Origin of the sequence: Methylobacter luteus IMV-B-3098, from assembly GCF_000427625.1 — a bacterium.
In the GTDB taxonomy this organism is placed as follows: Bacteria; Pseudomonadota; Gammaproteobacteria; order Methylococcales; family Methylomonadaceae; genus Methylobacter; species Methylobacter luteus.
Genome location: NZ_KE386569.1, coordinates 980,417 through 1,038,087, shown reverse-complemented (window position 1 = coordinate 1,038,087; position 57,671 = coordinate 980,417). Strand labels below are relative to the sequence as shown.

The window sequence follows — 57,671 nt, the reverse complement described above, 5'->3', positions numbered from 1 at the left end:
CCGGACAAGCGCTACGACAGCGTTTATCTGAGCAATTATGCGTTGCTGCAAATCAAGGATACTCTGGCGCGACTGCCCGGCGTCGGTGAAATTCTGGTATTCGGCGCCCGCGATTACAGCATGCGGCTCTGGCTGAATCCCGAGCAGGTCGCGGCGCGCAATATGACCGCCAGCGACGTGGTCAACGCTATCCGCGAGCAAAATATCCAGGTAGCTGCCGGCGTGGTCGGCCAGCAGCCTTCGAAGGAGAATACCGATTTTCAATACACGGTCAGCACACTCGGACGTCTCATGGAGGCCGAGCAGTTCGCCGATATCGTGATCAAGAAAGGCGCCGATGGACAGGTGACGCGGCTCAAGGATGTAGCCCGCATTGAACTGGGGGCCAAGGATTACAATTCAGGATTGTTCCTGGACGGCGAGCCCACCGTCGGCCTCGCCATCTTCCAGTTGCCGGGTTCCAATGCGCTGGATACTAAAAAAGCAGTTGTCGAAGCCATGGAAAGGTTGAAGACACGCTTTCCTGAAGGCCTTGAATACAACATGGTCTATGACACCGTTGTATTCATACAGCAATCCATCAATGCGGTTGTCAAAACGTTGTTTGAAGCCATATTGCTGGTCGTGATCGTGGTCGTGATATTCCTGCAGAACTGGCGCGCCACGATCATTCCGCTGCTCGCCGTACCGGTCTCGCTGATCGGCACGTTTGCCATCATGGCCGCCTTGGGTCTGTCCCTGAACACCTTGTCGTTGTTCGGCCTGGTGCTGGCCATCGGTATCGTCGTGGATGATGCTATTGTTGTGGTGGAGAACGTGGAGCGACATATCGCTATGGGTCTGTCAGCCCGTGATGCTACGCGAAAAGCTATGGACGAGGTCGTAGGGCCCATTATCGCAACGGCCCTGGTGTTAATCGCCGTATTCGTGCCGACGGCTTTCATCACCGGCGTATCGGGCGCTTTCTATAAACAGTTCGCGTTGACTATCGCCGTTTCGGCCACCATCTCGGCGTTCAACTCGCTGACCCTGAGTCCCGCCTTGTGCGCATTGCTGCTGGATCGGGCACATGGCAACAAAGACAAGCTCACACAGGTGATCGATCGTCTGTTCGGCTGGTTCTTCAACAGCTTTAACAAGTTTTTCGACCGTTTCAGTGAAGGCTACGCGCGCCTGGTAGGCCGTCTGATCCGTACAACTGCAGTCGTGCTGGTGCTCTATGTAGGACTCAATGGGCTTAACTTCCTGGCTTTCGAAAAAGTTCCGACCGGCTTCATCCCGCAGCAGGACCAGGGCTATCTGATCCTGTATGCACAGCTGCCCGATGCGGCCTCGCTGGGACGCACCCAGGAAGTGGTCCAGCAAGCGACGCGCATCGTTCTGGAGACTGAAGGCGTCAAACACCTGAACGCCTATGCCGGCTTTTCGATCCTGAGCGGCTCCAGCCAGTCCAACGTCGCCACGATGTTCGCCCGACTCAATGATTTCGAGCAACGGGCCGGCCACGAAAATCTGCATGCCGATGCCGTCATCAAAAACCTCCAGCAGCGGCTTGCCCAGATCAAGGATGCCCATATCGCCGTGTTTGCGCCGCCGCCGATCCGGGGCATGAGCTCGGTAGGCGGTTTCAAGCTGCAAATTCAGGATCGAACCGATGCCGGCATCGATGCCTTGCAACAGGTGAACTCGGAACTGATCGCCAAAGGCAATCAGCAGCCCGGCCTGGTGGGATTGTTCTCAACCTTCCGGTCCGGCGTCCCGCAACTGTTCCTGGATGTCGACCGCACACGCGCCAAGTCCATGGACGTGCCTCTGAAGGAAGTGTTCGACACCCTGCAAATCTACCTGGGCTCGCTTTATGTCAATGACTTCAACCGCTTCGGGCGGACTTACCAGGTTATGGCGCAGGCCGACTCCGATTTCCGTATGAAGCCCGAAGACATCGCCGAGCTCAAGACGCGCAACCTGCAAGGCGGCATGGTGCCGCTCGGCTCGCTTGTCGATGTGAAAGAAATTACCGGGCCGGACAAGATTACGCGTTACAACATGTATCCGGCGGCCGAAATCAATGGCGGCACACTGCCCGGCGTCAGCTCCGGCCAGGCCATTGACGTCATGAACCAACTGATGAAAGCGGAGTTGCCGCCCGGATTCGATTTCGAATGGACCGAGCTCAGTCTGCAGCAGGTTTTGGCCGGCAACGTGGCCCTGCTCGTTTTCCCGCTCAGCGTTATCTTCGTATTTCTGGCGCTGGCGGCCCAGTACGAAAGCTGGTCGTTGCCGTTTGCGGTGATCCTGATCGTACCGATGTGCATCCTGTCATCGATGACCGGTGTGTGGTTGAGCCATATGGATAACAATATCTTCACGCAGATCGGCTTTATCGTACTGGTGGGCCTGGCCAGCAAGAACGCAATTTTGATTGTGGAATTCGCCAAGCAGCGGCAAGAAAGCGGCCTTAACCGCTTCGAAGCCGCCGTGGAAGCCTCCCGAATCAGATTGCGCCCCATTTTGATGACCTCGTTCGCCTTCATCATGGGCGTGTTTCCACTGGTAGTCTCCGAAGGCGCTGGCGCGGAAACACGGAAACTGCTGGGCACAGCCGTATTCAGCGGCATGATTGGCGTGACCTTGTTCGGCCTGCTGTTGACGCCGGTCTTTTATGTGACTGTACAGGCTCTGGCGCAGCGTCTGCGGCCGTCCAGACCCAAGGCCAGCAACATGCCGACTCATGAGCCCTCTTCCGGTACCGAACTATGATCCAGCATAAAACTAAATCCCGCATAATCACGGCGATACTGACCGCCACGCTGGTGAACGCCTGCGCGGTCGGCCCGGACTATGAAACGCCGGCAACCGCTGTTCCCCAAACCTTCGCCCATGGCGTCCAGCCCGAATTTTCCCAGCAAGGCGTGGAAGTCAGCTGGTGGAAGCTGTTCGATGATAAACAGTTAACGGCGCTGGTCGACCAGACCGTGCTGAATAACCGCGACCTTGATACAGCCCGGGCCAATCTGCGCGAAGCACGGGCGCTCTATATGGAAACGGGACTTAATCTGTTTCCCATAGTCAGCTCGCACGCTAATTATAATGAGCAGAAACGAAGCGTCGCCTCCTTAAACAATCGAGCTTTCGTACCACGCGAGCTAAAGCTGTACAACATCGGTTTCGATGCTTTTTGGGAAGTCGATTTCTTTGGCCGCGTGCGCCGCAATGTCGAAGCGAGCAGCGACGAAGTCGAGGCGCAGGAAGCCAGCCTTCGCGATCTCAGCGTCAGCCTGATCGCCGAGGTGGCCAGAAACTATTTCGAATTGCGTGGACTGCAAAACCAGTTGGCGGTAGCTCAAAAGAACGCCGAAAACCAGGCCCAAACACTGGAAATAACGCGCACGCGACTTGAAAACGGGCGCGGCACGGAACTTGACACATCAAGAGCTTTAGCCCAGCTCGATTCCACGAAGGCCATCATTCCACCGCTCGAGAGCGGTATCTTCCGAACTATCCACCGGCTCGGCGTACTGACCGGACAGTTGCCGGATGCGCTGACCAAGGAACTGGAGCAGCCTGCGCTAATGCCCAAAATTCCCGAAGTCATTCAGATCGGCAGTCCCGAAGAACTGCTGCGCCGACGGTCTGATATACGCATTGCCGAACGTACACTGGCTGCCGCAACGGCCCTCATTGGCGTCGCTACGGCTGATCTTTTCCCGCGCGTCACCTTTGTCGGCACTATCTCTCTTGAGTCCAGCACCCTGTCGAGCCTAGGCGCAGCGGGTTCGGACACCTATTCTGTTGGCCCCCGGATCAGTTGGGCCGCCTTCGACCTGGGCCGCGTGTATGCACGCATCAAGGCCGCTGATGCCAGCGCCGAAGCCAGCTTGGCTCAGTACGAGCAGACGGTGTTGAATGCTTTGGAAGAAACGGAAAACGCGCTAGTGAACTACAATCGCGAGCGAGCCCGGCGGGCGCTGCTTACCACAGCGGCTAAAGCCAGCGAGAGAGCCCATGAATTGGCCCACCTGCGCTTCCAGGAAGGGGTAGCCGATTTCCTGACCGTACTGGATACCGAACAGCGTCTGTTACAGGACCAGGACCAGTTGGCTCAGAGCGAAACCGCTACGGCGACTGCGCTGGCAGCGCTTTATAAAGCTTTAGGCGGCGGCTGGGAGTCGACTGTTGCCCTGGAAAGACCTGCTCGACTGTTGCCTTAGATAGAACCGACTGACGAGGAAACCTGCCGCGGTTGCGAAAAACTGTAATCGCAACTCGCGGCATCAATGATAAAAAGGCTGCTAGCTGGACTTGGGATTAGGCCCGTATTGATTGTCGCCGGGCTGACTGTCCAGCACAAAAAAGAAAATCAGAATCAAACCGCCGAGGATCGGAATCAGCATAAGCAACTGCCACCACCCGCTGCGTCCCGTATCATGCAGTCTTCTCGCGCCTACCGCCAGCGATGGAACCAGCATGGCCAATGCATAAATGCCGCTGAGTAAACCGGCACCTGTTTCCATGCTAAATGTCCCTGTCACTTGATCAACAATGGACAAGGCGAAATAGATGAGAAAATAGAACAGGATGAAATACCAGAATTCCTGTCGATGCGCCCGTCCGTCAAACACGGCATATTTATTCTTCACTGCTTCAAGATACCAATTCATAATTTACTCCCGGAAAGTTTATTAATACTTGTACGACCAAATTTCAGTATAGTCGAGCCAGTACAATATTCCCAAACTACCGGCCAGGCATAAAGGGCGCGGCTTCAGGAATATCCCTCACACCTTTGTCAGGCTGAAATTGCTGCAACTGTGGCGTTTCATGGCGGATAGACTCTGAGTAGATAATGAACTTGAAGGGATTGAACTCCTGGTATTTCTCCTTCAATTTCAGGAAGGCATTTTCCTTAAGCGCTTGTAATTTTCCGTCGGACGGATATTGAGTCAGCGCCCATGCCGTTGTGCGCGCCGCGAGTTCGTGGTCGCCGCTCTCCAGCATCTTTTCGACGGCGTCGGCCAGATCCTGTTCCGAAAGATCCAGATAGCCCGTCAGTAATGACCCGAATTCCTTTTGGCTTAGCGTATCCATGCCTTGCTGATCACGCTGCCAGTAACCGACATTCTGATCGTAGAGTCGATTGATCACGTTTTCGCGCATGATGAGAAAAGGCAGTTGCACCTCGGAATTTTGATAAATGGATGGCGGCATCAGGTTCCGATGATGAATCGCCGCGCGGTCCGCCCATTTCCAGATATCCTTCATGGTTTCCTGATGAAGCCACTGGAGATTGGTTTTGAGCCTGGCTAGCAGCGCCGGAGAGTGAAAAACGCGCGTCAACGGTTCATGCCCGTGGAGCAGGTGTTTGGGATTAAGGGACACGACAGTATCGATAGCCTCGAACAGCCCTGGCAGGTTGCCTTCCTCAAAAAAAGGCGCGCCGATGTAGGGCATGATGAAATCGCCGACGAAAAGGACGTCATGCTCGGGAACATGAATGAACATGCCATCGACCGTTTCCCCGCCCGGCACAGGGATGAGTTCAAAACGCGTCCCTCCCACGATCACCTCGGTACGCTGGCCAACCGTGACATCGGGTTTGAAATCAGCGATGAATCCTGCGTTGAAATCACTGCCAAAAAAATACGAATACGGAAATTCCTGACTGCCCTTGCTGATGATGTCCAGCTCCTTGCGGAAATTGTCCCTGACGTAGAACTTGACCGGGGCGCCCAGATGACGGAAATAGCGGTGTCCGCCAATATGGTCCCAGTGGGCGTGGGTCACGAACACCGTCGTCAGCGGCGGTAGGCCAGGGACGCGGCTGCGCAGGAATTCATAGGCCGCCTGCGTCGAGTCGGGTCTGGTTCCGGCATCGATGGCTATCAGCTCCTTGCCGTCCTTTGAGACGATGAAGTTATACTCGGTGAATTCGAACCCCGATAGGTTGAAGACCTTTCCGGGAACGACCTCTGTCAATCGCCTGGGATAGAAGGTATGGCCTTTTGCGGCATTGACCGCATACGGCGTAGTCAGCGTGATAGGTTTGTCGAAGCCATCATAGCCGCTTGCCAACAGATAGTCCCGGGCGCGCTTGTGATCGCCGGTCTTTTCGTACAGAACGGCCAGCTGGTAAAAAATCTCCCGCAACCAACCGGAATGAGGGGCTTTATCGATGTTGTCCATACACCATTGAAGATCGACAAAAGCCGCATCGGTCTTGTCGAACCGGTCTGGGAGCTGGGCATAGACAACTCCCGTCATCCAACGCACCAGAAAGTTGTCGTTATGGATCAGAGTTCGCGCGTTTTCCAGCATGTCGACGGTATCGTTCACCCAGGCGATCCGGCTCAGCAGCGGCTCCTGATCAGCACGGGAGGCGCGCAAAACGCCCAAAGCGCTCAGGTATAAGGCCTTTTGCTCAGCAGTAAGTTGCGAGCTGTGTTTTTGCGACAGGGATTCAAAGAACGCGATGCCGGCCTGAAGCTGATTGGCATTCATGAATTGCTGCATCAGGAATGCGGTGAGCTGAGGGTCCTTGACTGACCCGGCCTGGTGCAGCGCTTTCAGATATTCCAGTTCGGGATGATAGGTTTGATACGGCGCAGTGTCTGTGGTTGCACACCCGCTTCCGAGCAGACTGGCCGCTATCAGAAAAATGCAGGTAATTGTGAAAGAATGTCTATAAGTTGTTGCACATCTCTTGCTCGTTCTTTTACGCATTTTTTCCTCCTGCGTCATCAGGCGACTGTCTAACATAAAAACTCAACCGCCAGCGCTCTACGGCAAGTTTGAAATCTCAATCAATCAGCGTGTTGAAGCATCGTCTTCTGGCTGATAGCCGATCTCCGCCATTGCATCGGAAATATCCCAGAACCGTTTTCTGTTATTCGAAACGCCGTAATAAATCGCAAACCGGACTTCAGCCAGAAGACTCTTCTTCACCAATTGCACGAGATCCCGGTGGCTGAGCCATATACTCTGACTGCGTGCATCCCTGGCAGGATCATCGTCCTTCAGAACTGAACCAATGCGCAGGCAAATTGACTCAAGGCCGTGCACCTCGTAATACATTCTGGCAATCGCTTCCCCGGCAGCCTTGCTGACCCCGTAGTAGCCATCAGGACGAATCGGGTGCTGCGTCGTGATTAAGGCCGGGTTCTCCTGGGTATGCAGGTGGCGAGGAAAACCTTCATAGGCGCCTGTAACGTGGTTTGAACTTGCGAATACGACCCGCTTGACCCCGTGCGCCCTGGCTGCCTCATAGAGATTCCTGGTTCCGGCGATATTGTTCACTAATACGGATTGCCAGTCCGCATCGGCACGCGGATCGCCTGCCAAGTGAACCACGTAGGCAAGCGCCGGGATGCGTTCAAATACAGCATTAATTTGTTCCTGGTTTGAAATATCGGCTCGAAATACGTTTCCGGTCTGCTCGCTCAGGCAAATATCAACTCCATAGAGTTCGAATGAGTCCGCCAAGCCGCGCCACAGGGTTTTGCCGATCAAACCGCTGTGGCCGGTGATCAATAATTTCGGGAGTATCATTGGTTTCATCTCCTGACGAGGTTTAGACTCGCTATATCCGACTGCCTACCGGTTATGAATTTTCATATATACCCTCTTCAGACCGTTAACAACCATAAAATGGTCATCAAAAAATTAATTTATTCACGGCAAATCAGAATCTGATGTACGCACGGGCACTGCGGCTCTTGAGTCTCCTTTACCGAAAGCGATTCAATGCGCGTCCTCGGACGAGCGCGGCTCCTAAGAAGCCGCAATGCTCATAATCTTCTGTTGCCAGAACTAACCGCTGCGGTTTAGTCTAAGCGGTAACGCTACATGCAATGCAAAGGAAGTTGTTTGAACGATGCCATGAACACCATCTGCCACTACATACGTCCTGCCATTCCTGCTGCTCTATTCTTTAAAGAACATAACCATGCCGCATAAGCTCGTTTGGTTATGCCTCCTGGCCGGCCTGAGCGGCTGCACCGTAGGTCCCGATTACCGCGAACCCGCGCCCACTGTGCCCAGTGACTGGCTGGCGGGAAAAGACCCGGCCTTAAAGCCCATCGATCCGGAAACCCTGAAAAACTGGTGGAAAAGCTTCGGCGACGTCCGGCTCGATCGCCTGATGGACAGGGCCCTGGCGGACAACCTGGACCTCAAGATGGCAATGGCCCGCATCGAACAGGCCCGTGCCGAGCGCCGGGCCACCCGGGCGGAACTGTTTCCCAGAGTGGATGCAACGGTGGGCGCCCAGCGCAACGACAACCCGCTGCCCGGATTGGCGCCCGGCATCCGCTACAACCTGTTCGAGCTGGGTTTCGATGCCCTGTGGGAAATTGACCTGTTCGGCCGACAGCAACGCCGGCTGGAGGCGGCTTCCGCCGATCTGGACGCCGCCAGGGCGGAGTACGGCCAGGCCCTGATAACGATGACGGCCGATCTGGCGCGCAGCTATATCGAATACCGCAGCCTTCAAAACCAATTACGCATCACCCGCGCAAATCTGGCGGCGCAGCAAAACACGCAGCATCTGACTGAGATGCAGTTCAGGGAAGGCGTCGGCACACGGCATGACTCAGTGCGAGCGCGAGCCCAGACCGAGTCCACAAGCGCCCAGATTCCCGTCCTGAAATCAGGAATAATTGCAGCGCTACGGCAACTGGAAGTACTAATAGGCCGGCAGCCCGGCACGCTGGCGGCTGATCTGGGCGAACCGACCGGCGTTCCGATAGCGCCCGGACAGGAACTTCTGGCTTCGCCGGCGGATACGATCCGCCACCGCCCCGACCTGCGCATCGCCGAACGCCAGCTCGCGGCCGCGACCGCCCTGCAAGGCGCGGCCATTGCGGAACTGTTTCCGAAAGTCTCGCTGTCGGCCTTTCTGGGCCTGCGCAATACCGACATCGAAGGATTGTTCAAGTCGGCGGCCTTTTCTTACAGCACCGCCGCCAACCTGTTGCAGCCGCTGCTCAATTTCGGCCGCGTACAGGCAGGCATTGATCTGGCCAAGGCGCAGCAGCAGGAAGCCTATCTGGCCTTCGAAAAGACGGTGCTCGAAGCCCTCCGGGAAACCGAAACCGCCCTGACCCACTACCTCAACGAGGAAATACGCCGGCAGACGCTGGCCCGTTCCGTGGCGGACCAGCGCGAATCCGTCCGGCTGTCCCAGTTGCGCTATCAGGAAGGCGTCATATCGTTTCTGGACGTGCTGGATTCCCAACGTGCCCTTTTTATCGCTGAAATCGAACTGGCCCGTTCCGAAGCGCAAGCTTCCACAAATCTGATTGCCGTGTATAAGGCACTGGGCGGCGGCGCGGATGCCGTAACGCCTGTATCCCTGAGGAACCCATGAACAAACCGAAAAAATCAACGCTAACTATCATCTTCGCCGGCGTCGCCATCGCTGCGGCAGCCATGGCATGGTGGGCCCTGCGTCCGGCCGGTCTGCCCGAGGGCATTGTCTCGGGCAATGGCCGCATCGAAGCCACCGAGATCGATATCGCCACCAAAACGCCGGGCCGCATCGTCGAAATTCTGGCGCGTGAAGGTGATTTCGTCAAAGCCGGCGCAGTGCTCGCGCGCATGGACATTCAAGTGCTGCTCGCCCAGAAGGCCGAAGCGCAGGCCCAGGTTAGCCAGGCCGAGAACGCCTACCTGACGGCGAAGTCTGTCGTCGTCCAACGCGAAAACGAGCATCATGCCGCCCAGGCTGTCGTCGCTCAACGCCGCGCCGAACTCAATGCCGCCCGCAAACGCCTGAAACGCTCGGAGAACCTCGCCGTCGAAGGCGCCGCGCCGCTGCAGCAGTTGGATGACGACCGCGCCCAGGTGCTGGGCGCGCAGGCGGCCGTCAGCGCGGCGCAGGCCCAGGTCGCGGCGGCACAGGCAGGCATCGAGGCCGCGAAATCGAAGGTGGTGGAATCGCAATCGCTGATCGAGGCGGCCAAGGCGACGGTCGCGCGCCTGCAGGCCGATATCGACGACAGCGAACTGAAGTCGCCGCGCGACGGCCGCGTGCAGTACCGCGTCGCCGAGCCGGGCGAAGTGCTGAGCGCCGGCGGCCGCGTGCTGAACATGGTGGATCTGTCCGACGTCTACATGACCTTCTTCCTGCCCACCAGGGACGCAGGCAGGGTCGCGCTCGGCAGCGACATCCGCCTCGTGCTCGACGCCGCGCCGAACTACGTGATCCCGGCCAAGGCCAGCTTCGTCTCCAGCGTCGCCCAGTTCACGCCGAAAACGGTGGAGACCGAGAGCGAGCGTCTGAAGCTGATGTTCCGCATCCGCGCGGCGATCGATCCCGAGCTGTTGAAGCGGCATCTCGAACAGGTCAAGACCGGCTTGCCCGGCATGGCCTACGTCAAGCTCGACCCGGACGCCGAGTGGCCTCCCGAGCTTGAGGTCAAGCTGTCGCGATGAATAGCCATGCGCCTGTAGGGCCCGTCGTTCGTGTGCAAGGCGTCAGCCTGCGCTATGGCGACAACCTCGCCCTCGACGATCTCAGCCTGGACCTTCCCGCCAACCGCATGGTCGGCCTGATAGGTCCGGACGGCGTCGGCAAATCCAGCCTGATGTCGCTGTTGACCGGCGCGCGGGCGATGCAGGAGGGCCGCATCGAGGTGCTGGGCGGCGACATCGCCGATGCCGCGCACCGCCGCGCCGTCTGCCCGCGCATTGCCTACATGCCGCAGGGCCTGGGCAAGAATCTCTATCACACGCTGTCGGTGTTCGAGAATGTCGATTTCTTCGGCCGCCTGTTCGGCCACGAACAGGCCGAGCGCCATCAGCGCATCGATGAACTGCTGGAAAGCACGGGGCTGGCGTCGTTCCGCGACCGCCCCGCCGGCAAGTTGTCGGGCGGCATGAAGCAGAAACTGGGACTTTGCTGCGCGCTGATTCACGACCCCGACCTGCTGGTGCTGGACGAGCCGACCACGGGCGTCGATCCCCTGTCGCGCGCCCAATTCTGGGAGTTGATCGAACGCCTGCGCGCGCGCCACGCCGGCATGAGCGTGCTGGTCTCGACCGCCTACATGGACGAGGCGGAACGCTTCGACTGGCTGGTGGCGATGGTGCGGGCCGGATACTCGCCACCGGCACCGCCTCCGAGCTGCGCGCGCATACCGGCGCCGAGACGCTGGAAGCGGCCTTCATCCGGCTGCTGCCGGAGGCAAAGCGCCAGGGCCACAAGGCCATTGTCATTCCGCCGCGCGCCACCGGCGGTGCGCAGGAAATTGCCATCGAGGCCCACGGCCTGACCATGCGTTTCGGCGATTTCGTCGCCGTCGATCACGTCAATTTAAAGATAGAGCGCGGCGAGATCTTCGGCTTTCTCGGCTCCAACGGCTGCGGCAAGTCGACCACGATGAAAATGCTCACCGGCCTTTTGCAACCGAGCGAAGGCGAGGCGCGGCTGTTCGGCCGCGTCGTTGATGCCGGCAACCTGGCCACGCGCAAGCGCGTCGGCTATATGTCGCAGGCGTTCTCGCTGTATTCCGAGCTGACCGTGCGGCAGAACCTGGAACTGCACGCGCGGCTGTTCCATCTGCCCGAAGCCGAGATCCCCGGCCGTGTCGCCGAAATGGCCGAGCGCTTCCTGCTCGGTACGGTCATGGACACGCTGCCCGATGAACTGCCCTTGGGTATCCGCCAACGCCTGTCGCTGGCCGTGGCCGTGATCCACCGGCCGGACCTGCTGATCCTCGACGAGCCGACTTCCGGCGTCGATCCGGTGGCGCGCGACGGCTTCTGGGAGCTGATGATCGGTCTCGCGCGCCGCGACCGGGTCACGATCTTTATTTCCACCCACTTCATGAACGAGGCCGAGCGTTGCGACCGCATCTCGCTGATGCACGCCGGCAAGGTGCTCGCCAGCGACAGCCCCGCCGCGCTGGTCGAGCGTAGCGATCACGACACGCTGGAAGACACCTTCATCGACTATCTGAAAGAAGCGAGCGGGCTCGACGACGAAGCAGTGGGCGAAACCCAGATACCGACGGGCATGTCAGCCCACCCGCCTGCCCCGGCGCATGACCATGCCGCCCGCTTCAGCCTGCTGCGCCTGTTCAGCTACACCCGTCGCGAAGCGCTGGAACTGCGCCGCGATCCCTTACGCGGTTCGATCGCGCTGTTCGGCACGGTGCTGCTGATGTTCATCATGGGTTACGGCATCAGCATGGATGTCGAGGATCTGCGTTTTGCCGTGCTCGATCGCGACCAGACCCTGCTCAGCCAGAATTACGCACTCGACCTCGGCGGCTCGCGCTACTTCATCGCCCGGCCGCCCATTACCGATTACGACGAGCTCGACCGGCGCATGCGCAGCGGCGAACTGAGCCTGGCGCTGGAGATTCCGCCCAACTTCGCCCGCGATCTGGAACGTGGCAATAACGTAAAAATCGGCGCCTGGATCGACGGCGCGATGCCCACCCGCGCCGAGAACGTGCTCGGCTATGTGCAGGCCATGCACCAGGGCTGGCTGATGGAGCAGGCGCGCCGCCATTACACGGGCAGCCTGCCGGCCGGATTGATGTCCATCGAAACACGCTTTCGCTACAACCCCGACGTCAAGAGCCTGCCCGCCATCGTGCCCGCCGTGATCCCGATGCTGCTGATGCTGATCCCGGCCATGCTCAGCGCGCTCAGCGTAGTGCGCGAGAAGGAATTGGGCTCCATTCTCAACCTGTATGTCACGCCGGTGACCAAACTGGAGTTTCTGGTCGGCAAGCAACTGCCCTATATCGCGCTGGCCATGGTTAACTTCTTCCTGCTGTGTGCGCTGGCAATATTCGCTTTCGGCGTGCCGCACAAGGGCGACTTCCTGTTTCTGACCTTTGCCGCGCTGCTCTACGTAACGTCCGCGACCGGCCTCGGTCTTTTGATTTCGGCCTTCACCCGCAGCCAGATTGCCGCCATCTTCGGCACGGCGATCGCCACCACCCTTCCGGCCACGCGTTTTTCCGGCATGATGGACCCGGTGTCGACACTGGAAGGCGGGGCGCGCCTCATCGGCGAAATCTATCCGACCACTTATTTTTTAAACATCAGCCGCGGCACCTTCTCAAAAGCGTTGGGCTTTGCCGATCTCAGCGCCTCGCTGCTGCCGCTCGCCATCGCCATTCCGGTGATTCTGGCCCTGAGCGTCGCACTGCTGAAGAAGCAGGAGCGTTAACCATGCGTACCCTGCTCAACATCTTCCACCTCGGGGTCAAGGAATTGCGCAGTCTCGGGCGCGATATCATAATGCTGGCGCTGATCGGGTTCACGTTCACCGGCCAGGTGTACATGACCGCGACCGGCGTGCCCGAATCGCTGCACAAGGCGCCCATCGCCATCGTCGACGAAGACCGCTCGCCATTGTCGTCGCGCATCGTCAACGCCTTCTATCCGCCCCACTTCCTGGCGCCGGCGATGATCGATCAATACGCCACCGATCCCGGCATGGACATGGGTCTGTACACTTTCGTGCTCGACATTCCGCCCGATTTCCAGAGCGACGTGCTGGCCGGGCGTGGGCCTACGATCCAGCTCAATGTCGACGCTACGCGCATGTCGCAGGCCTTCATCGGCAACAACTACATCCAGAACATCATCAACGGCGAAGTGACGGCCTTCATGCAGGGGCACCGCGCCGTCGCCACCCTGCCCGCCGAGCTCGAAGTGCGCGCGCGCTTCAATCCCAATCTGAGCTCGGTATGGTTCGGCTCGGTCATGGAAGTCATCAACAGCATCACCATGCTGTCCATCATCCTGACCGGCGCGGCGCTGATCCGCGAACGCGAGCACGGCACCATCGAGCATTTGCTGGTGATGCCGCTGACGCCGTTCGAAATTATGATGGCCAAGGTGTGGGCCATGGGACTGGTTGTTGTGGTCGTGGCGACGGCGTCGCTACTTGTTATCGTACAGGGCGTACTCGAAGTGCCGATCGAGGGCTCGATCGGGCTGTTCGTCGCGGGCATGACGCTGCACCTGTTCGCCACCACGTCGATGGGCATTTTCATGGGCACGGTGGCGCGCTCGATGCCGCAAATGGGTCTGTTAATGATCATCGTGCTGCTGCCGCTGCAAATGCTGTCCGGCGGCACGACCCCGCGCGAGAGCATGCCGGAGCTGGTGCAGAACCTCATGCTGGCGGCGCCGACCACGCATTTTGTCTCGCTCGCCCAGGCCATTCTCTACCGTGGCGCCGGCTTCGGCATCGTTTGGCCGGAATTCCTCGCCCTGCTCGCGATCGGCGGCGTCTTTTTCGTACTGGCGCTGGGGCGCTTTCGCAAGACCATCGGCTCGATGGCCTGATCGTTCCGGAAACTGGTTTCGTCGGCCTGCCGCCGCTGCCGATCAAAGTACGCCCGTGCATCAGGCTGAGTCCGCGAAAGACTCATGAAAGGTTTGCCGGTTATGCTTAAACTTGTTAATAACTGATGTTAAGCAATAGCTAAGGATTGGGTTAAAAATAATTTCTCGGCTTGTGGATGAAGCTGGCTTATGTGGGGGCGATTTCGCCTAAAGCGCCCTGTTGGCAGTCGCCCACAAAGGTATTTTTTTCCGGCGGGCCGGGGGCGGCATCCCCGTCCTGCCGCGGGGCCGAATGAATTCGACCCCGCGGCTGCGGGTCTTAAGCCTGCATGACCCGTTTCTGCAAGCCCGAGCCAGTTGGATACAGTCCGGCACCAGTTTCACACCATGCCCAATCGTTTCAGGACAGTTTGGCCATCATCAGGAGAATCAATGCTTAAAGACAACGACCATGGCAAACAAACGCTCGACTGGCACGGCCTCGACGCCGGCGAAGCCATCGAACGCCTCCATTCGGATCGCCATCGCGGGCTGTCCTCCCAAGAAGTCCGTCAACGGCTGAAGCGTTTCGGCCGCAACCGGCTGCCGCCGCCCCGCAAGCATCCCGCCTGGTTGCGCTTTCTCCTCCAGTTCCATAACGTGCTGATCTATGTGATGCTGGTTGCCGCCGGCATCACAGCGCTGTTGGGCGATTGGGTCGACACGGGCGTGCTTCTGGGCGCCGTCTTTATCAACGCCATCATCGGTTTTATCCAGGAAGGCAAGGCGGAACAGGCCATGGACGCGATACGCGGCATGCTCTCGCTGCACACGATAGTCATCCGCGACGCCGAGCGCATCGAAATCGAAGCCCAGAACCTGGTGCCCGGCGATATCGTGGTGCTCGCCTCGGGCGACAAGGTGCCTGCCGACCTGCGGCTCGTCGCGGGCAAGGGCCTGCGCGTGAACGAGGCCATCCTGACCGGCGAATCCGAGGCGGTGGAAAAGACCATCGATTCCGTGCCGGCCGACGCGCTCCTGGGCGACCGCACCTGCATGCTCTATTCGGGTACGCTGGTGGCCTCCGGACAGGCGACGGGGCTGGTGGTCGAAACCGGCATCCGTACCGAGCTGGGACGCATCAGCGCGATGCTGGATCAAGTGCAGACGGTCACGACCCCCTTGCTGCGCCAGATAGCCAAATTCGGCCACTGGCTGGCGCTGGCCATCGTGCTGATGTCCGCGGCCACGTTCGTCATCGGGGTCCTGTGGCACGGTCATCCTCCCAAGGAAATGTTCATGATGACCGTGGCGCTGGCGGCATCGGCCATACCGGAAGGGTTGCCGGCCATCATGACCATCACGCTGGCCCTCGGCGTGCGGCGCATGGCCAAACGCAAGGCCATCATCCGGCATCTGCCGGCGGTGGAGTCGCTGGGCTCGGTCACGGTCATTTGCTCCGACAAGACCGGCACATTGACCCGGAACGAGATGACGGTTCAGCAGGTGATCACCGGCGATCATGCGTTTGAAATCAGCGGTACGGGCTACGCGCCCGAGGGCGCCATTCATCTGGGCGGTGCGGCGGTACCGGCCGACCAGTATCCCGAACTGGCCGAAATCGCCCGTGCCGCCGTGCTCTGCAACGACGCGCTGCTGCGCAGACATGACGGCGATGTCTGGCAGGTGGAGGGTGATCCGACCGAAGGCGCCCTGCTCGCGTTCGCGACCAAGGCCGGCACCGATCCCGCGTCGGAGCGCGAAGCCCTGCCGCGCATCGACGCCATCCCCTTCGAATCCGAACATCGGCTCATGGCCACGCTCCACCACGACCACGAAGGCCGGGGCTGCATTTATGTCAAAGGCGCGCCCGAACGCATCCTGGAGATGTGCGATCGCCAGGCCGGCGCCCTGGGGACAACGCTGAACACCGACTACTGGCACCGCCGCGGCAGGGAGGCCGCATCCAGCGGGCTGCGCCTCCTGGCGATCGCCGCGAAGCTTGTCGATGAATCGCAGCGCGAGGTGCGCTTTTCGGATCTGGAAGACGGTTTCACCCTGCTGGCGCTGATCGGCATCATCGATCCGCCGCGGGAAGAGGCGGTGGCCGCCGTGGCGACATGCCACAGCGCCGGCATCCGGGTCAAGATGATCACCGGCGACCACGTCGAGACGGCGCGCGCCATCGGTGCCCGACTGGGGATCGGCCGGGACAGGCCGGCACTGACCGGGGCCGAGATCGAGACCCTGGATGACGAGCAACTGCGCGGCGTGGCCCTGGATGTCGACGTGTTCGCGCGGGCGAGCCCGGAGCACAAGCTGCGTCTGGTGCAAGCGTTGCAGGCGGCGGGACAGGTGGTCGCCATGACCGGCGACGGCGTCAACGACGCGCCGGCGCTGAAGCGCGCGGATGTCGGCGTGGCCATGGGCCTGAAGGGCACCGAGGCAGCCAAGGAAGCAGCGGACATGGTGCTGGCCGATGATAATTTCGCCACCATCGGCAACGCCGTGCGCGCGGGCCGGGGCATCTACGACAACATCAGAAAATTCATCCTGTTCATGCTGCCGACCAACGGCGGCGAAGCCCTGGTGGTGGTCGCCGCCATCCTGTTCGAACTGACGCTGCCTCTGACGCCGGCCCAGGTGCTGTGGATCAACATGGTCACGTCCAGCACCCTGGGGCTCGCCCTCGCCTTCGAGCGCCCGGAGCGCGACGTCATGCGCCGGCCTCCCCGCGATCCTCGTGAATCGCTGCTGTCCTGGTTCTTCCTCTGGCGGATACTAATGGTTTCCGTGCTCTTCATGGTGGGATCGCTGGGCCTGTTTCTCTGGGAAATGCAGCGGGGTTCCAGCCTGGAAACCGCACGCACCATGGCCGTCAGCGCGGTCGTGCTGTCCGAGATGTTCTACCTGATCAACAGCCGATACATCTTCAAGTCCGTTTTATCTCTCGAAGGGCTGTTCGGCAATCGTTACGTGCTGCTCGCCATCGCGGCCTGCGCGGGACTGCAGGTACTCTACACCCATGCCGGCCCCATGCAGGAACTGTTCGGATCGACCGACCTGACTCAGGAAGAATGGCTGAAAGTGACCCTTTCCGGGGCGTTCGTCTTTTCCGTCGCGGAATTTGAAAAAGCCGTGATCAGCGTCTTCAGATACATTACCTATAAGCAAACCCGAAGCGCGCCGCTGCTGAAAGGCTAAGGAAGGCAATGTCTGCATTCACGACATGCATATAGTGAATGCAGACTTCCGCGATTTTTCATTCCGCCAGCACAGTCTGACACTGTTCGGGAAGCGCGGGCGCTTTAGCGGGCTTGCGCGCCTTGCCGGAAGTGAGCTGCTCGCGGGCCTCGGCCGAGAACCACCAATCCAGCGAGGCGTCGCAGCCGTCGCCTTCGGGAATCAGTTCCTGACCCTGGCATTGGCTGTTGCCGGCCGGGCATTTGAGGCGCACATGGAAGTGATCGTCATGCCCCCACCACGGCCGGATTTTCCGCAGCCAGTCGTGCGCTGTCCTGCTGGCGCACAGCTGGCGTTTGACGCCGGGATTGACGAAGATGCGCTCGACTTCCGGCATGCGCGCGGCTGCTTCGAGAATTTTTTCGTTGGCCAGCGACCAGCGATTGGCGTCCACCGCATCCGATTTGACGGCCAGCACGGAAGGCGCGCCCCAGGTTTCGCGCTCATCGAGGCTCAGGCTTCTGGCTCCCGCTTCCTGGGACAGCAGATACCAGATATCGACATCGAGCCCGGTCTGATGGCTGCGATGCCCGGTCAAGGTTGGCCCGCCGCGCGGCTGGCCGAGATCGCCGATCAGCAGGACGCCCCACTGTCCGGCAACGGACGTCTGCCCGAGTTTCTCGATGAAATGAATCAAGTCGGGATGACCGTAGACGCGCCCGCGCGACAGGCGCATGGTTTGGTAACCGGGGCCATCCTGAGGCAGCGCCATGGCGCCCTTTAGGCAGCCCGCGGTATAAGTGCCGATGCTCTGCGCGGCACCGCCCGTTATCGCGGGCGTAGTGACCCGCGACCAGGCATTGGCGACAGGCCGCGAGATGGCGCCCCCCGAAAAAACGCTCAACGCCAGAAAAAACAACCCGTATTTGTTCACCGAAAACCGACTCCTGAACACACCCTTACCTCTAACTGATCAAATTTAAAATTATAACCTGATGTGATGCATGGGCCGTTTTTTTATCCTTGGCTTCGTAGAGTCTACGCATTGCGGGCCTTCTTAAGGCTGTGACAAACCGGAAAGTTTTAAAAAAAGGTATGCCTTGCGTACCTCTTTCAACTTAACAACCACCCGCTCAAGCGGGTGGGTTCGCATAACGAACTGAAAGTCCGGATACGCGTCGACTAAACGACGCGTTTTAATCAGGCTCCATTTTAAAATTATCGTTTGGATTAGGTTCAAAGTGATGCTCCAAATAGTGCTTGATCATTTCAGCCGTCATCTGGCCAACGGTGGCGCAAAAATAGCCGCGCGCCCAAAAATGTTTTCCCCAATACCGCTTTTTCAAGTGAGGAAACGCCTCAAACAGATAGCTCGAAGTCCGTTCCTTGATTCTCCTCATGATTTCGCTTGGCGCCATATTCGACGGTGCACTCCCCAAAATAGGGACATGATCTTTACTGACCACGCCTTTTATAATCCGTATCTCAAACGCTTCGCACGTCTGCCTCATCAAATTCAGCTATTTCACCACTCAGCACCTGGTAACGATATTGGGTTACCCAAACAACATGGTATTCAATTGGGTAAACCATATGACTGCCGTATCTATAGTCCATTGCCACTTCCCTAGCCGAATTATCGCCGCTAAAGCTGACCGGCTAAAGCCCGTGGTTTAAACCTTATGAAGGAAAATTAAATACTAATACTCAGTCATTTTTCTTTGATCAATTCCGAAAATTGTTTTTTGGTCATTTCTTTGTTAGCAGAATCCGCGCTTAACGAAAGTAGCAGCCAGATGGTGGAATTTATGTATTTGAGCTCCATCACATTTTTATGCATTCAATTTGACGCGCGCAATAACGCGCTGTAATTTTACGTAAAACCTTAAGTTTATCTTAAATAAGGACGAACCATCTGCAGGGTGATACATAAAATAACCGGTCTAAAAAAGTGAGGATTCCACGATAACGGAATTACCAAAATATCGGTTTTTTTTGATCCTCTTTCAGGATGATAGCTGTAGTTATTATGGAGAAAAGGATTTGGGACAGCAAAATTCAAATTTCCAGAGCAAGTATCCGTTCACCGGATTATTTTTCACCGCTCTCTGCTTTTCATTTTCCCTTCAACAGCCTTGCCTAATGCAAGCACAAGCCATGGTTGGCTACTGATACAAGCTGATATGAATGGTGATGCGGCAATGGGTGTTCACGTCAATCTCTTCAGGCACTATCGAAACGCTAAGCGCAGACTGGCCATAGGATATTTTTATGCCTCTGTTGGTAATCATCCAGCAAGAATACGAGATCAAAAGTCAAGATCATACCCTGCTAGCGGAATTTCCAGCCACTGGTCCGGCAGGGTCGGCAATTTAAAGCGTGTTTAGCTGAAGAACTAAATAATTGCCGCCACTCGGATACATCAACACTCCTTGACCGTATCGGGGCGAACGAGGGTGTCAGTTGGTACTTAATTCATAATTTTACAAAGCAAAGGAAGAAGATTCATGGAAAGATTTATCCGCAATCTGGGTCGGCACTGTATCCTGACATTTATACTGTTTTGGCTCGCCAGTTCGGCTCAAAGTGCTCCTTCCGCCGAAGTTCAGAAAGGTCTGGCCTGGCTGGAAGCCCAGGTGCAAGCCAATGGCAACCTCACCAACGAGTCAACTTCACTGGCCACACCCTTGCAAAATCGCACTGAAGCACTGCTTGCGCTTAAGTTGCTGTCAACCGTCCCGGCACCATTGGCTGATGTTGTCTCGACGGAGACGGAAGACAATACCGAATATCTTGCGCGGCGCGCTATTGCCATGAGCATGACAGGGCAAAATGCGGATGCCTTTATCGCACTGCTGGCTGCCAGACAGAATGCGGATGGCGGCTTCGCGGGCATCCCCGACCATGAAAGCGCCCCGCTTGATACGGCCCTGGCGCTGTTGGCGTTCAAGGCCACTGGCTACAAGGCATCCGCTGTGATCGCCAACGCGCTTGGGTTTCTCAATCAATCCGCCAACACCAACGGCGGTTTCGGCCTGTCCACAACGAACGGCAGCAGCCTGTATGTCACCAGTTATGTCCTGCAGGCGCTGCAAGCCTATAGCCAGTCCTATGCCCTTTCCCAACCTATTACGCGCGCAAAGCAGTGGCTGTTGTCGATGCAGCAATCGGGCGGTTATGCCGATACCCTGGACAGTGCCATGGCCATACTGGCTTTGGCCGAGATCACATCCGATGCCGGCAGCTACAGCGGCGCCGTTAGTGCGCTCACCGCAAGCCAGCAAGCAGACGGCAGCTGGAACAGCGATCCTTACCTGACCGCGCTGGCATTGCGTGCCTTGTTCAAGGCATCTGAAGGCCCTGCCGTACCGACGGCAGGACAGATTGCCGGTACGGTAATTGATGCCGCTCTTCAGACAGGGTTGCGTGATGTCCAGATACAATTACTGGAAGCCCCAGCGCTGACGAGCGTCAGCAGCCTGGATGGCAAATTCACCCTCGGCAATGTCATGCCCGGCACTTACACCGTACAGATCAGCAAAGCCGGCTACGGCATGGCCAATGTCAGCAATGTCAACGTTACCGCAGGCAGCCTGTACAATCTGGGCACTATTGCGCTATCGCCGGCGACCAACACCGCCACGCTCAGCGGTCGAATCAGCGACGACACCGGTGCGCCTGTCGTCGGCGCAGCCATTGTCGTTACGGTAAACGGTACCGACACGACGGCTACATCGAACGCCGCCGGCGATTATCAATTGACTGGCTTGCCGCTAGGATCGGCGGCAATAACCGTGAGCAAGTCCGGTTACGATACGGCAACCGCCAATGTGCAGTTGTTGGCCGCGGATGCGTTGTTTACTTTCTCGCCCAGCCTGTATCCTGCCAATACGACGCCGACAACGGTGGAGCTGCAAGCCAGAGTGCTGGACACTATCAATAATCCTATCGCCGGTGCAAAAATGACTGTGGGTTCCAAGACCGCTACCAGCGATGCCGATGGCAACCTGATTTTGACCAGCCTGAGCGCAGGCGCCTTCACGGCGACGCTGGAGGCATCCGGCTTCACGAGCGCTATATTGAATGGCGTGCTGATCGCCGGCGTGAATAATATCGGCGATGTACGCCTGGCCGAATCCGCTACGGCCTCGACCTTGTATAGTCCTTCCGTCCTGTTTTAGGTGATACTCAGCACAGCTGGCAGGTAGCTGCCAGTAAAGCAGGACATGCACCTGCGGGCTACGAATAATTCGACCCCAACATTTAGATGTTCACCGGTTTGGTTTCGAGCCCACGGGTGCGCTTGGGATCACTAACGAATACTCAGGGCTTGCCGCGGCATCGGCTCACCTATATTGCTTTCGCAGATCTCAGGCAGGCATGTTTCTCTTGGTTAATCGNCCCCGCCGGAGATCAGGTATGAATAGCCTTAACAAGCCATCGTTTACAGCTTTTGTCGGTATTGACTGGGCCGACAGAAAGCATGACGTTTGCCTTCAAGCGGCAGACAGCCCGAAGCGGGAGTTTTCAGTGATTCCCCATCAAGTTGAATCGATCAACGATTGGGCGCAAGCCTTAATTCAACGGTTTGGCTCACCTATTGCGGTCGCCGTGGAACTGTCGAAAGGTCCGATTGTATATGCACTGCAGAAATTTGATAGCTTTGTCATTTATCCGATCAATCCTGGAACGCTGGCCAAGTATCGGGAAGCCTTTACGCCGAGCAGGGCAAAGGATGATCCGACGGATGCGGAATTCGCTGTGGATCTACTGTTACGTCATCCCGAGCGTTTTAAACCCCTTCAGCCTCAAAGCCTGGAAATGCGAGCCTTGTCATCCCTGGTTGAGCAAAGAAGGAGTTTGGTTAACGATAAAATCCGTCTCACCAACCGTCTGCGTTCGGCCTTAAAGCAGTATTATCCGCAAGTCCTGGACTGGTTTGATCATATTGATACCCCGTTATTCTGTGCTTTCATTCGCCAATGGCCAACGCTGGCCCAAGTCAAACGGGCCCGAAAAAATACGCTGGCCACCTTTTTTCATCAACATAACATGCGTTTTCCTCAGGTGTTGGAAGAGCGGCTGGCAGCGATCAAAACTGCAACGCCGTTAACTTTAGATGAGGCTATTATCATTCCCTATCGCCTACAGGCACAGGTATTGATCGAACAGTTAAGCGTTACTCTGGAAGGGATTAAACAATTTGACCAGGCCATTGAGCAAATCGCCTGTCAGCATCCTGATTATGCCTTGTTTAGCGCATTGCCAGGCGCAGGTTCATCGCTCGCGCCGAGGCTATTGGTGGCGTTTGGCGAGCAGCGAGATCGATACCCGAGTGCGGCAGATTTACAAAAATATGCGGGCGTTGCGCCAGTAACGGAGCGCAGTGGTAAGAAACATTGGGTGCATTGGCGGTGGGAGTGCCCGACCTTTCTTCGACAAACCTTCACCGAGTGGGCGGCACAGACCATTAATAAATCATTCTGGGCGGGCCAATATTACCGACAGCAGCGCGCAAAGGGCTCAACCTATCAAGCCGCTGTGCGTTCCCTGGCGTTTAAATGGATACGTATCCTCTACCGGTGCTGGCAGACCGGTAAGCCCTATGATGAATCCACTTACCTCAAAGCGCTGGAACAACGGGGCTCCTCGTTGCTAAAACCAGGCGGCGAAATCAGTGAAAAAGCTTGACGGACTAACTCAGGGCGTGAACCAGCTCGGTCATGGATGCCGCCAGTCAAAAAGCGATCAGCGGCGCCGTCGTGCTGATGCAAGGCACCGGCATGAAGTCAGTGACCGATGCAAACGGACACTATATGCTGTCGGGCCTGAGCAACACTGAGGTGACGCTTTACGTTTCCGCAGCCGGCTATTTCGGCCGCACCGTTAACGCAGCGCTGAGCCAAGCGGGCAATTACACGCTGGACATTTCGCTTGATAAGGCGGTCTCCAGCGGCATCAGCATTACCTCTGTGACCACCAATGCTTCGGATTATGAGCCTTACAGCAAGGTGGAAGCGGTTGCGACATTGTACAGCACAACGCTTCAGGATGTCGATGTCACCGTGCGCGCATTGGTAATCGACTCGAGCGGTAATATCGTGCAGGAAATCCAGGCGAACCCCGGGCTTGGGGCTGCCAACCCGCCCGATTTGCCGATTACCGTGCCCGCCAACGGCAGCACTACCGTGCCGATTGACTGGCACGTCCTATCGGCGCCGCCCGGCGCTTATACGCTGGTCGTGCGAGCCAGCGATCTGTCCGGCAGAATACTCGTCGAAAACAGTGTCGCGATCACAGTGCTTGCGGCAACGCGGATCGGTGGCGGTATTACGCTGGACCCGCCCATCGCCCAGGCGAGCGGCGAGCAGCCGGTTCATATTACCGCCGACATTGTCAATGCCGGCAACCAGACCATTAAAGCCGGAACCGTGCAGGTCGCTGTGACGCTGGAGAATCCGGACACCAGCGGACCGGCGGTGCAAACAGCCAGCCTGAAAGCATTCCTGGAAGGCGCGCCCTTGAACTCGCCGCACGGAGGTGTGTTCGATGCAGCGGGCCATCTTTATGTGGCGAACGCTTCCGAGCGCAAGATCATGAAAATCGCGCCCGACGGACAGGCGGACGTGTTCGCTGCCATTTCCACGATCAATTCTCCGAATACGCTTCAGGACCTCGCGTTCGACAAGGCCGGCAATCTGCTGGTGCTGTCCAGCCAGAACCGTATCATCAAAATCGCGCCGGACGGAACCCAGACCGTTATCGATACTGGACTGGCAGCCCAATACGGCCTGGACGTGGATAACAGCGGCAATATTTATGTAACCGGCAACAATGCGAACGGCCGCGTGCTGTTGCGTATCGATTCCACCGGCGGCAAAACGGTGCTGGTGGCGAACGGACTGAGCACGCCGAACGGTGCGGTGTTCGACAATACCGGCACGCTCTACGCGACCAACTATGACGATAATTCCATCGTCAAAATCGCTGCCGGTGGCAAGATCAGTCCGTTCGTGACTGGTCTGAACCGTCCGCAAGGCATCACCACGGATACGCAGGGTAACTTCTATGTGGCCAACAGCGGAGCCAATAACGTGCTTAAAATAACCCCTGACGGCCAGATGTCCATCTATGCCAGCGGCTTTGCCAATCCGTATGAATTGCGTTTCGATGCATCGGGCAATCTGTTTGTCACCAACAACAGCGACCACACGGTAGCCAAGGTCGACAGCAACGGAACCGTCAGCGTATTTGCAAGAGGTATCGCCGATAAGCCGGAAGGCATGACCTACGATTTAGCCGGCAATCTCTATATTGGCAATGCTGCGGATAACACCGTGACACGGCTCGATGCCAACGACAATGTCAGCGTGATCGGCACTGGATTTAACAATCCGCGCGGAATTGCGGTTTCCGGTTCGAGCGATGTTTTTGTCGCCAACTATTCGGCCGGGTCGATCAGCAAAATCAGCGGTGGCGTCAAATCAACATTGGTTTCCAATTTAAAGAACCCATACGGGATCGCGCTGGATACGGCCAATAATCTGTATGTTTCGGAAAACCAGGCCAACCGGATTTCGCGCATCGATACCGCTTCCGGGCAAAAACAGGTTTTTGCCGAGACACTGCTCAATAGTCCCGTGCGGATACGTACCGATGCCGCCGGGGATCAATACCTGTTGAACCAGAAATTCATTGCCCGACTGGACGGCGCCAACGGCGGCAGCATTGTTGCGGAAGGGCTCAGTAATGCCATCGATTTCGCGGTTACTTCCGATGGCGATTTTTATGTCATAGATAGCAATACCTCTCTCAAGAAAATCGATGCCAACGGTGCGGTTGTATTCACGAAAACCATCACCTCTTCTTCTGGTGGAGTCGCCGTGGACGCGGCAGGCAATATCTATCTGACCGAAAACGCCAACAAACGCATCATCAAGATCGCCCTGGACGGATCAAGTTCAGTGTTTGCGAGCCTCCCCTCCAATCCAAGGGAACTGGTCTCCGATGGCAATGGCGGATTCTTTGCGCGCCTGTCGTCGGGCGCGATTGTCAAGGTCGATGCGTCCGGGGCAACCACGGGCTTTATCAGCGTCAGCGGCGCTACGGGCATGGCCACGGACGCTTCCGGCAAACTTTATGTATCAACCGGCACCTCTAACAGCGTCAAGGTCTTCGATGCCTCGGGCAACTTGGTGAACACCATCACCGGTCCGCAGAATCCATCCGGCATAGCACTGACCGCATCGGGGCAACTGCTGGTAGTGGAAGCTAATAATCTGCGGGTTTCCACTTATAACGAACAGGGTGCCTTCGAATCCGCGGTTTATGGATTCTCAAACCCCAAGGACTTGATCTGGACGGGTTCCGAGTTGATTTTTTCGGATTCGAACAATCGTATTTTCTCGCTGGCTTCAGGACAAAGTCCCCGGCTCATCGGTTCAGCCGCAACGGACTATCTGGTGTGGCACAACGGCACCTTATATCTCTCGTCAGGGAACAAGCTATCGACGATGGCGGAGACTGGCACAGTCAGTCCTTTTTATACCGCTACCGGAAGCAATATTTCTTTATCCGGCATTGCGGTCCGCCCTGACGGCGCCATCAGTTTCGCCTCGCGCAATGATGGCCGGGTCGCTACCCTCGATATCGGCGCCAACGTCATCGCTAACTATCCCGGCTTGCGCTCCCCGCAAGGCTTGATGATCGATGGGGATGGCAGCGTGTATGTCAGCAACCCCGGACTTAAGAATGTGGTGCGTATCAGCCCCGATGGCAAACAGTCCGACATATTCTCAACGGGTACCGCGTTCCGTAATCTGGTGTCGGACAGATCCGGCCAGATCTATGCCACCGGCGGGGATTCGGTATACAAGCTGAGCGCTACAGGGACGAGTAGCAAAGTGGCCTCCGGCGGCAGCACTGCCAACGGCATCACCTTGCTGGGATCAGATATCTATGTGACCGATGGCAGTGCAAGCGCAGTGCGCGTGGTTAACGGAAATCAACTGGATATCTACGCTTCCGGCCTGGGAGGCGGATACGGCGTCCGCGTCGGCCCGGATGGCGGCGTTTACGTTGCGGTTGAAAGCAATGGCGCGGTCATGCATTACGCTGATGAAAAGCTGGGGCTTTATGTCGCCGGACTGAGTTCTCCCAGATCGCTTGCTTTCGATTCGGCGGGCCATCTCTACGCAGGCGGGAAGTCGGGCGTCATTACCCAAATCGATGGCTCGGGTCAAAAGACAGACCTTAGCGTAAGTCCATTACTTTCCGGTAATAGTGTTGATGGTCTGGCTTTTGATGTGTCAAATACGCTTCATGCGACTGCCAGTCCGAAAGATGCCGTCTATAAAGTCATCATGCCGACTGCGCAGACCGATACGCCACCCGGCACCGTTGTGTACACAGCGACTGCCGATGTGCCTGAACTTGCGGTTGACGGGGACGCTATTTCACTGGATTTCGGCCATTGGACCCCGATCTTCGGCGGGGATTTCAGCGTCAGGATCACGCCCCTGCAGACTAATGTCGATGGTATGCTGGCCAGTGCGATTCATGTGGGACCGCATGCCTACGGGCTCATAACTACCGACAAGACGGAACTGGCGCCGGGACCAAACAATGTGGCGTTGCAGGTCAAGATAAAAGGCGCCGATTTCACTTCGCTCGCGAAAGTGGATACGGCCAACCTGAAGGAAGCGTTTTCGACCGGCAGTATTTCCCCCAAGACCATGCCGGCGGATCGTTCGGGGAACGCTTACCTGCCGGTTAGCGGCGTAATCAAACGAATCGCTCTGGATGGCCAGATGTCGGATTTTGTAGTCTTGCCCGGAATAGCCAGCGGCTCGGCCATGGCCATCGATTCCGGGGAAAACCTCTATGCCTACGCCGGCAATCCAAAGAAGCTGATGCGTATCGATCAGGACGGGACTTACGCGGCTTTCGCATCCCTCGCCTCACCTCCTGTCGGCATGGCGGTGGACAGCCGGGATAACGTGCTGGTTCTGATGAGTAATGGTATCCTGCGCTTTGCACAGGACGGAAGCCAGGAGTTTTTGGGCGGTGCCGCCGTTACCCAGGCCTACGCACTGACCATAGACGGACACGATAATATCTATGTCCAGAACAGAGGCAATATCATCACCAAGATTGCGCCCGACGGCAGCGTTTCCACGCTGCTTGCTCCCGACCCGAAAACCGGGGAGCCGAACTTCGAATATGAAGGTATCAATGTTGCCGGCGACTGTGCCGACAACGTTTTCCTGACGCCGTTAAACTGGAAAGAAGTCGGGCAGTCTGGCGAAGAGCATGTGCTGGTTCAGATGATCGGCAAGACTGGCCTGGCCTATCCGATACTGGACGGGCAAACTGTCAAGCCGGCTATCACGGATATGGATTTCGTCTCCTACGACCGCTTTTCCGGCAACCTGTTCATCTGGACGGATAAAGGCTATAAGGTCTACAAACTGCCGGTCACCTGCGGCGCTATCGGCGTCGACTTGCATATCGTGCTGCCGCCGGGGCAGTCGGCCAGCGGCTTCAACATCGCGCCCACCTCGGAAATCGTACAGCCGGACGGTTCCACTGAATATGTATGGAACCTGAAGGACGTGACTGCTTTCGGACAGGATGTGCGCTTCGATGCCTTGCTGGACGGCGTGGCTTTAGGTGACGTGCGGCCGATGGCGAAGGATGCCTTCCTGCTGTTCAAGAACACCTTCGTGCCGGGCGATATCCGTGTGCCGCTGGAGATACCCAAACTCGCCGCGAATAACCTCGTGGGCCTGACAGTCACTACCGACAAGCCCGAGTATCCGGCCCAAGCCGAGGTCGGCATCACGACGGATCTGACCAATCCCAACAGTCATGCCATAAACGGATTATTGAAGCTGGATATTCTCGATGCGCAGGGGATTTTAGTGAAGAACGTGCTGACGCAGGCTATCGTCATCAATCCCGACTCCCCGGTTTCAGTGAGCCCGATGCAGGCCTTTAATACCGGCGACACAATAGCGGGCGCCTACACGGTGCAGGCGGTGCTGGAAAATGCCGAAGGCGTCGTGCTGGCGCAGGCTTCGACTCCGTTCCTTATTGTCGCGGGCAGCGACGGCAAGCCAACGCTCGACGCCACGGTCAGCGTGGACAAGCTCGACTACAACCCGTTCGATTCCGTCAACATCACCGCACGGGTCCATAACCTGGCCACCAACCTGCTGTTTGACAACCTGACCGTGTGGGAAACGGTTAAGGATGCCGGCGGCAAGACGGTGTACAGCAGCAGCCAGCAGATACCACAATTGCTCGGCGGAGCCCTGCGCGATCTGACGTTTGTCTATACGCAGAACAATGCCGCTCCCGGCGTTTATACGCTGGAACAGACTGTGAGCGATGCGGCGGGTACGGTATTGAGCCGCAAAACCACCAGCTTCACTGTCAAATCCACCAGCGAGACGGGCAGCGGCCTGAAAGGCCAGATCAGCCTCTCGTCCGAGGCAGTGCCAGCGGGCGACAACATATCGATCTCGGTCAAGATTCAGAACCTGGGCAATGCGGATGTAGCCGCGCTGCCGCTCACCTTGTCCATCGTCGATCCCGCCACGGAAGCCGTGCTGGCCACCTGGTCCTACAGTGCCGATATTGCCCAGGGCAACAGCTTCAGCGCCGCAGCCTCCTGGCCGGCCACGTCGACCGGCAAAACGACCTATGTTGTGGTGCTTACGGCCACGCCAGGCGGTCAGTCGCTGCCGCTCGCTCAGCACAGCTTTACTGTGGTTGATTCAATCAAGCTCGACGTCAAACAGCAGCTTCTGCCCCAAAACCGCGTGTTGATGCTGCTGTCCTGCAAGCACAGCGAAGGCGGAGATCATGAACACCAGGACGATAGAAAACATCATGATGACCATGAGCACGAAGAGCACAAAGGGCATCACGATGCTTATGAACACGAAAATGATATAGAGCATCACACTGCCCATGAAGACGCTCATAAACATCAAGATGACCATGAGCACGAAGATGGTAAAGCACATCGCGATGAGCATGATCACGGAAGCGATCGGAAACATCATGATAACAACAGCTGCCTCGACAGCCGGACCGCATTCATCAACGCCCTGCTCACGCAGCTGAACCTGCCGCATCGGGTCACCGTCACGGCCGAGGACTTCCGCAGCGCCTTCCGCAGCGGCCGCTACAACACCTACTGGCTGTCCGGTGAAATCGACAAGCTGCCTGACAATCTGGCCGAAGAAATTCGCGAGGCCGTCAACCGGGGCGACAGCCTGCTGATTGACGGCATGCACGATGAGCGCAATAAACTGCTGGACGAAGTCGTCGGCGTGCAATACCGCGGCAAGCTCGCGTCGGCGAACCAGTCTGTCGAGTTCACCGGCCCGCTGTTCGCCGCGAGCGCTGTCGACACGCGCGGCCGTCCTCTCAAGCTTGAACTTGGCGACGGTACGCTGCAGGCCCGGTTCCCGGACAACCTTGACTGTGATGATTGCGAGGGCCAGAAACACCACGGCCCAACGACTGTGAATCCTGCCATCGTCAGTCACCGCTATGGCCAGGGCCGCGGCATGATCATGGCCTTTGATCTGGTCGACACGCTGATGCAGGAACCCTCGCTGTCCGACGTCTGGCGGGCCATTATCGAGACCGCCTTCGATGACCTGCTGCCGGAATTGCCCGACACCTACACCAGCGGCGCGCTGGTGGTTGCCAGAACCACGGTCGCCAACCTGGGCCATGCAGTCGGTCTGCAGGTCATCGATACCCTGCCTGCGGATGCCAGAGTGATCACGACCGAACCGGCCGCGCTGATCGACAGCACAGGCACTCAGGCCACCTGGGATTTCAGTCTCGGCATCGAGCAAAGCCAGGACCTGACCCTGTCCTGGTGGCTGTCCGGCCTCACCGGCAGCTACAGCCTCGACACCCTGGTCAGCACGACCCAGGGCGGACAGGCCAAGCCCTACGGCAGCTACCCGCTGACGCTGACGGTCGCCTCGGCGCTGGATCAGCAGGCCACTGACGATCTCATCGCCCGGCTCAAAGCGCTGACCTTCAGCAGCCACAAAGACCGGACGGCCAGAGACAAGGCGGTCAAGTCCCTGCAGGACGCGCTAGCCCAGGCCGCGGCTGGCCATTACGACGGGGCCATCGACAGCCTGATCGAGGCCGTGAACCGGCTTAACGCCATTGAGAGCCAGGACACCCGCGCCTACCGGCTGGGACTGGACCGCTGGCTGCAAGGGCTTGAACAGCAATGGCGGCCAGCGCCAGTGAAACAGAATCCCCATTAAAAAGCTGATCCGGCTGGAGGGCAGAGATCCGGCCCGGCAGTTTAAGCGGTGGCCTGATACGACCGTTTAAGCGCAGTACCCCAAGTAACGATTTTATTAACTTATTTACTATCCCGTTCCGGTGAAGGGGATAGTTTTTACATTATTTTGCAAGAGGCTCGGATGTCCATTTTGTTTAAATTTGTCCACCCCACACGCCAAGCGCAGGGAAAGCAACTCGTAACGTCTTCGTTGATTCACAGCCTGCGCGGCCTCCCCGCCTTCATGCGCAGCACAGCCACCCTGGTGCTGGTCACCTTTACGCTCATGATCCTGCAGCCGACTATTGCAGCCGCACAAGCCGCAAAAACATCCAAGGCAGTGCCCGCCTCCATGCCGGAACGAAATCTCCTGGATGAACTTCGCACCACCGCACTGCGCATGAAAGCCAAAGCCGAGCGGGGCGAAAAACGTGACGATGACGAGCAACGCCTGCTCCAGCAAGCCGATGAGCTTGGTAAGGAGGAGCATCAGGCTGAAGCCGATTTCCAGGCGATCGGGCAACACCTTGACGCCCACGGCCTCCCGGAAGAAATCAGAGAGCGCCACCGGCAGGTGGTAGCCGATTACCGCGCCAAGATGAACGAACTCAAAGCTCGGCTGGGCGAGTTCCATAAGACTCGAGGTAAAAAAGACCGCAACCGTGAACAGCGCGCCCTGACCGACTTGGCTGACTTCCTGCAGAAAGAACAGACAACCCGGTCTCGCCAGCCCTTCGATCCCAACAACCTGCCCTTCCGCACGCCCGACGATAAAGTCCGCGCGCCCAAGGAAAAGAAAGAGGAACTCGATGAGATCGTCCGTCTTAAGAAGCCTGTGCAAGTTGCTGCCGCCGAACTCACGCCGGAAATGCTCGCTCAAGTTGATTCGCTGCCCAATGCCGCGCCGACCCCGGACGATCTCGCCGAAAACGAGGATGTGCAGATTACCCAGGCCATCCGGGACCAAGCCGCCGCGCTCCACCATAATCCGGTGGAAATCTACAGCTGGGTTCGCAATAGTGTCGAGTTCCTGCCCACCTACGGCTCCATCCAGGGCAGCGATCTCACTTTGCAGACGAAGCGCGGCAACGCCTTCGACACGGCCAGTCTTCTGATCGCCCTGCTGCGCGCCTCGAACATCCCGACCCGCTACGCCTACGGCACCATCCAGATCCCGGCCGATCAGGTCATGAACTGGGTAGGCGGCGTGAAAACGCCGGAAGCGGCACAAAGCCTCCTGGGCCAGGGCGGCATTCCCAGCGTGGCGCTGGTTTCAGGCGGCAAGATCACCGCCTTCAAGCTGGAACATGTCTGGATAGAAGCGTTCGTGGATTTCATCCCCTCACGAGGCGCCATCCACAGAACCGGTGACACCTGGGTGCCGCTGGATGCGAGCTTCAAGCAGTACACCTACACGGATGGCATGGACCTCAAGAATGCCGTGCCTTTCGATGTCCAAAGCCTGATCGATCAAATCCAGACCGGCGCCACAGTTAACGAAGCCGAAGGCTGGGTGCAGAATATCGATCAGAACCTCATCCAACAAGCGCTGACCGACTACCAGAATCAGATCAAGACCTACATCGATAGCCAAAAGCCCGAGGCCACGGTAGGCGATGTGATCGGGACTAAGAGAATCGCAGAACAAAAATCGCCTTTTCTGGCTGGGACTCTACCCTATACGCTTCTTGTGTCCGGCCCCAAAACCGCCGTGCTGTCGAATGCCCTGCGACATAAAGTCCGCTTGACCCTCTATGGCAGTTCACTGGATCGTAGCCTGGACAGCCCAGCCGTTACGTATAGCGCGAGCCTGCCGAGCTTGGCTGGAAAACGGCTATCCTTTACTTATGATCCCGCTTCATCAGCCGATCAGGCTGTTATTGATGATGCAGTTGCCAATTACCGAAATAGCCTGCCCGCTTACCTGATTCAGGTAAAACCGGTACTTAAAGCCGAGGGTGAGGTGTTGGCGTCTGGAGGATCTTATGCGATGGGCGAAAAGCACATCCTGTCGGTAGACATTATAGCGCCTTGGTACCAGCATAACCGCGATTATCAAGTGACTGCCGGCGATTTCTTTGCTCTCGGCCTCAACCCGGCCGGGATTACCGCCGATCTCTTCAACGCGCGCACCCGTCAGCATGATTTGAACAACACAACCGGTCCGGACTTCGCAGCTTATACGGCGGAAATGTTCCACCAGATCGCTTTGGCCTGGTGGGCTGAGAAATTCGCATTCAACGATATCATAAGTGCCACTAACCGGATCATTCATTACCAGCTGCCTTCGCATGTATTGGCGGGCAGCCCGCTGAACATCCGCTATTTCTTCGGAATCCCCCGTTCAGCCAGCTATGGCAATCGGGTGATGGACGCCAAGGAAGATTTGATTATGGCGGCCCCTGCCGACGGTAATGCCGAATCGCAGCGGCGCTTTGTCTTGGCGGCAGGGTATGTGGGCTCCTACCTGGAAGCCAGCATTTTCGATCAGGCGTTCCTTCTGGACCCCGGCCATTCCATGTCCACAATCACTGCGCTCAAGGTTGCTAACGAACGAGGCGTAGCAATCTATACCATTGATCAAAACAACGTCGCCGCACTGGCCCAAATCCAGACCGACCCTGAGGACCTCCAAGACATGCAGAATGCGGTGGCGGCGGGGCTTCGCGTCACTACGGCACAACACGATATTACTGTCGATAATTTCACCGGCTTGGGCTATCTCCTCGAAGATCCGGAAACCGGTGCTGCGGCGTATCTGATCAGCGGCGGTAGGAATGGTGGGAATTCACCGAGTGGACAATTTGTCTATCCCATGCCGCAACCGGTCGCAACGCCAATTCATAATTTTATGCTGAGCTTCACCCTTAGAAACGCTGGAGTAAGCTTGGCGTTTCAGAACGGAATAGTATCGGGGATTGTCTTACCTGAAACCGCTGCTAGCACAACAGTAGCTGGAGGTTCTGTGGCTGGTGGGGCATTTGGCTCGCTAGCAGCAGCTATCATTACTGCGCTTGTTATTTATTCCTCGCATGCTCAAGAAATAGAAAATCGTTACCCAAAAACGAATAGAGTACTACGACATTTTACCAGAGCAGAGTTTGGACCACTCATTTGGGCCAGCAAAATGATTTATGCTTCACCACCGGGAGGAGATTATAATGAAGATTTTTATGCTGTCTATTTGGCTGATCCAATGGACCAAATTGATGCGCAAGCAAAAGCGTCTTGTCCCCCTACCGCTGATGAGTCAATTCAGCTTACCTCTAGCTACAATCTTGCGTTAAACGATGGAGAATCCCCGGAAAAACGGGTGAGAGCATATGTTGATGTCGAGCTTACACGTGAAGATTATTGGCGGCCAGTTATGGAAGAGGTAAGAAATAGCAATGGAGCAACGGAAGTAGTATTTAAATTACAACTGCTTTATTTCGGACCGTACTCAATCGGAATAGACGGCTTAGGCGAATGTTCATGGTTGAAGGAAAAAACTAGATGATTGTGGACATACCAGAAAATATTGGAAAGCTTTTAGATTCTGCATTGAAAAGCCGAGGTGGCTTTGATGCAGGCAAGGCTCTACACACGCTTGATGACTTTCCTCATCTGATTGTGGAGGAGAATGTTATGGATCTAGTCGTTCATCAATTGAAAGTTGGAGCCCTAGGGAATCGGGTCATTGCTGCACGTATTCTGATCCAGTTGGGTGATCCTCGTGGGATTATTCACCTTACTGCAAACAGCCTGAATCGGCACCCTTATTTAGGCATCGATCAGACTAAGAGTTCCACAAGAAGCGATGGTTGGCTTATCCGATGGGCGGAATATCTAACGGATGAATGTCTGGATTTACTCATCGCTGACATTATAGAGCATCGCGATGCTTTTCATGCCGATGTGCTGGCGGCAGCCCCGCAAGAACTAGTCGTTCCGCGTCTGTTGGAATTGCTTGGGCATGACCGACCGATAGCCACCCAGGCTGCTTATGCTTTGGCATATCACGGATGTATGGAAGGTCAAAAACTACTGGAATCTCTCTTGACTGAGCGCGATCCGCGCTTATTCTACTTAGCTCTCGTGGCTTTAAGTCGTGTTTCCGATCCACGCCTTATCGATCTACTCCGATCTATTGCCAATCAACAGCATGAGATTTTTTATGGAATTGATAGAAGTTGGTTGAAAACGGCGCTTGTAGCTCTGGCTTTTCAGCGCTTAATGGTTCAGGATCAATCATTGAACAGTCCTTTCCTCAATGTAATGCAGCGTTTCTACACGTCCAATCCCATTAGGAGCTATTCTCATAGGGAGCATCTAAAATATCAGGGAATTATATTGCCTCAAGGATATGAGCCGGAGTTGTTTCTGTTGCAAGGAGGTCAAGTGACCTGGACGGCAGATTTTATTCATGAATTTTCCACTTCGGATGACCGGCGAAAATTAGCCAATATTCAGAAGGAAAGATTATTGGATTTGCTTGGAAGGATTCCCGAGGAAAAATATTTCAAGGTTGGAGGGTCTTATTATTCTTGGTTTGAACATCCTTCAGATACGCGAAATATGACTAGTTATTATCTCCCGGAAATTAAGGTTCGCAACGAACTTGATGATTATATCTTTGCTGCAACGGATTGGATAGTGAATCCATCACGATATCGTTTGGGGAATATGAGAGAATGGCGATTGCTTAAGTAACCTGAGTTCGGGATAAAAAAGGGAGCAGGTTCTTGTTATAAAAGAGAAAATAAGTTTTCGACGCTAACTTTCTCCGAACAAAAACCTGCCTTTATGAAATTAACACACTTATTCTGCGATGTGGACGATTTTTGCCAAACCTTTATAGCGGACTGGCAAAAAAATCAATTAACCCAAGGTAAGAAGAAACGCCATCGTCTCCATCGGATGAGTGATAGCGAGATGATCACGATTTTAGTGGCTTACCATCAAGCCGGTTTTCGAACCTTCAAATGGTTTTATCTGAGGCATGTGCAGCGCTATTGGCGAGCTGAGTTTCCTAATCTGCTAAGCTATAATCGCTTTATCGAGCTGATGCCAAAACTGTTGGCGCCGCTCACCGCCTTTATGGCCAGTCGCCGAGGCGCTTCGGCAGGTATTGCCTTTATTGATTCAACACCGCTGGGCGTGTGCGAGAATATCCGTATTCCCCGGCACAAAACCTTCACCCAGGAAGCCGGGCGCGGCAAATCGTCGACCGGCTGGTTTTATGGCTTCAAATTGCATCTGATCGTCAATGACCAGGGCGAGATTCTGTCATTTTGCATCACACCGGGCAATGTCGATGATCGCAAACCAGTCCCCGATCTGGTGAAATCATTGACGGGAAAGCTGTTTGGCGACCGGGGCTATATTTCCAGGAAGTTAACTGACTTATTGGCCCATCAGAATGTCACGCTGATTACTACGCTGAAGAAAAACATGAAGCCGCAAGTGATGGATGTGTTTGACAAATGTTTGCTGCGCAAGCGTAGCATCATTGAAACGATCAATGATCAACTCAAGAATATTGGCGATCTTGAACACTCGCGGCATCGTTCTTTGAGCAACTATTTGTCCAATATCATCGCTTGTCTGGTGGCCTATACCTATCAGGAGAAAAAGCCGGCTCTCAATTTGCGCGATGTCGATTGGTTGCCTTTTATTTCGAATGCTTAAACCGAACTGAGGTTATGGTAGAGTCGAGATGTGACGCGGTGGCCTAAGGCTCAGCCTAGCTGTTGTCGCCCCTTTCGTCTGGCGGTGCCTCAATAGCCGAGCCATCACTCCGTTTTCACATCCCGCTCATCGAACCCGGCGTGCCCTATTAAGGCACCGGGCTCTCGGACAAGCACTCATGTTTTCGCCCACGGAAAGTTATGGGTTCGCGATGGCAAATTAATCAATCCCAACTCTTCGTAGAGGTATTGATCCGGGTAGCGCTTTCCCCCCAAGCCTCGAACCTTGTGTTTCTTGCATAACCACCGGCGTAGCCGTTGTATGGCATGGCTGTTAACGGCTCGATACGCGGGGCTGACCTGGCCGAGGCAGAAATAGTTCGCCCACCCCGTCAGTTTCCGGTTAAGCCGTTTCACCACATACTCGGCATCCAGCTTCACTCGGCGGCGATCCGTCTCCTCGCTGAGGCTGTCCACCATCCGTTTGATGCGCTTCCTGGAGGGGCGGGTGCCGATATAGGCCCGTATGGCGGATGATTCGTAGGGTGGATTTGCCTTGGCAATCCACCAACAAACGGAGTGTTGAAACCGTAACGTCCCTCAATAATACTTGGCCTGCTTGAAATGGCGGTTTGCTGTGCAAAACCGCCCTACTACGCTGTTGTTGCAAGCAAAGCTCTGCAAGCTGTTGAGCAATACAGCTTACGGGTTGTCCAATTTTCTGGGTCCATTTCTGAGCGCTTCCGTGATCGGAATCGCTATACTTACAACACTCTATCGACCTTGAAATAATAATTGATAGTTATGGCTTGGCATTATTGCTGCGAAGCCTGCTTTGAATGATTTAAAGGCTGCTTTTGACACATACGTGTCCACCTCTGACGATTCGGATACGGACAACCAGGGAGGATTCCTCGGCCGTGTAATTCGCTCTTAATATTCCAAGCCGTCGTCTTCTGAAAACGACCCATCGGCAGTGCAATCGACTGCTGATATTTCGTGTGGTTATCTTCTGAAAACAACACACAAAGCTTAACTCTTTCAAATTACGCACACCATCACAAAAACTATGCAATCCGCAACGACCTTATCCGGTTGATGGCGGCGGCCAGTTCGTATTTGCGCGGCATGGACAGCGTGCCGGGATAATCGGGCGCCAGGACCGGCAAGCCATGTTCGGCGATATCGTCATAAAGCCGCTCTATCCAGAACCCGATGGTTTCGGGCTGGCCGGCGGGCTGATTGATTTTATAGCGTAGCGCCAGCAGGCAATAGCCCAGAGCCAACACCTGCGGGGCTTCCGCGATCTGCGCGACGGCCTCCAGATTGATCAGGTCCATGCCGTACTCCAGTTGCTTCGGCGCATTACGCAGCGGTTTGATGCGTTTGGCGATCGTCTTTTTCAGGCGCTTGTTTTCATAAGCCGGGTCAAAGTTATCGGCGGCCAGCCGGCGCGTTGACGGACGGTCTTCGATCGGCGCGGCCTCATCGACAATCGCGCCAAGCCTGTCGCGCACTTTGGCGGTGATGTCGTGGCAGCGGTAATGGGCCATCAGCAGGCAGGTATCGGCTTTCATCAGAAAAAGCCCCAGGCCGCCGACCACGAAAATCATCGACACGCGCTGCTTGCTCCAGAGCGACCGTACCGTGGCGTAAAGCGGCCTGATCGGCTCCAGCGAAGCCTCCAGCACCTGCCCGATCAAGGCATCGCGTACCAGAAAATTGGTCGCGCAGGTATCCTCATCGAACAGCAGCAATCTCGATCCGCTTTCGATGGCCTCGACGATGGCGGCCGCCTGCGACGTGCTGCCGCTGGCATTGTCCGAGGAAAAATGATCAGTCTTCAGGCCGTTCGGCAGGTCGCCGATAAAAGGGCTGATGTCCACGTCCCGGATGCTGCGCCCGTCTTCGGCCCGGATAAAGAACGCATCCTCGCGCGTCACGACCCATTCGCGGCCATCGCCCGGCACATGCGCGTAGACGCCGGCCAGGATCGCCTGCATCAGGGTCGATTTGCCGTGATAGCCGCCGCCGGTAATGCAGGTGATGCCCTCCCGGATGCCCATGCCGGTCAGGCGGCGGCCATCCGGCAGCGGGATGTCAACTTGCAGTGAATCAGGCGATTGGAAGGCTGTTACGGCCCCGTCCGACGCTGGCCTGTCGTCGATGCCGCTGTTGCGCGGCAACCGGGCGCCGTCGGCTATAAAAGCGACCAGCCGATGCTCTTGCATAAACCGGCTGATGACGGTGCGCGTGGTTAGCACTTCGACAAACTGTTCCAGCTGCGCCCTGGTTTGCTCGTCGTAACGGTCATAAAAAAACGTGGCATCGACGATGGCGGGCAGTTCCTGATTCATCATGATCCGCGCCTGCTCGGCATCGAAAACACCGCCGCCTCGCCCTTTGGCGGGCAGGCTGATCATGAAGCGCAGTTCAATGGCGGTCCGGTCGATCAAAACACTGTCCCTTTCCAGCATTTTCTGGCTTAACTCGATGGTATGGAACGAACCGCTGCCTTCCTTGCCGCGATTTTGCAGCGCGAACCTGTCAATGCCCTGGCGGAAGCGGCGAATCAGAAAATCGGCGACGGCCAGTTTGCCGTCTTCGGCTTGTAGAAAAGCCTCGGGAATGGCGCTGCCATGCCGGGATACAGTGACCGAGGCGATCGAGGCGGGATGGGCGCCGGGACTGCGCTGAACCCTGATCAGCCTGAAGTTGAAGCCAGGAAAGTCATAGTCATCCTTTAACAACTGCACCTGATGAAAAGGCCGATCGGCAAGCGTCGAGATTAACTGGTTTAACCGGTTCATGGGTCTCCCCGTGTGTTATTAGCACATGTTAAACAACTGCAGGGTCGAATTCACCTGGAGCGGGACGGGGCGGCATGCCCCATCCCGCAGCATATCTTTCAAAATTCACCCAATTATTACGGCTCTGAGAAGATACGCGCTCCCTGCCCTACGCGCGGCAAACGGCATAAATCAGGCGATCAGCCCTTGTTTTAAGTCACAGCGCTCAAATCCTGGATCAATTCCACGGCATTGCCGTCAGGGTCGCGGCAGAACAAGGCCCGGCGTCCCGATTTGCTTAACGTGTAGTAAATATCCTGCAGCTCCAGTTGCTGCCGAACGGCGTCCAGATCATTGACCAGAAAAGCGGTATGGCGATCGAGTCCGCCGTGTTCGGGGCGGTCTTCATTCCGGTCGGGATTAGGCACTTCGAGCAGATGAATCTGCTGTGCGCCGAGTTGCAACCAGGCACCCGGAAAAAGCAAATCCGGGCGCTCGCAGGTCTTCAGACCCAGTATGCCGCTGTAAAACCTCAGCGCCTTCATCGTGTCGGACACAATAATGCTGACGTGGTGAATTTGTAATTGAATGTGATCAGACAATGTTATCCCCTCTTCTGCATAGTAGATTTTTTATAGGTTAGCGATATGAGCCAGAGCACTTGCTAGACCTTGCCAGGCGCGGAGCCTGTCGTTTTTTTATTCTGCCTATCGTTGCAGACCTCGAATGTACGCTAGCGCACAGAACTTCATTGGGCCGTTGGTATATTTTAATTACTCTTTTTTTATATACAAAAAAAGAAGATGTGTTTGGTTTTATTCCCCAAATAAGGGCTAACCAATAATTAATCTTAATGTTTGAGGAGACACGATCATGACTCAGCAAAGAGGTACCAGCAGTTCGGGCCAGGGCAAATCAGCCCGCGGTTTTGCATCAATGGATGAAGCAAAACAACGCGAGATAGCCAGTAAAGGTGGCCATGCCGCTCATCAAAAAGGCACAGCCCATGAGTTTACGCCGGAAGAAGCCCGGGAAGCCGGCCGCAAAGGTGGTCAAGTCGCTCATGAAAGAGGCACAGCCCACGAGTTTACGCCGGAAGAAGCCCGGGAAGCCGGCCGCAAAGGCGGCAAAGCCGCTCATGAAAAAGGCACGGCTCATGAGTTTACTTCCGAAGAAGCCCGGGAAGCCGGCCGCAAAGGCGGCAAAGCCGCCCGTGGCGGTAAAGAGGGGGAAGGCGGCGGCAAAGGCAAAAGCGCATCAGGCCAAAGCAGTGAGCATATGGCCGAAATAGGTCGTAAAGGCGGCCAGCACAGCCATGGCGGTGGCAAAAAACATTAACTTCATAACGGGAGCGACCCTTTAACCGCGGAGTACTGTTAAAGGGTCGTTACCCCTGCTTATTTACAAGTACATCCTTACCTTGTGTAGCTAACTATCTATTTTTCCTCTCATTAAATCAATTCCCCAGTCAGGCTTTTTATTATCCGATAATCGCCGGACTCACTAAATCTTAATCTTTTATTAATTTTTTCTTAATTAAGACAAGTTAGGCTATTGTCTAATTTGCCTACGTGCGATATTTTCAGCTCGCCTCGGGTATTTACAACTATACTTTTAAATTTACATAGATGTTTACCTTAGAAGAAAAACTAAAAATCAACCCGCTCCATTCAAGCAAAGCAGCTTTTCGCCCTTCACTATTATTAGCTTGCATACTGCTCGGCAGTGTTCTGGCCGGCTGTCAGAGTATGCCGTTTTTTGGTCCTTCGGAAGAGCCGCCGGTCGCTTCTCCCACACTGACGAAACAGGTAAACATTGAGCCCCACAATTTCCAACTGGCTGACGGCCAGAACATTGTCGGCTCACTGGCGACTGTCGATACGCGTGAGAATGACACCCTGCCCGATATTGCCCGACACTACGGCCTGGGCTATAACGACATCACGATAGCCAATGTCAATATCGACCCGTGGACGCCACAGCCGGGCAGTCAAGTATTGCTGCCTTTACGCTTTATTCTGCCCGAGGCGCCTCATAAGGGCATCGTACTGAACCTGGCCAATATGCGGCTGTTCTTCTACCCTCAAAAACAACCGGATACCTTATTCACTTATCCAGTCGGCATTGGCCGCCAAGGCTGGAATACACCAATGGGATCGACTAAAATCATCTCTAAAAGGGCCAACCCGGCCTGGACCGTGCCGGAGTCGATACACCGTGAGCATGCCCAAAAAGGCGATCCGCTGCCAAAAGTTGTGCGCGCCGGCCCCAATAACCCGCTCGGCAAATACGCCATGCCGCTCGGCTTTTCCGGATATCTGATCCACGGCACCAACAAGCCCTACGGCATCGGCATGCAGATCAGCCACGGTTGCGTACAGCTTTATCCCGAGGATATCGAGGTTCTATTCAATAAATCCAAGGTCGGGATGCCCGTGCAAATTGTTCATCAGCCTTATTTGACGGCCTGGGATCACGAGATGCTTTACCTTGAAGCGCATGAACCGCTGCAAAAATGGGCCAAGCAAAAACCCAAGCTGAAGAAGAAATTGATCAATGAGCTGAAACAGATCGGCACTCAGCAAAACGTATCCATCGATTTTGAAAAAGTCGACCGCATCCTTGAACGCGCGGACGGCATCCCTACACCCATACTGACCGGCAGCCCTGATATAAAAGAGCTAACGACAGCGGCCGTGCAAGTGGATCACCCTGATCAGCTCTACGGCCAGCCTGTTGTCGAAGAACTGAAGGAAAGCGATTGGGCTGTTTTAGCGGCCACCTTCGACAATGAGACTGAAGCCCAACAGCTGGCCGCGATGCTGTCGCATCAGGGACCACCGATCCCGGCGCGCAAAATGGAGAAAGACGGCGTTTATCAGGTTATCGCCGGCCCGTTCAAGAACAAGAAAGAAGTCAAAACCGTTGCGCAGCGCATCCGCATGGATTTCGAGCTGGATGCCAAGCCGTTGAAGCCCGGCAAGGTCAATTAACAGCGAGCAACGACATTTCCCGCCATGCCCGCACCAAAATCAGGCAGACTGCCTGATTTTGGTGCTTACCCGCCGCTTTTGAGCCGGCCGCTATTTCACCAATCAGGCTTGATGCCAGAGCCGGCCCCCGTTTGCACTCTTGGCATGCAACATGCAGTTTCCTGGAGAAAATTTTCAACAGGAAATAATTATGTCTTCACCCACATTAAATCTGCTTTCTTTCTCGGGCAATATCAAAATCCTGCACCTGTCATGGCTGGCTTTTTTTATCAGCTTTGTCGTCTGGTTTAACCACGCGCCGTTAATGCTGGCCGTTGCCGAATCGCTGCGCATGAGTCAGACGGATATCAAGACCATACTGATTTTGAATGTGGCATTGACTATTCCGGCGCGTATCGTCATCGGTATCCTGGTCGACAAGTTCGGCCCCCGGCGTACTTACTCGGCGCTGCTGGCGGTCGGCAGCGCGCCCTGCTTCCTGTTCGCCTTTGCCTCCAGCTTTGAACAATTGGCGCTGGCGCGCTTCCTGTTGGGCTTTATCGGCGCCGGCTTCGTCATCGGCATCCGCATGGTCGGCGAGTGGTTTCCGGCCCGGCAGGTCGGCATTGCCGAGGGCATATACGGCGGCTGGGGCAATTTCGGCTCCGCCGCGGCAGCCATGGCGCTGCCGACGCTCGCGCTGCTTTACGGCGGCCCCGATGGCTGGCGCTATGCGATCGCCAGCACCGGCGCGATCTCGCTGCTTTATGCCGGCGTCTATTTTTTCTCGGTCTCGGACACGCCCAAGGGCTCCACTTATTTCAAGCCCAAAAAGGCCGGCGCCATGGAAGTCAGCAGCATCTGGGATTTGTTCTTCTACATCGTCATGAACATCCCCCTCTACGCCACCCTGACCTTGCTGACCTGGAAACTGTCGCCGGCCGGCGCGCACCTGTTGACGCAACCCGCGGCGCTGGGCTGTTATGCCGGCATCTGGCTTCTGTTCATCTACAATGTCTACAAAATCATCCATGTCAATGAGGGACACCTGCAGCAACCGATTGAAGAGATTCATAAATACAAGTTCAAACAGGTCGCCATTCTTGACCTGGCCTATCTGATTACCTTCGGTTCCGAACTGGCCGTCGTGTCCATGCTGCCCCTGTTTTTCTTCGAGACGTTCCATGAATCGCAAGGCGTAACATCCGTGCAGGCCGGCCTGCTGGCATCGGGCTTTGCCTTCATGAACCTGGTCGCCCGCCCCGGCGGCGGCTGGATTAGCGACAAGTTCGGCCGCAAGCTGTCGTTAACGCTTTTTATTTCCGGGTTATCGGTGGGCTACCTTTTGATGTCGCAAATCACGTCGGAATGGTCGATAACGGCGGCCGTGATGCTGACCATGGCCTGCTCTTTCTTCGTGCAGGCCGGCGAAGGCGCCGTATTCGGCATGGTGCCTCTGATCAAGCGGCGCCTGACCGGGCAAATCGCCGGCATGGTCGGCGCCTATGGCAATGTCGGCGCCGTCTTGTTCCTGACCATTCTGTCTTTTGTCTCACCTGCCGTATTTTTCATAGTGATCGCCGGCGGCGCGCTGCTGGTCCTGGTCGCCGTGCAGTTCATCGAAGAACCGCAGGGCCATATGGTCGAGATTGAGGAAGACGGCACCGTGGCCATCATTGAAGTGAGTTAGGCAGGACGCCGGTTATGTCATCAGCGAAACTCCGGATCAGCCTGGGCCATGCCAGCGACAAAGGCATCAAGGCCGATAATGAAGATTTCTTCGGCGCACTGGTGCCTGAAGAGCCCCAGCTGACCTACAAAGGCATCGCCGTTGCCATTGCCGACGGCATGAGCAGCAGCGATGCCGGCAAGCAGGCCAGCCATTGCTGCGTGGTCGGTTTTCTGGAGGATTATTACAGCACGCCTGATTCCTGGTCCGTGATCCATGCCGGGCAGAAGATCCTCTCCGCGACCAATTCCTGGCTGTACAGCCAGGGGCAGGCCCGCTATGCGTCCGCCAGGGGCCTGGTCAGCACGCTCAGCATCTGCGTCTTCAAATCGACCACGGCACATGTTTTTCATATCGGCGATTCCAGACTCTACCGCCTGCGCAAAGGCAATCTCGAACAGATCACCCGCGACCACCGCGTCTGGGTCAGCCAGGAAAAGAGCTACCTGAACCGGGCAATGGGCATAGAACCCCGGCTGGATGTCGATTACCAGGCGCTGCCGCTGGAAAAAGGCGACCTGTTCCTGATGACGACGGACGGCGTGCATGATTTCATCAACGAAAAAACCCTGAAAAGGCTTTTACAGGGAAGCTCCGATTTAACATTGACGGCTGAAAAAATCGTCCAGCTGGGGCTCGATAATAAAAGCGACGACAATTTAACCTGCCAACTGATCAGGATAGAGGAACTGCCGCCGGCGAAAGAGGATGAAATCCTGCGCCGCCATGCCAACCTGCCTTTCCCGCCGCCGCTGAAGCCCGGCATGGTATTGGACGGCTACCGGATTGAAGAGGAACTGCATGCCAGCAAGCGCACGCAGATTTACCGGGCTTTTGACATGAAAACCGGCACGCGGGTCGTGCTGAAAACCCCATCCATTCTGTATGACGACGACACGCACTACATAGAACATTTTCTGCACGAGGAGTGGGTGGGGAAACGGATTCATAATGATCATGTCCTGAAAACCCTCGGCAGCGACCGCGAAAAAAGCGGCATTTACTATGTCACCGAATGCCTGGAGGGCCCCACGCTCAGGCAATGGATGGATACCAACCCGAAAGCCGACATCAAGGAGACGCGCAAAATACTGGAGCAGATCGCCAAAGGGCTGCGCGCCTTTCATCGCATGGAAATGCTGCATCAGGACCTCAAGCCCGAAAACATCATGTTCGATAAAAACGGCACCGTTAAAATCATCGACTTCGGCTCCGTCAAGATCGCCGGCATCGAGGAAATGACGCCGCTGGAGCACATCGGCCATACAGCTGTGCTGGGCACTTTGAATTACACCGCGCCCGAATATCATTTGGGCCTGCGCGGCAGCATCAAATCCGATCTGTACTCGCTGGGCGTCATCGCCTATGAAATGCTGAACGGCGCCCTGCCCTTCGGCCCGGACATGCCGGAACGACCGGATCAACCGAGCCTGGCGAAACTGAAATACGTGCCCAGCATTTATCACAACATCATGGTGCCGGCCTGGATAGACGGCGCCTTGAAAAAAGCCACGGCCATCAACCCGCAACTGCGCTATGACGACCTGTCGGAGTTCCTGTTCGACCTGTCCCTGCCCAATCCGAAATTCCTGAGGCCGGACGAGCGGCTGCCGCTCATGCAGCGTAACCCGACCGGTTTCTGGAAAGGCCTGACGGCACTGTTGCTGTTTACCAATCTGGCTTTGCTGTATTTACTGATGGGGTAGACGCACAGTCGTGCAGGCTGGATTGATAAATCCAGCCTGCAACATTCCAACCCGGTGAAACTATCGTTGCCGACGGCCCGATGAAGCAAAAAAATCGATGAGCGTGTCGTTAATAGCCGGCCATTGCGCATGCAGTTTATCGCCTTCGCAGTACCAGGTTTTAACGCCGTCGGCGCAGCCGGAATAGCCGAAACAACCGTTGACCAGCTTTTCCGGGATCGGGTCGCACTTATTGCAGGCTGCCCACCATCCCGACGACTCGAGACCATAGCCGGGAAAAAGGTGATCGTTGGCGCTGTGCATGATCATGACCGGCAGCGGTTTCGGGCACTGGCGGTCGCGCAGGTCCTGATAACCGATGCCGGCGGCGCTGGAAGCTATGGCGCCGGGAATGTGCCGGGTTCCGGCCATGAACGCCAAAGCCATCGCCGAAGTGCCGCCGTCGGAATGACCGGTGATAAAAATCCGCTTTTCATCGATGCACCACTTTTCGGCCACCCGCTTGGGAATAGTGCCCAGTTCAATGGTTGTGGTAGGCGATAATTCCGGATGGTCCGCATAGGCGACGATGAAGCCGGCCGTGGTTGCCGGAAGCGTCAGGCCCGTGGTCTTTTCGGTTTTGGCCCGGTTCGAGCCGGCCGGCGACAAGACCAGCAACAGCGGGTGGGCAATGGATGGGTCGTAATTGAGCGGCGTGCGGACGTTGTACTTGATCCCATCCTGGGTCGATTCGCCATGGCTGGCGCCGGCTTCGCCGATCAGCAGGTCCGGTTGGCAGCGGCCCTGGACCGATTCGGGCCGGTAAGAGGCCGTGCCCATTTGGGCAAAGTCGCCGCTATTGTCCATAAGCAGCAACACGAAAGCCAGCAAAACCGGCAACAGAAATAACACCGCCAGCCATTTGTTACGCGAAGTCAGATAGGGCTTTAAGCGGGAAAAGTTGATCATCATGGGTCTCCGGGGGATTGCATCGTCTGTCGGATTCGGGACGGTGCTTTGGTGATTATGCTTTCGGGGTTTCCTGAGACTTTTCCTTCATCAGGACGAATCTGATCAGCGCATAGACCGCCAACATCAGGCCAAGGGTGGTCGCCAGCAGCGGACTAAAGCTTTTCTGGTCGGCGTCTTCAATACCCACCGAGAATGGAATATGGGTGTCGAGGCGTTTGTCCTTATCGACGATGGCGATATGCGCCAGATAATTGCCCGCACCGTGTTGGCGGAAATCGACCACGCCGGTTGTGGTGCCGGTTTTTATTTTTTGCGGTTCCTGATAAAAAATCCGGGTGCCATCCGGTTCCTTGGTAATCTCGAATTCGACGCTGAAGTTGCGCAGCTGCTTGCCCTCGTAATCAAAAACCAGATGGGTCTGACCGAGTTGCGGAATCGCCTTGCAATACTCTTTGTTACCTGACAATGCCGGCGTGTAAGCTGTAAAATGCACGCGTTCGAGACCCACGCGGATATTGCAGGCATCGATTTCATCGACGGCGCCGCGATGGGCCTGCGCGGCGAAGGGGACGCCGGCCAGCAGAAAAAAAAGCAATATTAACCGTATATCATAATTGCGGCGGCAGTGCCGCCGATTGCCTGGGGTATGGTGTTTATTCATGGAAACTCCTGCCGTGCCTTACTGGAAATTGAAGGTTTCGACTTCGGAAATCAGAAATAAAGGCGCGCCGCCGCTGGAAATTTCCATGGCATGGCTGGCCGTTTCCTGGCCGCCCTCGGAATGCAGGCAGGCCACAAGCTCGGCCATCGACGGAAAATACACTTCGGCGATACGATGAAAAGGAGCTGGCGTATTGCCCGCGGTTGAAGTAATCAGCGAAGCGACGAAGCGGGTTTTGCCTGCCAGTTTTTCGACAGCCATCGGCACATGCTCTTCCGTATAGCGCCGTTCGAACAAGGCCAGGTCGGCAGGCACCGGGTACATCACAATCAATTTTGCTTCTTTCATAGCTTTCTCATATAGTTGTTGACGGGTTGGGCTATGTAAAACCTATTGATAGGGTTTGTAAAATACAGGCTTTCTATGGAACAATAGGTTTTTCCTATCTATGAGGCCGTCTAGTCATGGAAATGCATCAGATTCGCTACTTCCTGGCGGTGTGCGACCAAGGCACTTTCACTCGCGCCGCGCAATCCGCCTATATCTCCCAGCCTTCCTTGACGCAGGCGATCAAAAAACTGGAAGAGGAACTGGGCGGTGAGTTGTTCAGCCGGGATAGAGCCGGTTGCCGGCTGACTGACCTGGGGCGTTTGGTTGAACCCAATCTCCGGCAAATTTTTCGTGAAGCCCAGGCGATCAAAGCCGAGGCCATACGCTTTACCCGCTTGAACACCGTTCCCTTGCGGATTGGCATGATGGCCACCATCAGCTCGCATCGCCTGAGTGCCGTTTTTGCCGACTATCAGCAGGCTTATCCCCGCATCGAGCTGGAATTGATCGTCGACAGCGAAAGCAGTTTGCTGACGCAATTGGATACCGGCTATCTGGATCTGGTGATTAGCGCTCCGACAGACTTACAGGAAGGAGCCTATCAATTTCTGCCGCTTTACGAGGAACGCTATGTCGTCGCCTTCAGCGCCAGACATCGCTTCAATCAATCGCAGCGTATCGATTTAAAAGCCATTCAATCAGAACCCTATCTGGACCGGCTCAACTGCGAACTGCGCGACAAGCTCAAAAGCGTTTGTCAGGATAGGCACATCGATCTGTACCCCACCTACCGCAGCAATAGCGAGGAATGGATACTGAACATGGTGCGGGCCGGGATCGGCGTCGCGCTGCTGCCGGAATTCACTGTGCCGAAGGATGCGGAGCATGTGAAATTCCGCTACCTGACCGATCCGGAAATCAGCCGCACTATCCAGGCGATTTATCAAACGCAGGTTTCGCCTAAATCCGAGCTTCAGGACTTGCTGGCCAAATTGAAAATGGGGTTGTAGTTGGAAAACCAAGCTATCAGCGACGGTACGGATGGAAATCAAGTCAAAAAACTGAATAATGGCCGCTAAAACGGCGGAAAAACCAACATAAACAACCATTGCATCGATTCGGGGCCACTCTCGGCGCCCCACACGCAATCGGCTGTGCAGCACCCATGCCGGGTTTCCGCTAAAGCTCCAACCCAGCCTGCACAGGCTGTTAAAAATCAATTAACTGCGTACATCAGAATGTAATCCAACACTACTCAGCAAGAGGAAATTAAGATGGCACAGAAACAGAAAATCAATGGTGTAAACATAGACCAGTTATTCAATACGATAGAACAGATCAAGGACAACCCTGAAATTGCTCAATTCAAATTTCGCGCCAACAATACATGGATCGACGGCACCCACAATTGCGCCACAGTCAAGGATTTTTACGGCGCCCTGAATGAAGATACCTCGCGCGAGCAATTGACTTTTGATATAGATGAGCCGCCCGTTCTTTGCGGCTGGAATCTGGGCGCGAATCCCGTGGAGTATCTTCTAGTAGCCCTGTCCGGGTGCCTGACGACGAGTCTTATCGCTCACGCGGCCGCTAAGGGCATCGAAATCAAGAAAGTGGAATCCCGATACGAAGGCGACCTGGACCTTCGCGGCTTTCTGGGCATATCGGAGGAGGTTCCCGTCGGTTATAAGAATATCCGGGTGTACTTCAAAATCGAGGCCGATGTTTCCGAGGATCAGAAGGAGGAACTCATCAGGATGGCTCAGAAATATTCCCCGGTTTTCAATAGCCTTGCAAAGCCGATACCGGTTTCCGTTCAACTCGACAGCCAATAAATGCCTTTAATAGCCGAAATTTGCGCGGGCGGTTTTTATCCCGCTCGCCGCGCCAAGCACTGCATGCCAATGCGATAACCAGCGGACCGGCGCGGGCTATTCACGGTTTTTTGCCCTTTGGAATCCAGCCCAGCAATTGCCGGATCTTGCGTTCGGTAATAAACGCCAGCGAAAACAGCTGTATAAAATTTTCTGCTTCAATCAGGTCCAGACCGATATGTTCAGGCACCAGCTCTTTTCGCGTGCTGAATAGGCGGTCCCAGACCGATAGAACAATGCCATAGTTGCTGTCATGCTCCTTGCGCAAGGTCGAATGATGCGCCCTGTGCAATGATGGCGTAATAATCAGTTGCGAGATCAGATCCTCCTTGGGCACACGGATATTGGCATGATGGAAGAATATGAAAAACAGCTCGATAATCTCGATGGACAGCACCAGATACGCATTGACGCCGATGACGACGACAAATATCGACTTATAGACGATTTCCAGCAACAGATCGAACACATGAAAGCGAAAGCCGGTGGACACATTAAAGCTCTTGTCGCTGTGATGCACTTTATGAAACCGCCACAGCCATTCGTATTTATGGCTCGCCACATGCCAGAGATAAATGGCCAGATCAAAAAAAGCGAAAGCCAACAACCATTTGAGCGGGCCATTTTCCATACCGCCCAATAATCCGTAGGACGCAAATTGTTGTGCGATAAGAAACAGTGACGACGCCCTTAATACCGTCAAAATGATATTGTTAAACAGAAACGCCGTGGTATTGGTCACTACCGATTCTTTATAAGTCTTGGCAGAAAAGTGCCGGTACGGCTTAATCTTCTCAATAATTAGCAACAAAATAAAAGCGAGGATGGCAAGCCCAAACAAAGCTTCATTAAAAAGCAGGTCGCCGTCACTCTTGATATTTACTGCTTCATTCATAGATTTACCTTCATAAAACCTCATGATTTGTTCGGCATGGCGTGTAACAAGTTGGTCAATGCTTTAATTTCATTATCCGCGTTAACCTGGCTGGTGATGTCATACTGAACACCCAGATAATAGATAAGCCGGTGTTTCCTATCGAATAACGGAATTATTTTGAGATGATTGTGAAACAATGTGCCGTCTTTTTTATAATTTCTTATAGTCACTTCAACGACTTGATGATTTTTGATCGCTTCAGCTATTTGATAGCGCGCATCCTGATCTCTGTCATCGCCTTGCAGGAAGCGGCAATTGCGACCGATGATTTCCGCCTGACTGTAACCTGTTAAACGTTCAAACGCCTTATTGGCATAAACGATCGGGGCATCCTCCAGATCGGGATCGGCCAGGGTTATGCCGTTAACGCACTCATCCAAAATAGCCGAAAGCACTTGCGGAATCAGACCGCTATCTTTTTCAATAATAAACGCCATGATAAAACTCCTGTATGTCTGATAATTGCGAGTCGACTTAGTTGCATTCGGCGGAGATTAAATTTTTAATATTCTCAACCGTGTTCTCCGCACCCTCTTCAATGGCCGCCCGTATCAGTTTTTCAAACGGGCGCATAAAAACTTCAAGTTCCAGCAACTCAAAGCGAAAAGTCAAGCGCGTGGGTTCTGCCTCTTTACCATTTTCCAGTAAATAGCTGTGCCTGTAGGGCGCGGTCAGGCCTTGAAAAATCAGTTTGAACGGTTGATATTCGGTAATTTCAAAAACTGACTCAACCTCCGCGCCGCTGTCTTTACGAACCTGTTTGGCTTTGGCGCCGACAAAAACCTGCTTGCCGTCCAAGGGCTCAAATTCAACGACTTCTTGGGCCCATTTGGGATAGTTGTCGAAAAAATGCTCCCCGATAAACGAAAAAACCTCGTGAATCGGCTTGTCGATATCGATGCTGGCTTCGCCGGCAACCGGCCTGAATGAATCAAACGGAAATTTGATCAGCATGGAATCTCCCCTCACAGCTGAGCGGTCCGCTCAGCTTAAGCATTATTTTTATCTGACAATGCCGATAACTTAATCATTAGACCGACTATCAGCCTTGCCATTCATTACTTCAATCGAGTGCTGCAGCGCACAATCAGTTCCAGGAATTCAGCAGAACAATCGCTTTTTTCCGGCCAATACCTGAAAGGCGAGCAGGCTTAAAGTGATAAACATTTAAAACAAAAAAGGGCGAAGCACCCGCCGTGCTTCGCCCTTTCACTCAATCGGGAGATAAAATTTTATTCGTCGAATGGCCACCACCAGCGCTTTTGAGCACCGGGCACATCGCCTCTGGCTTTATCTTCGGTTCGCTGATGGATGTTTTCCATTTGCTGCTGCCGCTGCTCCATGCCCGGCTGCTCAATTCTCTCCCTGATTTGCTGTTCGTTACGCTCACGGATCTGCTGGCTGCTGCCCTGATCCTGATGGATTCTTTCCCGGATTTGCTGCTCCCGTCTTTCCTGAAACTGCCCCGGCGGGTTGTCGCCCTGTCCTTCAGATCGCCTCTGCTGCTCTTGCGCTCTTTCGGGCATTTGATATTCGTGACGCTGGCGCATCTGTTCCTGGCGGCCCTGTCCCTGTTGCGGGCCGAAACCTCCGCCCATGCGTTGCGCGCCGCCCCTGCCCGCCCCGCCGCCACCGGCCTGGCCGGATGCCGCGAATGCTAATGCAGAGACGATCATTAATACTTTAACCATTTGCTTGCTGTGCATAACTTCCTCCACAGACCGGGTTGATCAACCCGGCATAAGGGCAATAAAAATTGGTTGAACCGAATCGACGGCGGATCGATGCCGGCATCGATCCGCCGTCATTTGGCAAAGTTTCAGTTATTCTCCGAATGCTTTACCAAAAACTGCCTCCGTTCAGGGATTTTCCGGCGTTCCGGCGCTCTGACCAAACACCCAGGCATCGAGCGGGATGTAGTCGTCGAGCCACCAAACCCTGCGCGCCATGGCGTCGGACTCGGCCGCCGCCTCATCGCCGGCCTGCAACTGAGCCCAGACGCCGTACATGAACTCGCCGCCGGAATTCGCGCCAAGACTTGCCTCGCTGGCTTCCAGCCCCTTGATGCCCTGGTCAAGCTGATCGAACTCGTTGCAGAAGCCTGAGCTTTCATGCTCCGCCGGTACGACATTGCCTTGCGGATTGGAAGGGTAGCACTGCGTCAAATCATGCTCCTCCGCCCAGACCTGATAGTTCTCGCCGAACATGACCGCACGGCTGTAGAACAAGTCCAGCGGCTCAGGTTCGCCCAGCGCCGTGGTGGTGTTGTCTCCGGTCTCGTAGACGATGAAGTAGCGTGACGGATCCCGCAAGTCCTCGCCGCCGATATTGGGAATGCCGGCGCCAAACAAGTCCGAAGTGATGCTTTCCGCTGTCGCCGCAAAACGCGGATCCAGTGTCGTGGTTCTCATGGACTTGATTTGCGTGACGTTGCGCGCCTGTTCAGGCGCACCTGCCGCGTACTGATTGCAGACACGCGGTTCGACTGGTTCTCCGGTTCCTGTTTCGGTTGCACGGAACGTCTCGCAGGTCACAGTACCCGTGCCAGCCCATCTTGACTTGTCGTGATGCCGGTAATTTTTAGGCAGTGTGCCCCAGGTGCTGCCGCCGTCAAAGGAACGACGGATGTAAAGCTCGTAACGGTCGCTGCCTTTCGCATTGAGACGCCAGTTGGGCGACCAGGCATAAAGCATCATCACGAAATCCCCGTCCAGATAACCGCGATGACCCTTGGCCACATCCAGCGGGTTGTACCAGGATTGGTCGAACAGCGTGGATGCATCGGTTCTGAGGTCGTTCTGGCAGTTCAGCGTCGTTCCGCTCACCGTGGTGAATGAGGCCGGACATTGATGCCAGCTCAGTACTTTGGTGGTGTTCGGTTCAACCTGATTGCCTTCAAGGACAGGGTTGGTATTGCCGATGCCGAATGTCTTGCCCTGGCTCAAATCCACTTGAGGACAAGGGGCATCGCCGCCCGCCTGAGAGTCGGTGCAGGTATCCGGTATCGCTGCCGAGAGATTGATCGGGGTATCCAGGCATAGGCCGTCCGGATAGTAAGGATTCATCGGCTTGCCGTCCTTGCCGCGTCCATAACGCTTGGTTTTGCACTCCATGTTGCGGAAAGCGTAAGGGTTGACGCTTTTATTGAGCCAACTGCTAGGCGCCAGGATTCTGCGCACCATCACATCGGCCGGTCCGCCCTGATTCATGACGCCCTGTTTCCAGGACGGCAGCGCCAGCAAACGGCTCCGGCTGGCTTCGGCCTTGGCGATATCCTGAATCAACAGGCTGCCCCGACGCGCGATCTCGGTATTCCACAGCTCGTAGTTAAAGGCGCCGAAGTTCCAGAGGTCGGACGTATTGCGCACCGGATAAAACTCGCCGGTCTGCCAGTTGACTTCCGGCTGGTTGAGAATGTTGCCGTGCCCTGCCAGATTGGCAACCAGGCTGTCCGGATTGGTCTTGCCGGCGAATTTGCCGGCCTTGTCGCCGGTCAACGCCATGTTGAACGAGTAGTACCAGATATTCTTGCCTTCGTCGAAGGTCAGGCAGTTGTCGTCGACTTCAGGATCGCACGGCACGCCGGCCGCCTGATCCTCGGTAAAGCCGAAAGCGCCCAGACCCTTGGATTCCTCGCTGATGAACACTACGAACGCGCTGTCCTTGATGCCGTCCTTATTGCTGTCGTAACCGTGCAGCGACATGCGCGGACGGGTCGCGGCAATGTTGCCGACCAGCGGCAGGCCGTCCTCGGTGACGCAGATGTCGGATAATTTGCCTTGTTTTCCGGTCGGAATCTGGATGGTCGTCTTACACATGTCCTTCAGCCCATAGAGCAACGGATTCAAGACATCCGGATGATTTTCCGCAATCGCCGAGCCGTTACAGTAAGGCTGCGGATTGGTAACGTTGCAGCGCGCATTGTCGGTCACCCGCATGGGCATCGCGAAAGGGATGCCCGCCTGGGGCTTAGAGGTATCGCCCGAGGCCAGGTACTCCGGCAGCGTCAGCAAGGTCGCGCCGTTGTCGTCGGGTTTCTGCACCGTATCGAAATGCTCCCAGGGCAAATAGGAATACCAGACGTCGGTCTGGCTGTTGGCAATGGCGCCGCTCCAGCCTTCGCCGGGACCTTCGCCCTGGCCGGGGCGCAACCCTTCGGGATCCTCCTGCCAGGTTATGGCGCAACCGGCGCCTTCCTGACATTCGGCCTCAATACGGGCCACGTCGCGCGTGCCGGAAGTCAGCCTTTCAGCCTTGTACCACAGCATGTAACTGGATTCCGCCGCTTCGGTACGCGGGTCGTTGCCCTGCACCAGAACACCGCGCGCCGCCCACAAGCAGGAGAAAGGCACTTGGCCGACCGGATGGTTCGGCTCGAATTTGTCTTCGGCATAATCGACAAACCCCTGATTACCCTTGACGCCGAACATGTCGACCAGATACAGGTCATCGGGCGAAGGCGCCGCAAGGTCAATGCCCAACCTGGCGGCTATGGCGTCGCGGCGGGCAGGATTGCTGCTGGCAAGTGCATAGTTGGGCTCGCCTGTATCGCAATAGCGGCTGGGCCAGACGGCCAGCGCGCGATTGCCCGCCATCGCCTGGAAGAACTGCACGTTGGTCACGTCGCCCGGATAGGCGCCGCTTTCGCCGAACAGCGGAATATCGGTCCGGATCACATCGCTGGAGCTCTTGTCGGCGGATTCGGACAGGTTGGTGGACTTCCAGGTTTTGCCGTCGTCCAGACTCACCGCACCATAGGCCTCGCGCTTGCCATGCCCGACAAACCCGATGCCTTCCACCGATTCGACGGGGCCGTAGATATAAGTGCTTATCAAGGGTTTGACTTTGTCCCGGGTCTCCACGGTAGTGCCGTCGTCTTTTTTGTATTCGACAGGGGCAACCGTGCCGTCTGCGGCCTGGGCCGGCACATAGAACTTCATCATGTCGGTAAAGGCATGCTCGGCCTCCGGAACATGGCTGGCGACGGGCGTATTGCCGCTTTCCTTCGACATACTCTTTCTGACCAGCTCGCCGTCATCAGCTAAAGCCTGACCAGCTCCCAACATCAGCAGCGTGGTGGCAATTAGTCTATGTCCCCTTTGCTGTCTTTTTATTTTTAGAATATTCATAGGATATTCCTTCATTGAATAATTATAGATACGCACAACCACTGTAATTTGATGTACAGGATCAGCTCCTGAACAGGTTGATCGCCCATTCGCATCCGGGTAGCGCTCCCTGGATGAAGTTAATATATTCCTAATAAGCTAATATACAAAAACTTATATTCAGCCTCTACATTATTGATTTTACAACCTCTTAATTTATTAAGAAAATTGGCCACTTCAGCCTTTAATTTTTGTTGATTTGTTCAACCCGAAGCGTCGGCATGGCTGCATTTCCGGGCACCTGAATTGAAGCAACCGAACGCTATTTTTTGCGCTGTCTGGCAAGGAGAAGTCCGGTTGGCATAAAGCCGCGCACAGTAGGCGGAATTTACCTGCGGCCGCCCTGTCCAAAAATACGGTTTCCTTGGGCCGGCGTGAGCGCTTTTACGAGAGGCTCCGATAACATGATGCAAAAACGGGAGAGATAAGGTAAACACGACCGGATTCTTGGAGCGGCTGAACATCCGGGCCTCCGATATTGATGGAAACAGATGAAATCTCCCTGTTCAGCCCGGGCAATTCGGCAACCGGGCGGCCGCATCCCGTCCCAAACGGTCTCCTTGCCGTAAAAACTGTTATGGAGGCAGGTTATGAAGTTCAACCTTAGCGAAGCAACCGGGTCCGTGCAGGCAATGGTTAACGGCTTTATCGAAAGGCTGCCCTATTTTGCTATCGCTGTCGTTGTCTTTATCATTTTTCTGTTCATCGGCAAGGGTATCCGCGCGACCGTGCGCGCCATCACGCAGCGCAACCGCCGCCACTATAACCTGGGTCTGGTGATGGGCCGGCTCAGTTATGGCGTGATTATCTTCATTGGCTTGCTCATTGCCCTTGTCATCGCCATTCCCGGCTTTACGCCAGGCGAACTGGTCAATATTCTGGGACTGTCCAGCGTCGCCATCGGCTTTGCGTTCCGCGATATCCTGCAAAATTTTCTGGCCGGGATTCTGCTGCTTCTGGCCGAACCCTTCCGTATCGGCGACCAGATCATCCTTAACGATTTCGAGGGCACGGTCGAGGACATTCAGACTCGCGCCACATTCATCAAAACCTATGACGGCCGGCGTGTCGTGATTCCCAATTCCAATCTTTTCACTAACGCGGTTACGGTAAACACCGCCTATAAGAAACGACGCCTGCAGTACGACATCAGTATCGGATACGGCGATGATATCGTCCGCGCTAAGCGCATCCTGCTCGATACCGTGCGCGAGATTCCCGAGGTGCTTGACGATCCCCCGCCCGATGCCCTGGTCGTCGCACTGGCCGACAGCAGCGTCAACATCCGTTTGCGCTGGTGGGTGCAGCCGCCGCGCCGGTTCGAAAGTCTCAACGCGCAGGATGTCGTCCTGGAAAAAGTAGTCAACGCGCTGTTATCCGAAGGCTTCGATTTGCCGTTCCCGACGCAGCAGATTCTTTTCCACGACCAGACGGAGGAAACCGACGGCGACCGTTCTCGCCAGCGCGAGGGCTGGCCGCAAGGCAAAAGCCAGGCTCCGCGGCCGGCGCGCATCGTCGATGCGCTGCGCGGTTTGAAAAAGGCCCATTCAGAAGAACAGAACGCCAAGCCTCATGAAACTACAACTGATCAAAATCCGTGATGTCCTGACCGACTCATTCTGGTTTCTGCCGGCGTTGATGGCCCTGCTCGCGGCAGGCGCTGCGCTGGGCAGCGTTGCCATCGACCAGGCCATCGGCAGCGATTGGGTGCATGATATGGGCTGGGTCTGGTCGGGCGGCGCCGAAGGAGCCCGCAGCGTGTTATCGGTCGTCGCCGGCTCCATCATGACGGTGGTTTCGATCGTGTTTTCGCTGACCGTGACGGCGCTGGCGCAAACTTCATCGCATTTCGGGCCGCGCGTACTGCGAAACTTTACTTCCGACCGGGGTGTTCAATTCACGCTCGGCACCTTTATCGCCACCTTTGTCTACTCCCTGCTCGTGTTGCGAACGGTGCGCTCGGAACGCTCGATCGAGGAATCGAGCTTCGTACCGTATCTTTCGGTGAACATCGGCATGTTGCTGGCGCTGGCGTCGCTGGCGGTGCTGATCTATTTCATTCACCATGTCTCGCAAAACATTCAGG

Annotated in this window: 35 protein-coding genes and 2 pseudogenes (2 of these 37 running past the window's edge); 21 read left to right on the top strand and 16 right to left on the bottom strand. The window is 55.8% G+C overall.

From position 1 onward, the window contains the following. Nucleotides 1-2,760, top strand: the 3' portion of a protein-coding gene (locus METLU_RS0106595; protein WP_027157531.1) for an efflux RND transporter permease subunit. The gene continues 441 nt to the left of window position 1, outside the view; only the last 2,760 of its 3,201 coding nucleotides appear in the window; its start codon lies beyond the left edge, outside the window; it ends in the stop codon at nt 2,758-2,760. Then, the gene (locus tag METLU_RS0106590) at nt 2,757-4,211 is read left to right on the top strand and encodes an efflux transporter outer membrane subunit (protein ID WP_027157530.1); all 1,455 of its coding nucleotides are present in this window, start codon (nt 2,757-2,759) and stop codon (nt 4,209-4,211) included. Before METLU_RS0106595 ends, METLU_RS0106590 begins: the two co-directional genes overlap by 4 nt. 81 nt (nt 4,212-4,292) lie before the next feature. Here METLU_RS0106590 and METLU_RS0106585 read toward each other — a convergent pair whose 3' ends face one another. From METLU_RS0106585 to METLU_RS0106575, 3 genes are all read right to left on the bottom strand, one after another. Then, nucleotides 4,293-4,661: a DUF805 domain-containing protein gene (locus METLU_RS0106585; RefSeq protein ID WP_027157529.1), complete on the bottom strand. Its 369-nt coding sequence runs from the start codon at nt 4,659-4,661 to the stop codon at nt 4,293-4,295. A 76-nt stretch (nt 4,662-4,737) separates the two neighbouring features. Beyond that, entirely contained in the window at nt 4,738-6,720 is a 1,983-nt protein-coding gene (locus METLU_RS0106580; protein WP_196806512.1) for an MBL fold metallo-hydrolase, read from the bottom strand. 84 nt (nt 6,721-6,804) lie between these two features. Beyond that, entirely contained in the window at nt 6,805-7,545 is a 741-nt protein-coding gene (locus METLU_RS0106575; protein WP_036242909.1) for an NAD-dependent epimerase/dehydratase family protein, read from the bottom strand. A 397-nt stretch (nt 7,546-7,942) separates the two neighbouring features. Between METLU_RS0106575 and METLU_RS0106570 the strand changes: the two genes are divergently transcribed. From METLU_RS0106570 to METLU_RS24680, 5 genes and pseudogenes are all read left to right on the top strand, one after another. Then, complete coding sequence (locus tag METLU_RS0106570) at nt 7,943-9,364, top strand: efflux transporter outer membrane subunit (RefSeq protein WP_027157526.1); 1,422 nt, start codon at nt 7,943-7,945, stop codon at nt 9,362-9,364. After that, on the top strand, nt 9,361-10,431 hold the full coding sequence (locus METLU_RS0106565) for an HlyD family secretion protein (protein ID WP_027157525.1): 1,071 nt from the start codon (nt 9,361-9,363) through the stop codon (nt 10,429-10,431). The genes METLU_RS0106570 and METLU_RS0106565 overlap by 4 nt, the downstream gene beginning before the upstream one ends. After that, nucleotides 10,428-13,183, top strand: a pseudogene (gene rbbA / locus METLU_RS24685) (ribosome-associated ATPase/putative transporter RbbA). Before METLU_RS0106565 ends, rbbA begins: the two are co-directional and overlap by 4 nt. Nucleotides 13,184-13,185: 2 nt before the next feature. Then, the gene (locus METLU_RS0106555; protein ID WP_027157524.1) at nt 13,186-14,310 is read left to right on the top strand and encodes an ABC transporter permease; all 1,125 of its coding nucleotides are present in this window, start codon (nt 13,186-13,188) and stop codon (nt 14,308-14,310) included. A gap of 432 nt (nt 14,311-14,742) precedes the next feature. Continuing rightward, nucleotides 14,743-17,493 carry a cation-transporting P-type ATPase gene (locus tag METLU_RS24680; protein WP_036242908.1) on the top strand — a complete coding sequence of 917 codons (2,751 nt, stop codon included), beginning with the start codon at nt 14,743-14,745 and terminating at the stop codon, nt 17,491-17,493. Nucleotides 17,494-17,551: 58 nt separating this feature from the next. On the opposite strand, the gene mepA is transcribed toward METLU_RS24680, so the two are convergent. Next, entirely contained in the window at nt 17,552-18,406 is an 855-nt protein-coding gene (gene mepA, locus METLU_RS0106540; protein WP_036242907.1) for a penicillin-insensitive murein endopeptidase, read from the bottom strand. 262 nt (nt 18,407-18,668) lie between these two features. Further along, nucleotides 18,669-19,089: pseudogene (gene tnpA, locus METLU_RS24675) on the bottom strand (IS200/IS605 family transposase). 890 nt (nt 19,090-19,979) lie between these two features. On the opposite strand from tnpA, the gene METLU_RS0106525 reads away from it, so the two are divergent. The 6 genes from METLU_RS0106525 to METLU_RS0106500 all read left to right on the top strand — a co-directional run bounded on the left by METLU_RS0106525 (nt 19,980) and on the right by METLU_RS0106500 (nt 36,469). Beyond that, a complete protein-coding gene (locus METLU_RS0106525) occupies nt 19,980-21,653 on the top strand; it encodes a carboxypeptidase regulatory-like domain-containing protein (protein ID WP_027157522.1) in 1,674 nt (557 codons plus the stop codon). Between the two features lie 238 nt (nt 21,654-21,891). After that, entirely contained in the window at nt 21,892-23,163 is a 1,272-nt protein-coding gene (locus METLU_RS0106520) for an IS110 family RNA-guided transposase (protein ID WP_027157521.1), read from the top strand. 32 nt (nt 23,164-23,195) lie between these two features. Continuing rightward, nucleotides 23,196-30,779 (top strand): SMP-30/gluconolactonase/LRE family protein, encoded by a 7,584-nt coding sequence (locus METLU_RS0106515; protein ID WP_027157520.1) that lies wholly within the window; start codon nt 23,196-23,198, stop codon nt 30,777-30,779. 162 nt (nt 30,780-30,941) lie between these two features. Next, nucleotides 30,942-34,298 carry a transglutaminase-like domain-containing protein gene (locus METLU_RS0106510; protein WP_027157519.1) on the top strand — a complete coding sequence of 1,119 codons (3,357 nt, stop codon included), beginning with the start codon at nt 30,942-30,944 and terminating at the stop codon, nt 34,296-34,298. Beyond that, the gene (locus tag METLU_RS0106505; RefSeq protein WP_027157518.1) at nt 34,295-35,491 is read left to right on the top strand and encodes a HEAT repeat domain-containing protein; all 1,197 of its coding nucleotides are present in this window, start codon (nt 34,295-34,297) and stop codon (nt 35,489-35,491) included. Before METLU_RS0106510 ends, METLU_RS0106505 begins: the two co-directional genes overlap by 4 nt. A gap of 93 nt (nt 35,492-35,584) precedes the next feature. Continuing rightward, entirely contained in the window at nt 35,585-36,469 is an 885-nt protein-coding gene (locus METLU_RS0106500; RefSeq protein WP_027156585.1) for an IS982 family transposase, read from the top strand. 176 nt (nt 36,470-36,645) lie between these two features. Here METLU_RS0106500 and METLU_RS29140 read toward each other — a convergent pair whose 3' ends face one another. The 3 genes from METLU_RS29140 to METLU_RS0106485 all read right to left on the bottom strand — a co-directional run bounded on the left by METLU_RS29140 (nt 36,646) and on the right by METLU_RS0106485 (nt 39,859). Continuing rightward, nucleotides 36,646-36,948: a group II intron maturase-specific domain-containing protein gene (locus METLU_RS29140; protein WP_027157517.1), complete on the bottom strand. Its 303-nt coding sequence runs from the start codon at nt 36,946-36,948 to the stop codon at nt 36,646-36,648. A gap of 587 nt (nt 36,949-37,535) precedes the next feature. Next, on the bottom strand, nt 37,536-39,278 hold the full coding sequence (locus METLU_RS0106490; protein WP_027157516.1) for an ABC-ATPase domain-containing protein: 1,743 nt from the start codon (nt 39,276-39,278) through the stop codon (nt 37,536-37,538). A gap of 191 nt (nt 39,279-39,469) precedes the next feature. Further along, entirely contained in the window at nt 39,470-39,859 is a 390-nt protein-coding gene (locus METLU_RS0106485) for a VOC family protein (protein ID WP_027157515.1), read from the bottom strand. 271 nt (nt 39,860-40,130) lie between these two features. On the opposite strand from METLU_RS0106485, the gene METLU_RS0106480 reads away from it, so the two are divergent. The 4 genes from METLU_RS0106480 to METLU_RS0106460 all read left to right on the top strand — a co-directional run bounded on the left by METLU_RS0106480 (nt 40,131) and on the right by METLU_RS0106460 (nt 45,664). After that, the gene (locus METLU_RS0106480; RefSeq protein WP_027157514.1) at nt 40,131-40,595 is read left to right on the top strand and encodes a KGG domain-containing protein; all 465 of its coding nucleotides are present in this window, start codon (nt 40,131-40,133) and stop codon (nt 40,593-40,595) included. Between the two features lie 410 nt (nt 40,596-41,005). Then, nucleotides 41,006-42,250, top strand: coding sequence for a L,D-transpeptidase family protein (locus METLU_RS0106475; RefSeq protein WP_231383562.1), 1,245 nt, complete (start codon nt 41,006-41,008; stop codon nt 42,248-42,250). Between the two features lie 190 nt (nt 42,251-42,440). Continuing rightward, nucleotides 42,441-43,919, top strand: coding sequence for a NarK family nitrate/nitrite MFS transporter (locus METLU_RS0106465; protein WP_027157511.1), 1,479 nt, complete (start codon nt 42,441-42,443; stop codon nt 43,917-43,919). 14 nt (nt 43,920-43,933) lie between these two features. Beyond that, a complete protein-coding gene (locus tag METLU_RS0106460; RefSeq protein ID WP_027157510.1) occupies nt 43,934-45,664 on the top strand; it encodes a bifunctional protein-serine/threonine kinase/phosphatase in 1,731 nt (576 codons plus the stop codon). 60 nt (nt 45,665-45,724) lie between these two features. Here the strand turns inward: METLU_RS0106460 and METLU_RS0106455 are convergent, their stop codons facing one another. The 3 genes from METLU_RS0106455 to METLU_RS0106445 are packed head-to-tail and all read right to left on the bottom strand — an operon-like array spanning nt 45,725 to nt 47,624. Next, the gene (locus METLU_RS0106455) at nt 45,725-46,615 is read right to left on the bottom strand and encodes an alpha/beta hydrolase family esterase (protein ID WP_231383561.1); all 891 of its coding nucleotides are present in this window, start codon (nt 46,613-46,615) and stop codon (nt 45,725-45,727) included. A gap of 52 nt (nt 46,616-46,667) precedes the next feature. Next, entirely contained in the window at nt 46,668-47,276 is a 609-nt protein-coding gene (locus tag METLU_RS0106450) for a hypothetical protein (protein ID WP_027157508.1), read from the bottom strand. Between the two features lie 18 nt (nt 47,277-47,294). Then, nucleotides 47,295-47,624, bottom strand: coding sequence for an EthD family reductase (locus tag METLU_RS0106445; RefSeq protein WP_027157507.1), 330 nt, complete (start codon nt 47,622-47,624; stop codon nt 47,295-47,297). Nucleotides 47,625-47,740: 116 nt separating this feature from the next. Between METLU_RS0106445 and METLU_RS0106440 the strand changes: the two genes are divergently transcribed. Together METLU_RS0106440 and METLU_RS0106435 are read left to right on the top strand one after the other, a co-directional pair. After that, entirely contained in the window at nt 47,741-48,616 is an 876-nt protein-coding gene (locus tag METLU_RS0106440) for a LysR family transcriptional regulator (RefSeq protein WP_027157506.1), read from the top strand. Nucleotides 48,617-48,880: 264 nt separating this feature from the next. Then, a complete protein-coding gene (locus tag METLU_RS0106435; RefSeq protein WP_027157505.1) occupies nt 48,881-49,441 on the top strand; it encodes an OsmC family protein in 561 nt (186 codons plus the stop codon). Nucleotides 49,442-49,541: 100 nt separating this feature from the next. Here METLU_RS0106435 and METLU_RS0106430 read toward each other — a convergent pair whose 3' ends face one another. From METLU_RS0106430 to METLU_RS0106410, 5 genes are all read right to left on the bottom strand, one after another. After that, complete coding sequence (locus METLU_RS0106430; RefSeq protein WP_027157504.1) at nt 49,542-50,375, bottom strand: sterol desaturase family protein; 834 nt, start codon at nt 50,373-50,375, stop codon at nt 49,542-49,544. 20 nt (nt 50,376-50,395) lie between these two features. Then, nucleotides 50,396-50,854, bottom strand: a complete 459-nt coding sequence (locus METLU_RS0106425; RefSeq protein ID WP_027157503.1) for a PAS domain-containing protein — start codon at nt 50,852-50,854, stop codon at nt 50,396-50,398. A gap of 37 nt (nt 50,855-50,891) precedes the next feature. Then, the gene (locus METLU_RS0106420) at nt 50,892-51,371 is read right to left on the bottom strand and encodes an SRPBCC family protein (protein ID WP_027157502.1); all 480 of its coding nucleotides are present in this window, start codon (nt 51,369-51,371) and stop codon (nt 50,892-50,894) included. Nucleotides 51,372-51,649: 278 nt separating this feature from the next. After that, on the bottom strand, nt 51,650-52,123 hold the full coding sequence (locus tag METLU_RS0106415; RefSeq protein ID WP_027157501.1) for a hypothetical protein: 474 nt from the start codon (nt 52,121-52,123) through the stop codon (nt 51,650-51,652). A gap of 153 nt (nt 52,124-52,276) precedes the next feature. Next, a complete protein-coding gene (locus METLU_RS0106410; protein ID WP_027157500.1) occupies nt 52,277-55,546 on the bottom strand; it encodes a choice-of-anchor O protein in 3,270 nt (1,089 codons plus the stop codon). A 629-nt stretch (nt 55,547-56,175) separates the two neighbouring features. Here METLU_RS0106410 and METLU_RS0106405 point away from each other — a divergent pair. Both METLU_RS0106405 and METLU_RS0106400 read left to right on the top strand, forming a co-directional pair. Further along, a complete protein-coding gene (locus tag METLU_RS0106405; protein ID WP_027157499.1) occupies nt 56,176-57,186 on the top strand; it encodes a mechanosensitive ion channel family protein in 1,011 nt (336 codons plus the stop codon). Further along, nucleotides 57,158-57,671: the beginning of a DUF2254 domain-containing protein gene (locus METLU_RS0106400; RefSeq protein WP_027157498.1), read on the top strand. 824 nt of this gene lie beyond the right edge of the window; 514 of the gene's 1,338 nt are visible here — the first part of the coding sequence; its start codon is at nt 57,158-57,160; the stop codon falls past the right edge of the window. The genes METLU_RS0106405 and METLU_RS0106400 overlap by 29 nt, the downstream gene beginning before the upstream one ends.

What these genes read in the sequence shown, in the direction of transcription:
- METLU_RS0106410 (WP_027157500.1), bottom strand. Translation starts at nt 55,546, where the DNA reads ATGAATATTCTAAAAATAAAAAGACAGCAAAGGGGACATAGACTAATT.
- METLU_RS0106475 (WP_231383562.1), top strand. Translation starts at nt 41,006, where the DNA reads ATGCCGTTTTTTGGTCCTTCGGAAGAGCCGCCGGTCGCTTCTCCCACA.
- METLU_RS0106515 (WP_027157520.1), top strand. Translation starts at nt 23,196, where the DNA reads ATGGATGCCGCCAGTCAAAAAGCGATCAGCGGCGCCGTCGTGCTGATG.
- METLU_RS0106425 (WP_027157503.1), bottom strand. Translation starts at nt 50,854, where the DNA reads ATGGCGTTTATTATTGAAAAAGATAGCGGTCTGATTCCGCAAGTGCTT.
- METLU_RS0106570 (WP_027157526.1), top strand. Translation starts at nt 7,943, where the DNA reads ATGCCGCATAAGCTCGTTTGGTTATGCCTCCTGGCCGGCCTGAGCGGC.
- METLU_RS0106460 (WP_027157510.1), top strand. Translation starts at nt 43,934, where the DNA reads ATGTCATCAGCGAAACTCCGGATCAGCCTGGGCCATGCCAGCGACAAA.
- METLU_RS0106445 (WP_027157507.1), bottom strand. Translation starts at nt 47,624, where the DNA reads ATGAAAGAAGCAAAATTGATTGTGATGTACCCGGTGCCTGCCGACCTG.
- METLU_RS0106440 (WP_027157506.1), top strand. Translation starts at nt 47,741, where the DNA reads ATGGAAATGCATCAGATTCGCTACTTCCTGGCGGTGTGCGACCAAGGC.
- METLU_RS0106575 (WP_036242909.1), bottom strand. Translation starts at nt 7,545, where the DNA reads ATGATACTCCCGAAATTATTGATCACCGGCCACAGCGGTTTGATCGGC.
- METLU_RS0106565 (WP_027157525.1), top strand. Translation starts at nt 9,361, where the DNA reads ATGAACAAACCGAAAAAATCAACGCTAACTATCATCTTCGCCGGCGTC.
- METLU_RS0106525 (WP_027157522.1), top strand. Translation starts at nt 19,980, where the DNA reads ATGGAAAGATTTATCCGCAATCTGGGTCGGCACTGTATCCTGACATTT.
- METLU_RS0106510 (WP_027157519.1), top strand. Translation starts at nt 30,942, where the DNA reads ATGTCCATTTTGTTTAAATTTGTCCACCCCACACGCCAAGCGCAGGGA.
- METLU_RS0106420 (WP_027157502.1), bottom strand. Translation starts at nt 51,371, where the DNA reads ATGCTGATCAAATTTCCGTTTGATTCATTCAGGCCGGTTGCCGGCGAA.
- METLU_RS0106435 (WP_027157505.1), top strand. Translation starts at nt 48,881, where the DNA reads ATGGCACAGAAACAGAAAATCAATGGTGTAAACATAGACCAGTTATTC.
- METLU_RS0106590 (WP_027157530.1), top strand. Translation starts at nt 2,757, where the DNA reads ATGATCCAGCATAAAACTAAATCCCGCATAATCACGGCGATACTGACC.
- METLU_RS0106415 (WP_027157501.1), bottom strand. Translation starts at nt 52,123, where the DNA reads ATGCACAGCAAGCAAATGGTTAAAGTATTAATGATCGTCTCTGCATTA.
- METLU_RS24680 (WP_036242908.1), top strand. Translation starts at nt 14,743, where the DNA reads ATGCTTAAAGACAACGACCATGGCAAACAAACGCTCGACTGGCACGGC.
- METLU_RS0106520 (WP_027157521.1), top strand. Translation starts at nt 21,892, where the DNA reads ATGAATAGCCTTAACAAGCCATCGTTTACAGCTTTTGTCGGTATTGAC.
- METLU_RS0106430 (WP_027157504.1), bottom strand. Translation starts at nt 50,375, where the DNA reads ATGAATGAAGCAGTAAATATCAAGAGTGACGGCGACCTGCTTTTTAAT.
- METLU_RS0106555 (WP_027157524.1), top strand. Translation starts at nt 13,186, where the DNA reads ATGCGTACCCTGCTCAACATCTTCCACCTCGGGGTCAAGGAATTGCGC.
- METLU_RS0106490 (WP_027157516.1), bottom strand. Translation starts at nt 39,278, where the DNA reads ATGAACCGGTTAAACCAGTTAATCTCGACGCTTGCCGATCGGCCTTTT.
- METLU_RS0106500 (WP_027156585.1), top strand. Translation starts at nt 35,585, where the DNA reads ATGAAATTAACACACTTATTCTGCGATGTGGACGATTTTTGCCAAACC.
- METLU_RS29140 (WP_027157517.1), bottom strand. Translation starts at nt 36,948, where the DNA reads ATGGTGGACAGCCTCAGCGAGGAGACGGATCGCCGCCGAGTGAAGCTG.
- METLU_RS0106450 (WP_027157508.1), bottom strand. Translation starts at nt 47,276, where the DNA reads ATGAATAAACACCATACCCCAGGCAATCGGCGGCACTGCCGCCGCAAT.
- METLU_RS0106505 (WP_027157518.1), top strand. Translation starts at nt 34,295, where the DNA reads ATGATTGTGGACATACCAGAAAATATTGGAAAGCTTTTAGATTCTGCA.
- METLU_RS0106455 (WP_231383561.1), bottom strand. Translation starts at nt 46,615, where the DNA reads ATGATGATCAACTTTTCCCGCTTAAAGCCCTATCTGACTTCGCGTAAC.
- METLU_RS0106480 (WP_027157514.1), top strand. Translation starts at nt 40,131, where the DNA reads ATGACTCAGCAAAGAGGTACCAGCAGTTCGGGCCAGGGCAAATCAGCC.
- METLU_RS0106580 (WP_196806512.1), bottom strand. Translation starts at nt 6,720, where the DNA reads ATGCGTAAAAGAACGAGCAAGAGATGTGCAACAACTTATAGACATTCT.
- METLU_RS0106405 (WP_027157499.1), top strand. Translation starts at nt 56,176, where the DNA reads ATGAAGTTCAACCTTAGCGAAGCAACCGGGTCCGTGCAGGCAATGGTT.
- METLU_RS0106585 (WP_027157529.1), bottom strand. Translation starts at nt 4,661, where the DNA reads ATGAATTGGTATCTTGAAGCAGTGAAGAATAAATATGCCGTGTTTGAC.
- METLU_RS0106465 (WP_027157511.1), top strand. Translation starts at nt 42,441, where the DNA reads ATGTCTTCACCCACATTAAATCTGCTTTCTTTCTCGGGCAATATCAAA.